The 57671-nt window shown below is 60.5% G+C and carries 46 protein-coding genes (2 of these 46 running past the window's edge); 20 read left to right on the top strand and 26 right to left on the bottom strand.

Annotation, left to right across the window (positions count from 1 at the left end):
- A protein-coding gene (locus tag AC06G5_RS21930; protein WP_480458302.1) for an MOSC domain-containing protein crosses the window boundary here: on the top strand, positions 1-313 show its 3' portion. Its footprint begins 494 nt before the window's first position; the window shows 313 of its 807 coding nt (coding positions 495-807); its start codon lies off the left edge, out of view; the stop codon is at positions 311-313.
- 70 nt (positions 314-383) lie between these two features.
- Here AC06G5_RS21930 and ppnP read toward each other — a convergent pair whose 3' ends face one another.
- From ppnP to AC06G5_RS21890, 8 genes are all read right to left on the bottom strand, one after another.
- Entirely contained in the window at positions 384-668 is a 285-nt protein-coding gene (gene ppnP / locus AC06G5_RS21925) for a pyrimidine/purine nucleoside phosphorylase (protein WP_007940055.1), read from the bottom strand.
- Between the two features lie 61 nt (positions 669-729).
- Positions 730-1278: a 3'-5' exonuclease gene (locus AC06G5_RS21920; RefSeq protein WP_413423729.1), complete on the bottom strand. Its 549-nt coding sequence runs from the start codon at positions 1276-1278 to the stop codon at positions 730-732.
- Positions 1279-1348: 70 nt separating this feature from the next.
- Positions 1349-3310 carry an acetyl/propionyl/methylcrotonyl-CoA carboxylase subunit alpha gene (locus tag AC06G5_RS21915; protein ID WP_413423731.1) on the bottom strand — a complete coding sequence of 654 codons (1962 nt, stop codon included), beginning with the start codon at positions 3308-3310 and terminating at the stop codon, positions 1349-1351.
- 109 nt (positions 3311-3419) lie between these two features.
- Positions 3420-4217: an enoyl-CoA hydratase/isomerase family protein gene (locus AC06G5_RS21910; RefSeq protein ID WP_480458301.1), complete on the bottom strand. Its 798-nt coding sequence runs from the start codon at positions 4215-4217 to the stop codon at positions 3420-3422.
- The gene (atuD, locus tag AC06G5_RS21905) at positions 4214-5371 is read right to left on the bottom strand and encodes a citronellyl-CoA dehydrogenase (protein WP_413423735.1); all 1158 of its coding nucleotides are present in this window, start codon (positions 5369-5371) and stop codon (positions 4214-4216) included. Before atuD ends, AC06G5_RS21910 begins: the two co-directional genes overlap by 4 nt.
- Positions 5372-5396: 25 nt before the next feature.
- Complete coding sequence (atuC, locus tag AC06G5_RS21900) at positions 5397-7013, bottom strand: geranyl-CoA carboxylase subunit beta (RefSeq protein WP_480458300.1); 1617 nt, start codon at positions 7011-7013, stop codon at positions 5397-5399.
- A 3-nt stretch (positions 7014-7016) separates the two neighbouring features.
- On the bottom strand, positions 7017-7886 hold the full coding sequence (locus AC06G5_RS21895) for an SDR family oxidoreductase (protein ID WP_008020381.1): 870 nt from the start codon (positions 7884-7886) through the stop codon (positions 7017-7019).
- A 12-nt stretch (positions 7887-7898) separates the two neighbouring features.
- Positions 7899-9701: an acyclic terpene utilization AtuA family protein gene (locus AC06G5_RS21890; protein WP_413704290.1), complete on the bottom strand. Its 1803-nt coding sequence runs from the start codon at positions 9699-9701 to the stop codon at positions 7899-7901.
- A gap of 177 nt (positions 9702-9878) precedes the next feature.
- Between AC06G5_RS21890 and AC06G5_RS21885 the strand changes: the two genes are divergently transcribed.
- The 3 genes from AC06G5_RS21885 to AC06G5_RS21875 all read left to right on the top strand — a co-directional run bounded on the left by AC06G5_RS21885 (position 9879) and on the right by AC06G5_RS21875 (position 12506).
- Positions 9879-10505 (top strand): TetR/AcrR family transcriptional regulator, encoded by a 627-nt coding sequence (locus AC06G5_RS21885; RefSeq protein ID WP_413704291.1) that lies wholly within the window; start codon positions 9879-9881, stop codon positions 10503-10505.
- 93 nt (positions 10506-10598) lie between these two features.
- Positions 10599-11417, top strand: coding sequence for a substrate-binding periplasmic protein (locus AC06G5_RS21880; protein WP_413423743.1), 819 nt, complete (start codon positions 10599-10601; stop codon positions 11415-11417).
- 75 nt (positions 11418-11492) lie between these two features.
- Entirely contained in the window at positions 11493-12506 is a 1014-nt protein-coding gene (locus tag AC06G5_RS21875) for a GNAT family N-acetyltransferase (protein WP_480458299.1), read from the top strand.
- Positions 12507-12629: 123 nt separating this feature from the next.
- On the opposite strand, the gene AC06G5_RS21870 is transcribed toward AC06G5_RS21875, so the two are convergent.
- A complete protein-coding gene (locus tag AC06G5_RS21870; RefSeq protein ID WP_116264816.1) occupies positions 12630-13178 on the bottom strand; it encodes an RNA polymerase factor sigma-70 in 549 nt (182 codons plus the stop codon).
- 379 nt (positions 13179-13557) lie between these two features.
- Between AC06G5_RS21870 and AC06G5_RS21865 the strand changes: the two genes are divergently transcribed.
- On the top strand, positions 13558-26556 hold the full coding sequence (locus AC06G5_RS21865) for a non-ribosomal peptide synthetase (RefSeq protein WP_480458298.1): 12999 nt from the start codon (positions 13558-13560) through the stop codon (positions 26554-26556).
- 187 nt (positions 26557-26743) lie between these two features.
- On the opposite strand, the gene AC06G5_RS21860 is transcribed toward AC06G5_RS21865, so the two are convergent.
- Positions 26744-27070, bottom strand: coding sequence for a helix-turn-helix transcriptional regulator (locus tag AC06G5_RS21860; RefSeq protein ID WP_413423749.1), 327 nt, complete (start codon positions 27068-27070; stop codon positions 26744-26746).
- Between the two features lie 452 nt (positions 27071-27522).
- Here AC06G5_RS21860 and AC06G5_RS21855 point away from each other — a divergent pair, with 452 nt between their 5' ends.
- The 5 genes from AC06G5_RS21855 to AC06G5_RS21835 all read left to right on the top strand — a co-directional run bounded on the left by AC06G5_RS21855 (position 27523) and on the right by AC06G5_RS21835 (position 34133).
- Positions 27523-28377: a fibronectin type III domain-containing protein gene (locus AC06G5_RS21855; protein WP_480458297.1), complete on the top strand. Its 855-nt coding sequence runs from the start codon at positions 27523-27525 to the stop codon at positions 28375-28377.
- A gap of 557 nt (positions 28378-28934) precedes the next feature.
- On the top strand, positions 28935-29432 hold the full coding sequence (locus tag AC06G5_RS21850) for a CS1 type fimbrial major subunit (protein WP_480458296.1): 498 nt from the start codon (positions 28935-28937) through the stop codon (positions 29430-29432).
- A 108-nt stretch (positions 29433-29540) separates the two neighbouring features.
- The gene (locus AC06G5_RS21845; RefSeq protein WP_480458295.1) at positions 29541-32063 is read left to right on the top strand and encodes a TcfC E-set like domain-containing protein; all 2523 of its coding nucleotides are present in this window, start codon (positions 29541-29543) and stop codon (positions 32061-32063) included.
- Positions 32064-32113: 50 nt separating this feature from the next.
- Entirely contained in the window at positions 32114-33337 is a 1224-nt protein-coding gene (locus AC06G5_RS21840; protein WP_480458294.1) for a hypothetical protein, read from the top strand.
- A 58-nt stretch (positions 33338-33395) separates the two neighbouring features.
- On the top strand, positions 33396-34133 hold the full coding sequence (locus AC06G5_RS21835) for a molecular chaperone (protein WP_480458293.1): 738 nt from the start codon (positions 33396-33398) through the stop codon (positions 34131-34133).
- A 173-nt stretch (positions 34134-34306) separates the two neighbouring features.
- Here AC06G5_RS21835 and dsbG read toward each other — a convergent pair whose 3' ends face one another.
- Genes dsbG through dsbD form a run of 3 tightly spaced genes read right to left on the bottom strand, consistent with a single transcriptional unit; the run spans position 34307 to position 37640 of the window.
- Entirely contained in the window at positions 34307-35074 is a 768-nt protein-coding gene (dsbG, locus tag AC06G5_RS21830) for a thiol:disulfide interchange protein DsbG (RefSeq protein WP_480458292.1), read from the bottom strand.
- Positions 35050-35904: a prolipoprotein diacylglyceryl transferase family protein gene (locus tag AC06G5_RS21825; protein ID WP_413423762.1), complete on the bottom strand. Its 855-nt coding sequence runs from the start codon at positions 35902-35904 to the stop codon at positions 35050-35052. Before AC06G5_RS21825 ends, dsbG begins: the two co-directional genes overlap by 25 nt.
- Entirely contained in the window at positions 35904-37640 is a 1737-nt protein-coding gene (gene dsbD, locus AC06G5_RS21820; RefSeq protein WP_413423764.1) for a protein-disulfide reductase DsbD, read from the bottom strand. The genes AC06G5_RS21825 and dsbD overlap by 1 nt, the downstream gene beginning before the upstream one ends.
- Before the next feature lie 154 nt (positions 37641-37794).
- Here dsbD and AC06G5_RS21815 point away from each other — a divergent pair, with 154 nt between their 5' ends.
- The 4 genes from AC06G5_RS21815 to AC06G5_RS21800 all read left to right on the top strand — a co-directional run bounded on the left by AC06G5_RS21815 (position 37795) and on the right by AC06G5_RS21800 (position 41699).
- Complete coding sequence (locus AC06G5_RS21815; RefSeq protein ID WP_413423766.1) at positions 37795-38475, top strand: response regulator; 681 nt, start codon at positions 37795-37797, stop codon at positions 38473-38475.
- Entirely contained in the window at positions 38472-39797 is a 1326-nt protein-coding gene (locus tag AC06G5_RS21810; RefSeq protein WP_480458291.1) for an ATP-binding protein, read from the top strand. Before AC06G5_RS21815 ends, AC06G5_RS21810 begins: the two co-directional genes overlap by 4 nt.
- A gap of 198 nt (positions 39798-39995) precedes the next feature.
- A complete protein-coding gene (locus AC06G5_RS21805; protein ID WP_413423770.1) occupies positions 39996-41390 on the top strand; it encodes an aspartate aminotransferase family protein in 1395 nt (464 codons plus the stop codon).
- 81 nt (positions 41391-41471) lie between these two features.
- Positions 41472-41699 (top strand): MbtH family protein, encoded by a 228-nt coding sequence (locus tag AC06G5_RS21800; protein WP_413423772.1) that lies wholly within the window; start codon positions 41472-41474, stop codon positions 41697-41699.
- 201 nt (positions 41700-41900) lie between these two features.
- Here AC06G5_RS21800 and AC06G5_RS21795 read toward each other — a convergent pair whose 3' ends face one another.
- From AC06G5_RS21795 to AC06G5_RS21755, 9 genes are all read right to left on the bottom strand, one after another.
- Entirely contained in the window at positions 41901-42803 is a 903-nt protein-coding gene (locus tag AC06G5_RS21795) for a metal ABC transporter substrate-binding protein (protein ID WP_413423774.1), read from the bottom strand.
- Entirely contained in the window at positions 42804-43703 is a 900-nt protein-coding gene (locus tag AC06G5_RS21790; RefSeq protein WP_413704296.1) for a metal ABC transporter permease, read from the bottom strand.
- Positions 43703-44551 carry a metal ABC transporter ATP-binding protein gene (locus tag AC06G5_RS21785; protein WP_413423778.1) on the bottom strand — a complete coding sequence of 283 codons (849 nt, stop codon included), beginning with the start codon at positions 44549-44551 and terminating at the stop codon, positions 43703-43705. The genes AC06G5_RS21790 and AC06G5_RS21785 overlap by 1 nt, the downstream gene beginning before the upstream one ends.
- The gene (locus tag AC06G5_RS21780; protein ID WP_413423780.1) at positions 44548-45474 is read right to left on the bottom strand and encodes a metal ABC transporter substrate-binding protein; all 927 of its coding nucleotides are present in this window, start codon (positions 45472-45474) and stop codon (positions 44548-44550) included. Before AC06G5_RS21780 ends, AC06G5_RS21785 begins: the two co-directional genes overlap by 4 nt.
- Before the next feature lie 35 nt (positions 45475-45509).
- Positions 45510-46082, bottom strand: coding sequence for a DUF6162 family protein (locus AC06G5_RS21775; RefSeq protein ID WP_413704298.1), 573 nt, complete (start codon positions 46080-46082; stop codon positions 45510-45512).
- Complete coding sequence (locus tag AC06G5_RS21770; protein WP_413423784.1) at positions 46079-46408, bottom strand: hypothetical protein; 330 nt, start codon at positions 46406-46408, stop codon at positions 46079-46081. Before AC06G5_RS21770 ends, AC06G5_RS21775 begins: the two co-directional genes overlap by 4 nt.
- On the bottom strand, positions 46405-46947 hold the full coding sequence (locus AC06G5_RS21765) for a thiamine pyrophosphate-binding protein (protein ID WP_413423786.1): 543 nt from the start codon (positions 46945-46947) through the stop codon (positions 46405-46407). Before AC06G5_RS21765 ends, AC06G5_RS21770 begins: the two co-directional genes overlap by 4 nt.
- Complete coding sequence (locus AC06G5_RS21760) at positions 46944-48146, bottom strand: PepSY-associated TM helix domain-containing protein (RefSeq protein WP_413704299.1); 1203 nt, start codon at positions 48144-48146, stop codon at positions 46944-46946. Before AC06G5_RS21760 ends, AC06G5_RS21765 begins: the two co-directional genes overlap by 4 nt.
- A 391-nt stretch (positions 48147-48537) precedes the next feature.
- Positions 48538-48996: a VOC family protein gene (locus AC06G5_RS21755; protein WP_413423790.1), complete on the bottom strand. Its 459-nt coding sequence runs from the start codon at positions 48994-48996 to the stop codon at positions 48538-48540.
- A gap of 325 nt (positions 48997-49321) precedes the next feature.
- Here AC06G5_RS21755 and AC06G5_RS21750 point away from each other — a divergent pair, with 325 nt between their 5' ends.
- The 4 genes from AC06G5_RS21750 (at position 49322) to AC06G5_RS21735 (ending at position 53545) form a co-directional block, all read left to right on the top strand.
- Positions 49322-49591, top strand: coding sequence for a hypothetical protein (locus tag AC06G5_RS21750; RefSeq protein WP_085715261.1), 270 nt, complete (start codon positions 49322-49324; stop codon positions 49589-49591).
- Positions 49592-49692: 101 nt separating this feature from the next.
- Entirely contained in the window at positions 49693-50307 is a 615-nt protein-coding gene (locus AC06G5_RS21745; RefSeq protein ID WP_413423792.1) for a LysE family translocator, read from the top strand.
- 206 nt (positions 50308-50513) lie between these two features.
- Positions 50514-51671 (top strand): cysteine desulfurase family protein, encoded by a 1158-nt coding sequence (locus tag AC06G5_RS21740; protein WP_413423794.1) that lies wholly within the window; start codon positions 50514-50516, stop codon positions 51669-51671.
- Between the two features lie 65 nt (positions 51672-51736).
- Positions 51737-53545 carry an aminopeptidase P family protein gene (locus AC06G5_RS21735; protein WP_480458290.1) on the top strand — a complete coding sequence of 603 codons (1809 nt, stop codon included), beginning with the start codon at positions 51737-51739 and terminating at the stop codon, positions 53543-53545.
- Here AC06G5_RS21735 and AC06G5_RS21730 read toward each other — a convergent pair.
- On the bottom strand, positions 53538-54455 hold the full coding sequence (locus AC06G5_RS21730) for a LysR family transcriptional regulator (protein ID WP_480458289.1): 918 nt from the start codon (positions 54453-54455) through the stop codon (positions 53538-53540). The two genes, AC06G5_RS21735 and AC06G5_RS21730, sit on opposite strands and share 8 nt — an antisense overlap.
- A gap of 104 nt (positions 54456-54559) precedes the next feature.
- On the opposite strand from AC06G5_RS21730, the gene AC06G5_RS21725 reads away from it, so the two are divergent.
- Positions 54560-55558, top strand: a complete 999-nt coding sequence (locus AC06G5_RS21725) for a zinc-dependent alcohol dehydrogenase family protein (RefSeq protein ID WP_413423800.1) — start codon at positions 54560-54562, stop codon at positions 55556-55558.
- On the opposite strand, the gene AC06G5_RS21720 is transcribed toward AC06G5_RS21725, so the two are convergent.
- On the bottom strand, positions 55555-56145 hold the full coding sequence (locus AC06G5_RS21720; RefSeq protein WP_413423802.1) for a 2-hydroxychromene-2-carboxylate isomerase: 591 nt from the start codon (positions 56143-56145) through the stop codon (positions 55555-55557). The genes AC06G5_RS21725 and AC06G5_RS21720 overlap by 4 nt on opposite strands.
- Positions 56146-56181: 36 nt before the next feature.
- Positions 56182-56910, bottom strand: a complete 729-nt coding sequence (locus AC06G5_RS21715) for an SDR family oxidoreductase (protein WP_413423804.1) — start codon at positions 56908-56910, stop codon at positions 56182-56184.
- A 94-nt stretch (positions 56911-57004) separates the two neighbouring features.
- Here AC06G5_RS21715 and AC06G5_RS21710 point away from each other — a divergent pair, with 94 nt between their 5' ends.
- A complete protein-coding gene (locus tag AC06G5_RS21710; protein ID WP_413423806.1) occupies positions 57005-57565 on the top strand; it encodes a TetR/AcrR family transcriptional regulator in 561 nt (186 codons plus the stop codon).
- 14 nt (positions 57566-57579) lie between these two features.
- On the opposite strand, the gene AC06G5_RS21705 is transcribed toward AC06G5_RS21710, so the two are convergent.
- Positions 57580-57671: the end of a hypothetical protein gene (locus tag AC06G5_RS21705; protein ID WP_007990112.1), read on the bottom strand. The gene runs 190 nt beyond the window's last position; the window shows 92 of its 282 coding nt (coding positions 191-282); its start codon lies beyond the right edge, outside the window; the stop codon is at positions 57580-57582.

The following is a 57671-nucleotide window of genomic DNA, read 5'->3' as shown; positions in this document are numbered from 1 at the left end:
GCGAGTCGGTCGCCCGCTGGAGATGCTGCGCTTCCGGCCAAACCTGGTGATCGAAGGCAGTGAAGCGTTCGCCGAGGACGGCTGGAAGCGTATCCGTATCGGCGAGGTCGAGTTCCGCGTGGTCAAGTCGTGCTCGCGCTGCATCCTCACGACCATCGACCCGCAAACCGGCGAACGTAGCGAAGATCGCGAACCGTTGGCGACCTTGCAGAAGTACCGTGTCGAGGCTGATGGTGCGATGTTCGGGCAGAATCTGGTCAATGACGGCAATGGACGGCTGGAAGTCGGTATGCCGGTGACCGTTCTCGAGTAAAAACCCGTGAATGAAAAATGCCCGTGTCCAGGAACACGGGCATTTTTTTTCGCTGTAAAAACGCGGGATTTTAGCCGCGGTATTCGCACAGGTAAGCGGTGTCGACGGCCACTTTCAGCTGGAACTTGCTGTTGGCCGGCACGTTGAACTGGCTGCCGGCGGCGAAGGTTTCCCAGTCGCTGCTGTCTGGCAGTTTGACGGTCAATGCGCCGCTGACCACGTGCATGATTTCACGCTGGCTGGTGCCGAATTCGTACTCGCCCGGAGCCATGACGCCGATGGTTGCCGGACCTTCTGCGGTGCCAAAGGCGATCGACTTGACGGTGCCGTCGAAGTACTCGTTGACTTTAAACATTGGCGATTCCTCGAAAAGGGCTAAAAAGGGCCGGCCAGTATGCACAAGGGGGCCGATGCCGTCACCTCTCCAGAGGGGGGAGAATCTGCGGTAACAGGCGCGCCGTATTACGCGCATCTTCCAGGGCCCGGTGTTGCTGCCCGGTAAATTGCAGGCCTGCAAGTTGCAGCGCGCCGTTGAGCCCCAGCGGGCGCTCCAGGCGGCGGGCTTTGGCAAAGCGCTGTTTGAGGTTGATATGCGGTGTACGGCTCAGGACGCTGTCGAGTTGCAGGCGCTGCCATTCCTGAAGGAACTGCTGGCGATCGTAATCACCCCAGCTGACCCAGCTTTCCAGGGATGAATATTGTCCCAGCCATTGTTCGAATGAGGGCCAGATCTCGCTCAGTGTCTGGGCCGAATCGACATCGGCCTGGGTGATGTGCGTCAGCTCCCGACAAAACGGTGTAAGCAGCGGCCGTCGCAGTGGCCGCACAAAGCACTGGAAGTGATCCACTTCGCGCCCTTTGCGGTCCACCAGGGTGGCGCCGATTTCAATGATTTCCATATCTGTTACGGGCCAACCACCCTCATCGGTGGTGGCCTCCAGATCAATGACCAGCCAGTGAGGCATTGCAGGGTTCCTGGTATCCGCGTCCTGTAGGGTTTGAGCGTAGCCAAACCCGACGGTTCCGCCTAGCGGCTTATTCGACCTCCAACAGAATCTGCCGGTTTTTCACCTGATCCCCGACTTTGACTTGCAGGCGTTTGAGCACACCGTCGATGCCCGATTTCAACGGGTGCTCCATTTTCATCGCCTCCAGTACCACCAGCAACTGGCCCTGGGTGACCGGGCTGCCTTCGTTGACCAGCACGTCGACAATCGCCCCGTCCATCGGTGCCTTGAGGGTGCCGGAGCTTACATTGGTCACGCTGCAGACCGGCGCCTGGGTGCGATCCACGAACTGCAGGCTGCCGGGCCGGGTAAACAGCCAGAGACGCCCGGTCTCCAGGCGGTAAGCGTGGCGCTGGCGGATGCCTTCGATTTCGAGGGTGGCCCAGCGTCCGTCGCAGTGGATGATCTTCAGTTCGAGGTTGTGCCCGGCGACCTGAATGCGCAACGGCTCGCCCGGGATGGCCTGCAACCCGACCGGCCAATCCTGGTCCTCAAGGCCGATGCGATAGTGCAGTGGAACACTGGCGTTGTTGCGCCAACCGCAAAGCGGGGCCGGATGAGCCTGCGCTTGAGCCTGATAGAAGAGGGCGGTCGCGATGGCCAGGTGTTGTGCGCCTGGGGCATGGGACCGCAGGCAGGCATGCTCGGAAAAGTGCTGCGCGATGAACCCGGTGCTGAAATCCGCGCAGGCGAACTGTGGGTGATCCAGCAAACTGGCGAGCAAGCGCTGATTGCTTTGCACGCCCAGCAGCACACTGTCTTGCACCGCCCGCAGCAATTTGCGCCGGGCTTCTTCGCGGGTGGCGCCGTGGGCAATGAGCTTGCCGAGCATCGGGTCGTAGAACGGGCTAATGACCTGGCCTTCGATCAGGCCGTGGTCGATCCGCACGCCGTCCTGCAATCCCGGTTCCCAGGCCACGACGTGCCCGGTTTGCGGCAGGAAACCCTGAGCCGGATCTTCGGCATACAGGCGCACTTCCATGGCGTGCCCATGGAGCTGCACCTGCTCCTGACGCAATGGCAGCGGTTGCCCCTCGGCGATGTGCAGCTGCCAGGCCACCAGGTCCAGCCCGGTGATCAGTTCGGTAACCGGGTGTTCCACTTGCAACCGGGTGTTCATTTCCAGGAAGTAAAACTGCCCGCGCGCATCCAGCAAAAACTCCACGGTGCCCGCGCCGACGTATTGCACTGCCCGCCCGGCCTTGAGCGCCGCTTCGCCCATGGCCTGGCGCAGTTCAGGCGTCATCACCGGGCAGGGTGCTTCTTCGATGACTTTCTGATGCCGGCGCTGTACCGAACAATCGCGCTCGCCGAGGTAAATCAGGTTGCCGTGGCGGTCGCCGAACAGTTGAACCTCGACATGACGTGGTTCGACCAGTGCCTGTTCGAGAATCAGTTCGCTGCTGCCAAAACCGTTCAGGGCTTCGGAGCGCGCGGTACGGATCTGCTCCAGCAAATGGCCGGCGTCGTGCACCAGGCGCATACCGCGTCCACCGCCGCCAGCGCTGGCTTTGATCATCAACGGATAGCCGATGCGCCCGGCTTCGCGGCTCAGGGTCGCGTCGTCCTGCCCGTCGCCTTGATAACCATCGATGCAGGGCACGCCGGCTTCGATCATGGCGATCTTCGAAAGGCGCTTGCTGCCCATCAATTCGATTGCCTCGGGGCTGGGGCCGATGAAGGTGATGCCGGCGTCCTGGCAAGCGCGGGCAAACCCGGCGTTTTCCGAGAGGAAGCCGTAGCCCGGATGGATCGCATCCGCGCCCGTACGCCGGGCTGCGTCGAGGATGGCCGGGATATTCAAATAAGACTGTTGCACCGCGGCCGGCCCGATGTTGACTGCCTCGTCGGCCATCTGCACGTGCAATGCGTCGGCGTCGGCGTCGCTGAATACGGCGACCGTGCGATAGCCCAGCGCCTGGGCCGTGCGCTGGATGCGACAGGCAATTTCACCGCGGTTGGCGATGAGGATTTTTTTGAGTCCGGGCATGGGTTGGCTCTCTGTATTTTGCTGTGTCTGGTCGGGCCTCATCGCGAGCAAGCCCGCTCCCACATTTGAAATGCGTTCCAATGTGGGAGCGGGCTTGCTCGCGAAGCTTTTAAGAGGCCCACCCCGGTTTGCGTTTCTGCACGAAAGCCATCGTTCCCTCGACGCCTTCGGCCCCGGTCACCGCTTCGCCGAACCATTCGGCTGCCTGATCCAGCAGGGCATCCGACGGTTGTCCGGCACTCGCCAGCAGGAGTTTCTTGGTCATCGCATTCGCTTCGGGCGCACAACACAACACATGCGCCAACACCTCATCGAGACGTTCAGCCAGGGCCTGCGGATCATGCTCGACAAAATGCACCAGCCCCATGCGCCGTGCCTGGTGGCCATCAAAACGCGCCGCGGTCAGGGCCAGGCGCCGGGCTTCGGTCAGGCCGATGCGCTGGACCACGAATGGCGCGATTTGCGCCGGCAGCAGGCCGAGGCTGGTTTCCGGCAGGCCGAACTGCGCCTGATGATCGGCCAAAGCGATATCGCTGACACAGGCCAGGCCGAAACCACCGCCGAGCACCGCGCCTTGCAGCACCGTGATCACCACTTGCGGAGCCTGTTGCACCTCTTGCAGCAGTGCACCGAATACCCGATTCAAGTCGCGGTGCGCGCTCGAACCCTGGGTACGGGCACTGGCCATGTCCTTGAGATCGCCGCCGGCGCAGAAGTGGCCGCCGGCACCGCCGATCACCAGCGCCCGAACGCCTCGGTCATCGCGCACGGCTGCCAGTACCGAGCGCAACTCGCTGACCATCTGCAAGCTCATCGCGTTGCGGCTGTCCGGGCGATTGAGGGTGATGTGCAACACGCCGCTGTGCAGTTCCAGCAGCAAGGTCTGGCATGCCGGCAGGCTGCTCATTTGTTTTTCCCCGGCAGAATGCCCATCAGTTTGCAGATGATCCCCAGCATGATTTCGTCGGCACCGCCGCCAATCGATACCAGCCGGACATCGCGGTAGGCCCGGGCCACCGGGTTGTCCCACATGAAGCCCATGCCGCCCCAATATTGCAGGCAACTGTCGCTGACTTCGCGCCCCAGCCGCCCGGCCTTGAGCTTGGCCATGGACGCCAGGCGCGTCACGTCCTGGCCTTTGACGTATTGCTCGGTGGCCTGATAGACCAGCGCCCGCAGGCATTCGATCTCGGTTTGCAGTTCAGCCAGGCGGAAGTGGATCACCTGATTGTCGATCAGCGCATTGCCGAAGGTTTTGCGCTCCTTGCAGTATTCGATGGTGCTGTCGACACAGTACTCCAGGCCCTTGATCATGTTGGCCGCACCGAACAGGCGCTCCTCCTGGAACTGCAGCATCTGCATCATGAACCCCGCGCCTTCATGACCGATGCGGTTGCGCTGCGGTACACGCACATTGTCGAAAAACACCTGGGCGGTTTCCGAGCTGCGCATGCCGAGCTTGTCCAGGTGCGAACTCAAGCTGATGCCCGGAGTGTTCATCGGCACCATGATCAGCGATTTGTTGATGTGCGGTTTGTCGTCCGAGGTGTTGGCCAGCAGGCAGATGAAGTCGGCGCTCGGCGAGTTGGTGATCCACATCTTGCTGCCGTTGATCACGTAGTCGTCGCCGTCCTTGCGCGCCGTGGTTTTCAGCCCGGCGACGTCGGAGCCGGCGCCGACTTCGGAGACGCCGATGCAGCCGACCTGCTCACCGCTGATGGCCGGGCGCAGGAATTCCTCGCGCAGTTCATCGGAACCGAAACGTGCCAACGCAGGCGTGCACATGTCAGTCTGCACGCCGATGGACATCGGTATGCCGCCGCAATGGATGGTGCCGAACTCTTCGGCCGCGACGATCGAATAGCTGTAGTCGAGCCCCATGCCGCCGAATTTCTCCGGTTTCGAAATGCCCAGCAAGCCGAGGTCGCCGGCCTTGCGGAAGATTTCGTGGATGGGGAAACGCCCGGCCTTTTCCCATTCCTCGACGTGCGGGTTGATTTCGTGCTCGACGAATTGGCGCACGGTGCGGCGCAGTGCTTCGTGTTCCTGGGTGAAGATCATTTTTATTGTTCTCCTGATAGTCGGCTTAGAACCGCGCCACACCGAAACTGTTGGCCTGCAATGGCCGCACCTCGGCCTCGTGACAGATATCCAGCAAGTAACCCAGCAACGTCCGGGTATCGCGCGGGTCGATCAAACCATCGTCCCAGAGGTTGGCGCTGCCATAGAGCGCCGTGGACTGGCTGTCGAGTTTCTGCGCGGTGACCTGTTCCAGCATGTCGAGCATTTTCGGATCGGGCACCAGGCCGTCCTTGGCCTGTTTGGCCTCGGTGACGATGCGCAGCACCTTGCCCGCTTGCGCGCCGCCCATCACTGCCGTGCGGCTGTTGGGCCAGGCGAAGATGAATCGCGGGTCGAGGCCGCGGCCGCACATTGCATAGTTGCCGGCGCCATAGGAGCCACCGACGACGATGGTCAGTTTCGGCACGCGGGCGTTGGCCACCGCTTGAATCATCTTCGCGCCGTGCTTGATCACGCCTTGTTGTTCCGACTCGGTGCCGACCATGAACCCGGTGGTGTTGTGGAAAAACAGCAACGGCGTCTGGCTCTGATCGCACAGCTGGATGAACTGAGCGGCCTTGCTCGCGCCTTTTGGCGTGATGGGGCCGTTGTTGCCGATGAAGCCGCAGGAGCGCCCCTGAATTTTCAGGTGACCGCAGACGGTCTGCTGATCGAACTCGCCCTTGAATTCAAGAAAGCTCGAAGCGTCGGCGAGACGGGCGATGATTTCCCGTACGTCGTAGGGTTTTTTCGGGTCATCCGGGATCAGGCCCAGCAGTTCGTCGATGGGGTAGAGCGGCTCCTCCCAGCGACGTTCGGGGAGTCGGGGCAACTGCTCGTTCCACGGCAGCAGGCTGACAATCTCGCGTACCTGACGCACACCGTCGGCGTCGTTTTCAGCCAGGTATTCGGCGGTGCCGGCGGTTTGTGCGTGCATCTCGGCGCCGCCCAGCTCTTCATCGGTGGCGACTTCGCCGGTGGCGGCCTTGAGCAGTGGCGGGCCGGCGAGAAACAGCTTGGCCTTGCCGCGCACCACCACTACGTAATCCGACAAGCCCGGCTGATAGGCACCGCCCGCCGTGGCTGAACCGTGGACCACGGTGACCTGCGGCAAGCCCATGGCCGACATCCGCGCCTGATTGGCAAAGCTGCGCGCGCCTTCGACGAAAATTTCCGCCGCGTAATTGAGGTTGGCGCCGCCACTTTCGGCGAGGGTGATCACCGGCAGTTTGTTTTCCATGGCGATCTGTTGCAGGCGCAGGGATTTTTTCAAACCGCTGGGGGAAATGGTCCCGCCCTTGATTGCGCTGTTGTTCGCCACCACCAGCACGCGCACGCCGCAGACATAGCCGATGCCGGCGATCAAGCCGCCACCGGCGGAGCTGCCGTCCTTATCGTCGTGCAGCTTGTAGCCGGCCAGGCTCGCCAGTTCGAGAAACGGCGCACCGGGGTCCAGCAGCAGGTTGAGGCGCTCGCGGGGTAACAACTGACCGCGTTTTTCGAACCTGGGTTTGGCTTCGGCAGCCTTGTTCAGCAAGTTCTGTTCGAGCGCGCGCACTTGTTCGATGGCACCCAGCATCGCCGCACGGTTGCGGGCGAACTGCTCGCTGTGGGGATCGAGTTGCGACTGAATCACCGGCATGGGTTATTCCTTGTCCTTCAACACGTCTGGTATGTAGGCGCGGTGGAAGCCGTTGTACGACTCGCTGTTGGTAGCCTTGTGGATAGGCCAGGCGCGCCCGCCGAGACTGGCGGCACCGTCGATGCGCAAGGTGCTGCCGCTGACGAACGCCGCTGCCGGGCTGAGCAGGAAAACAATCGCCGCGCTGACCTCCGATTCGGTGCCGATGCGCTTGAGTGGCACGTGTTCGCGCAAGGTCGGAATCACCGCCTTGAAGGCGCCTTCGTAGGTGTCCATGCCGCTGGAGGCAATCCAGCCCGGCGCCACGGCGTTGACCCGCACTCCGGCATGGCCCCATTCGTACGCGGCGGTCTTGGTCAGGTTGTCCATGCCCGAACGCGCCGCGCCGGAGTGACCCATGCCGGGCATGCCCCCCCACATGTCGGCGAGCATGTTGACGATGGCGCCGCCGTGCTTGCTCATGGACTGGTTGAACACTTCCCGGGCCATCAGGAAACCGCCCACCAGATTGGTGCGCATCACGGTTTCGAAACCCTTCTGATTGATCGAGGCCAAGGGTGACGGATACTGCCCGCCCGCATTGTTGACCAGGCCATGAATGGGGCCATGCTTGCGGATCAATTCGCTGACCAGGTGCTGCACCGGTTCTTCCTCGCGGATGTCGCACACCGCCCAATCGGCCGTGCCGCCGTCTTCGGCAATCTCTGCGGCAACGGTTTTGAGCTTGTCGGCCTTGCGCCCGACCAGCAGCACATGGGCGCCGAGGGCTGCCAGTTCATGGGCGGTGCAGCGGCCAATGCCACTGCCACCACCGGTGACGATGATGTTTTGGCCGGCAAACAGATCGGCTCTGAAAATCGAATCGTAGGTCATGGCGGCGATCCTCTAGTTGAACTGGTCGGCGATGCGTTGCGGCACCGGGATCTGGATTTCCAGCAGTTGCTGGGCGAAGGCTTTGCCTTGCGGATCGATCCGCAGGCTGGCGACACCGCCGCCGCCGAGGGCGTTTTCCAGCAGGAAATTCAGGCTGTGGCTGGCGGGCAAGTACCAGCGTTCAACCCGTCCGTGGATTGGATCGAGGACGTGGCCCATCCAGTCGACGATCACTTCAGGGGTCAACGCTTCGGCGATCCATGGCAGGAATTCGGGCTCGCGGGCCATGACGCCGATGTTGCTGTGGTTGCCCTTGTCGCCAGAGCGGGCAACCGCCAGTTTGACCAGGGCCACGCTGGCGTCGGCCAGGCCATTCGGTTTCGGTGGCGCGAGCAGGGCTGGCAGGTCCAGCGGGTCGAGCACATCGAGCGCGGGCAGGGCACACGGGTGGCGCTGACCCATGAAATCAATGTCCAGCGTGCAGGCGGTTTTGTCGATCAGGAATGAGAACAGCCGGATCAGCGGATACACCGTCGGCCGGCCACCGACAATGCCGGTCAGCCCTGGCGCCATGCCGGTGGCGGCCTGGGCGATCTCCCGGGAGAACACGACCAATGCCTCCTTGTCCGGATGGCGCACCGCGAGTTTGATCACCACTTCGCGGCTGTCCTGACGCTGGCCATGGGGGCCATAGGTGGCCTCGCTGCCCAGCAACTCGATATTCACCTCGCTGTACGGTGCCCAGCCGCGTTGGCGGAACATTTCCGAGGTCTTGTTGATGATCGCCGCGCTGACTCGTCGCGCCTTGTCGACGGCATCGATGCCGGCAATCAGGCAACTGGCGGTGCAGCGAAAACCATCGGGGTACGTGGCGCTGACCTTGTATTGAGCCGTCGGCGGCAGGCCTTTGGCGCCGTGCACCTGTACCGCGTTCCGGCCTTGTTGCAGCAGTTTGACCTGAGTGAAATCGCACACCACGTCGGGCAACAGATAGGCGCGCGGGTCACCGATTTCGTACAGCATCTGTTCGCCCACCGTCAGCGGCGTGACCAGCCCGCCGGTGCCTTCGGGTTTGCTGACGATGAACTGGCTGTCGGCGCTGACTTCGACGATGGGAAAACCAATGTGTTCGTAGTCGGGCACGTCGCGCCAATCGGTGAAGTTGCCGCCCGTGCACTGCGCGCCGCATTCGATGATGTGCCCGGCCAGCGCCGCCTGGGCGAGCTTGTCGTAGTCGTGCCACGACCAGCCGAACTCATGCACCAGCGCTGCGCTGACCACCGCACTGTCGACCACGCGCCCGGTGATCACGATGTCCGCGCCCAGACGCAGGGCTTCGACGATGCCGGGTGCGCCGAGGTAGGCATTGGTCGAGACGCACATCGGTGGCAGTGGCGCGCCGCTGAACATTTCATGAATGCCCAGGCTGCCCAGTTGTTTGAATTGCGGTTGCAGGTCATCACCCAGCAGCACGGCGATCTTCAAGGCCACCCCGGCCTTGTCGCAGGCCGCTTGCAGGGCGGCGGCGCAGGCCTGGGGATTAACGCCCCCGGCATTACTGACGACCCGGATGTTGCGCTGCGCGAGCTGCGGCAGCAAGGGGGCGAGCACTTCGATGAAGTCGCCCGCATAGCCGGCCTGGGGATCTTTCATCCGCGCGCCGGCCATGATCGACAGGGTGATTTCGGCCAGGTAATCGAAGACCAGATAGTCCAGATGCCCGTGTTCCACGAGTTGCGCGGCAGCGGTCGAGGTATCGCCCCAGAAGGCGCTGGCGCAACCGATGCGAATTGTTTTGGGCGCAGTCCATTCCATAGCCACCTCCAGCCGAAGTGCGTTGACATTACCAAGCAAGCGCTTGGTTTGTAAATGACTTGATTTTCTTCTGCCCAAGCGCTTGCTTGGTGCCATCCGTCAGCTTAAATTGCCGGCGCAACTCCGGTGTTTTCGGGGGATCGGCGTTATTGATAGATCGACTGTAGGAGAGAACGGGTGGACGAGCAAAAAGCCCTGAGGGTCATGCGCGAATTGGTCAACGACGGCCAATTGACCGACCCGGACAGCGCCCGTGGCAAGCTGCTGCAAGTGGCGGCCCACCTGTTCCGCAATAAAGGCTATGAACGCACGACCGTGCGCGATCTGGCCGGCGCCGTGGGCATTCAGTCCGGGAGCATTTTCCACCACTTCAAAAGCAAGGACGAAATCCTGCGCGCCGTGATGGAAGAAACCATTCGCTACAACACCGCGCTGATGCGTGCGGCCATCGCCGACGCCGGCAATGTTCGCGAGCGGGTGCTGGCGCTGATCCGCTGTGAATTGCAGTCGATCATGGGTGGCAGCGGCGAGGCCATGGCGGTGCTGGTCTACGAATGGCGCTCGCTGTCCGAAGAGGGCCAGGCCAGGGTCCTGGCGCTGCGCGATATCTATGAAGACATCTGGCTGCAAGTACTGGGCGAAGCCAAGGCCGCCGGGTTTATCCGCGGCGATGTGTTCATCACGCGGCGGTTCCTGACCGGCGCATTGTCATGGACCACCACCTGGTTTCGCGCCGGGGGCAGCATGACCCTCGATCAGTTGGCCGATGAGGCGTTGATTCTGGTGCTGGAAGACCGGCAATAAAGTGGTGTTGGCCAACTTTAAACTGGCTAACTGGACGAAACCGCCTAGCTTGATAGCATTGATGCCGTTTTATTGGGGAGTGGGGTTATTTTGATGGGTTCGCCAATTCGAAAAGCCTCGCGGCTTTTGCTGGCAATGCTTGCAGCGTCAGCGATGGTGCCGTCCCAGGCTGCACAACTGGTGCGCATTGGTGCCGCGCACTTTCCTCCCTACACCGTGCGCCCGGAATCCGGGATCGATACCGGGTTGCTGCCGCAACTGGTCGAGGCGATGAACGCATCGCAAAGCGACTACCAGTTTGTCCTGGTGCCCACTTCCATTCCCCGGCGCTTCGGTGACTTCAAGCAGGGCCGGGTCGACATGGCCATCTTCGAAAACCCGGCCTGGGGTTGGAAAGACATTCCCCATACCGCCGTCGACATGGGGCTGGAGGACGCCGAGATTTTTGTCGCGCAACGCCTGCCCGATCGGCAGCAGAGCTATTTCGCCGACCTGGGCGGCAAGCGTCTGGCACTGTTCAGCGGCTATCACTACGAGTTCGCCAACTTCAATGCCGATCCCAAGTACCTGGAGAAAAACTACAACGCCACGCTGACCTATTCCCATGACAGCAATCTGCTGATGGTGTTGCGCGGCCGGGCCGACATTGCCCTGGTCACGCGTTCGTACCTGAGCGACTACTTCCTGCGCAATGAAAAAGTTGCCAGCGAGTTGCTGGCGTCCCAACGCATCGATCAGGTCTATCACCATTACGCCATCCTGCGCCCGACGGCTCCCATCAGCGGCGAGGCATTCGCCAGGGTGCTGCAAGGCTTGCGGGACAACGGCCAGATGCTGAAGATTTTCGATCCGTACAAGATTGCGCTTGTGCCGGTCCCACACAACGAACCGGCACCACAAGTCGCCAATTGATGGTCTTTTCCTAAATTTCCCGCTGTGGCTGACGTCACCTCGTTGAACTGTCGACGATTATCGTGAGCCCGACCCATGTCCAATCTGAATGACCTGACTGCCCTGTGTCTGCCGACAGGCAGTCGTCTTGCCGCTGATGAAACGCAAAGCCACCTGAGCCTCAGCCTGGAAGGGCAACCATTGCTCACCCTGCGGTTGATTCGTGGCCCCGAGTTGCACGTGCAATTGCCAGAGCGTTCAAGTTGCCCTGAAGGGCAAGCGTTGTGGGCGGCCTGTTACTGGCTGTTCGCTCGCAACCCCGACTGTCAGCGCCTGATCTGGCAACTGCAGGAAGTGCCGAACGAAGTCGTGTCCAGCGGCTTGCTGATTGCGACCCCCATCAGCGGCCAGTATCACTGCGAGCGCACCTTGTTCTGGCAGTTGCCGCAGCCGTGGCTGAGGCATTCCCTGACCGGCAGCTACCCACAGCAAATGGTCATCACCGACGGCAAACGTCATCCTCGACGACCGGTGAAACCCCGGGGTGAAGTGTATCGACGCTTCGATGCGCGGCTGGGGGCCTGGGTTTCCCTGCGCACTCTGGACATCGAGCAGGACCTGGCACGCTTCAACCGATGGCAGAACAGCCCGCGCGTCGCGAGTTTCTGGCAGGAGGAGGGCAGCCTCGAACAGCATCGCCAATATCTGAGCAAACTTGAGGCTGACCCGCACGCCCTGACCTTGATCGGGTGTTTCGACGATCGGCCGTTCGCTTACTTCGAAGCCTACTGGGTCAAGGAAGATCGCATCGCACCGTTCTATGAGGCCAACGATTACGACCGTGGCATTCACATGCTGGTGGGCGAAGAAAATCATCGCGGTCCGCACAAGGTGGCGAGCTGGTTATCGGCGCTGGTGCATTACCTGTTTCTCGATGATCCGCGCACGCAACGCGTGGTTGCCGAGCCGCGTGCCGATAACGCGAAGATGATCGGGTATATGCAGGACCAATGCTTTCACTGCGAGAAAGAGTTCGACTTCCCGCACAAACGCGCGGCCTTGATGGTGTTGGGGCGGGAGCGGTTTTTTGATCGGTGCCGGTTGGCCTGATGTTCAAGGCTCAAGTGCTTCTTTTATCTTGAGTCCGCTTTCGCGAGCAAGCCCGCTCCCACAGGTTCCTGCGAACACAGGTCAAATGTGGGAGCGCGAAGGGCGCGACACGGATTTCAGCTCTTAATGCCGAGCAGCCGCATCCCCACGCTTGCCCGACACCTTGCGGCAGTGCACCAGCGCATCACGGATCATGAAGTTCACCAGGGTCGGCGAGACGCCGAGTTCCCTGGCGATGTCTTTTTGCGGTACGCCGTGCAGGCGATACATCTCGAAGGCGTAGCGGGTGCGGCTCGGCAACTCGGTCAACGCATCGGCGATGTGCTCCAGCGTCGAGAAATTGATGTGCGACGTTTCCGGTGACGCTCCCTGGATCACCACATTCAGTCCTTCCTCTTCAGGACCGGAATATTTCTGCTCCAGCGCCTGCTTGCGGTAATGGTCGATCGCCAGGTTGCGCACGATCTGGAACAGATAGCTGAGCTGAGCCTTGATCGAACTGGTGATGGGTGGGGCCGATTGCAGCCGGAAGAATGCGTCCTGCACAACATCTTCGGCACGCGAGCGGCAACCGGTAATTCTGGCGGCGATCTTCACCAGAATCAGTCGATTGTCGACGAATGCCTGAAGTAGAGGTGTATCGCACCTGCTTGTGGATACTGGTTCCATCATGGAAATCACCCTGCTGCCAAAAGGTTAGTGGGGCGGCGAATGAATCGGGGGGGCCGTCCTACACATCGAGCGACAAACTAGGCTTAATGATAATGATTGTCAAATGAGAAAAATAATTAATGCTTTAAAAAATGCAGAGTGAGCACTGCGACAAGCTGACCTGCTTCAGTGCGCTTGGTGGTCCAGCCGGCACCTAATTATTTCAAGACGTCATCCGTTCTCCTTGGTGAATGACACAGCGCAATCCTCATAACCCTGTAGGAGCGAGCTCGCTCGCGATGGTCGTCAACGATCACGCGTAAAACCAGATGCCCAGCGGCGTCCTTGGGTTTTTCGCGAGCAAGCTCGCTCCTACAGCCGAAATCAGGCAGGAAACCTCATGACCGACGCGTTCGAACTCCCCAGCACAATGGTCCAAGCCCTTCAGCGCCGCGCGGCTCTGACGCCGGATCGGGTGGCCTTGCGCTTTCTCGCCGAGACCCCGGATCAGGCTGTGGTGCTCAGTTATCGCGAGCTGGATCAGCGGGCGCGGACGATTGCCGGCGCGTTGCAGGCTCAGGCGGATTTCGGTGACCGCGCCGTGCTGCTGTTTCCCAGTGGCCCTGATTACGTCGCGGCGTTCTTCGGTTGCCTGTACGCGGGCGTGATCGCGGTGCCGGCCTACCCGCCGGAATCGACACGGCGTCATCATCAGGAACGCCTGTTGTCGATCATCAGCGATGCCCAGCCGCGCTTGCTGCTGACCAGCGCCGGGTTGCGCGATGCGTTACAGCAAATCGACGGGGCGCCGCCGATGCTGTGTGTCGATTCCCTCGACGCTGCGCTGGCCGAGCGCTGGGTCGCGGCGGACTTGCAGGACGATCACATCGCCTTCCTGCAATACACCTCCGGCTCTACCGCGCTGCCCAAAGGCGTGCAAGTCAGCCACGGCAATCTGGTGGCCAACGAATTGCTGATTCGCCACGGTTTCGGCATTGATCTGAACCCCGACGACGTGATCGTCAGCTGGCTGCCGCTGTACCACGACATGGGCCTGATCGGTGGCCTGCTGCAGCCGATTTTCAGTGGCGTGCCTTGCGTGTTGATGTCGCCGGCGTACTTCCTCGGCCGGCCGTTGCGCTGGTTGGAGGCGATCAGCGAATACGGCGGCACCATCAGCGGCGGGCCGGATTTTGCCTATCGCTTGTGCAGCGAGCGGGTCAGTGAGTCAGCCCTGGAACGGCTCGACCTGAGTGGTTGGCGCGTGGCGTACTCCGGTTCCGAACCGATTCGCCTCGACACGCTGGAACGCTTCGCCGGGAAGTTCGCGACCTGCGGCTTCACCGCAGACAGTTTCATGGCTTCCTACGGTCTGGCCGAAGCCACATTGTTCGTAGCCGGCACACCGCGCGGCCAAGGCATCGGCAACCTGCGGGTAGACGATCAGGCTCTGGCACAAAACCGTGTCGAAGCGGGCGAGGGCAGCCCGATCATGAGTTGTGGTGTCAGCCAACCGGGTCACGCCGTGCTGATCATCGAGCCTGTCTCGCTCAACGAACAGGCCGACAACGCCGTCGGTGAAATCTGGGCCAGCGGGCCGAGCATCGCCCTCGGTTACTGGCGCAATCCCGAGGCATCCGCCAGGACCTTCGTCCGGCACGCCGGCCAGACTTGGCTGCGAACCGGTGACCTGGGTTTCATGCGCAACGGTGAACTGTTCATCACCGGCCGCCTGAAGGACATGCTGATCGTGCGTGGGCACAACCTGTACCCGCAGGACATCGAGCAGGCTGTCGAACGCGAAGTGGAAGTGGTGCGCAAAGGCCGGGTTGCCGCCTTCGCCGTCACGGTTGATGGTCAGGAAGGCATCGGCATCGCCGCCGAAATCAGCCGCAGCGTGCAGAAAATCCTGCCGCCCGAATCCTTGATCAAAGCCATTCGCCAGGCCGTCGCCGAGGCGTATCAGGAAGCACCGAGCGTGGTGGTGCTGCTCAATCCGGGCGCGCTGCCCAAGACATCCAGCGGCAAATTGCAACGCTCGGCGTGCCGCAGTCGCCTGGCGGACAGCAGCCTCGACAGCTACGCGGTGTTCCCGTCGGCCACCACCGAAAGTGCAGGCCCGATCGAGTCGGGCTCCGGGCTGCAAAGCCTGATCGGTCGCCTCTGGTGCGAGCAGTTGCAGGTCGGGCAGGTGGGCGCCGACGATCATTTCTTCCTGCTTGGCGGCAACTCCATTGCCGCGACGCAAGTCGTGGCGCGTCTGCGTGAAGAGCTGGGGCTGGAGTTGAGCCTGCGCCTGCTGTTCGAAGCGCCGACGCTCGGTGCATTCGCCGAAGCGGTGGCCCGCCAGCAACAGGACGGAGGCCTGGCCCAGGGCGCGATCACTGCGCTGTCGCGCCAGCAACCGATGCCGCAATCCCTGGCACAAAACCGCCTGTGGATCACCTGGCAACTGGAACCCCACAGCAGCGCCTACAACATTCCCGGTGCCTTGCGCCTGCGCGGTGAACTGGATGAGGACGCCTTGCGCACCAGTTTCCAGCAGTTGATCGAGCGCCACGAATCCCTGCGCACGCGATTCTTCGAGCGTGATGGCGTGGCGTTGCAACAGGTCGACCCGGCCGCCGGGTTCAATCTGCAAATGATCGACATCAGCGACCTGCCGGCTGCCGAGCGTGAAGCCCGGGCGCTGCAAATCCGTGAGGACCAGGCGCGTACCCGGTTCGATCTGGAAAAAGGTCCGCTGCTGTGGGTGACACTCGTACGCCTCGACGACGAAGATCACCAATTGCTGGTGACCCTGCACCACATCATTGCGGACGGCTGGTCGCTGAATGTACTGATCGACGAGTTCTCGCGCCTGTATGCGGCGGCCTCCCAGGGGCAGCACACGCAGTTGGCGCCATTGCCGACGCAGTACGCCGATTACGGCAGCTGGCAGCGTCAATGGCTGGCGCAAGGGGAGGGCGAGCGGCAACTGGCTTACTGGAAAACGCAGTTGGGCGACGAACACCCGACCTTGTCCCTGGCCACCGACCATCCCCGTTCGGCACAACAACTGCGCAGTGCTGCGCGCCACACGGTGCGCCTGGAGGCGCCCCTCAGCGAAGCCATCCGCCAGACCGCCCAAGCCCATGAGTCCACGTCGTTCATGCTGCTGCTCGCAGCATTTCAGGGCCTGTTGCACCGCTACAGCGGCCAGCGTGAAATCCGTATCGGCGTACCCAATGCCAACCGCCCGCGCCTGGAAACCCAAGGGCTGATGGGATTCTTCATCAATACCCAAGTGCTGCGTGCCGAGGTGGACTCACGCCAGCCATTCGCTGAGTTGCTGGCGCAAACCCGGCGCGCCGCATTGGGCGCCCAGGCCCATCAGGACCTGCCATTCGAGCAACTGCTGGAGGCTTTCCCGCAGGCCCGCGAGCAGGGCCTGTTCCAGGTCATGTTCAATCATCAGCAACGGGACCTGAGTGCCTTGCGCCGCCTGCCGGGGCTGTTGGCCGAAGAGCTGCCGTGGCATAGCCCAGAAGCCAAGTTCGATTTGCAGTTGCACAGCGAAGAAGACCGCAACGGTCGCCTGACCTTGTCGTTCGACTACGCCAGCGAGTTGTTCGACGCCGCGACCATCGAGTGCCTGGCCGAGCATTTCAGCAATCTGTTGCGGGCTGTCTGCGAGCAACCGGACATCGCCATCGGCGACCTGCCACTGTTGACGGCTGCCGAGCACCGTCAGCAATCGGGCTGGGCCACCGCAGTGTGCGCACCCGCCAGCCAATGGCTGCCTGAATGGCTCAACGAGCAGGCGCACCGAGCGCCGCAACGCACCGCGCTGGTGTGGGACGGCGGTAGCCTGGACTTCGCCGAACTGCACACCCGGGCCAACCGTTTGGCTCATTACCTGCGCGACAAAGGCGTTGGTCCGGACGTCTGTGTGGCCATCGCCTGCGAGCGTTCGCCACAAATGCTGATCGGCCTGCTGGCGATCATCAAGGCGGGTGGTGCCTATGTGCCGCTGGATGCGGATTACCCGGCCGAACGCCTGGCCTACATGCTCAACGACAGCGGCGTCGAGTTGCTGCTGACCCAGACCCAATTGCTTGATCGTCTGCCAGCCACCGAGGGTGTCAGCGTAATAGCCATGGACGCGCTCCATCTGGAGAACTGGCCTAGCCGTGCGCCGGACCTGCATCTGCATGGCGACAACCTCGCCTATGTGATTTACACCTCCGGTTCCACCGGCCAGCCCAAAGGCGTCGGCAACACCCACGCGGCACTGGCCGAGCGCTTGCAATGGATGCAGCAAACCTATCGCCTGAACGAAACCGATGTGCTGATGCAAAAGGCACCGATCAGTTTTGACGTGTCGGTGTGGGAATGCTTCTGGCCACTGATTACCGGTGCGCGCTTGTTGATCGCTGGCCCCGGTGAACACCGAGATCCGCATCGCATCGCGCAGCTTGTTAAAGAGCATGGCGTGACCACGCTGCACTTCGTGCCGCCGTTGCTTTCGCTGTTCATCGAGGAACCGTTGAGCGCTGAATGCACCAGCCTGCGCCGCGTGTTCTCCGGGGGCGAAGCGTTGCCCGCTGAACTGCGCAATCGCGTGCTGGAACAGTTGCCGGCAGTGCAACTGCACAACCGCTACGGCCCCACCGAAACCGCAATCAACGTGACCCATTGGCACTGCTCCCGCGCTGATGGCGAGCGTTCGCCGATTGGCCGTCCGCTGGGTAACGTCGTCTGCCGTGTACTCGACAACGATCTCAATCCGGTTCCGGCTGGCGTGCCGGGTGAGCTGTGCATCAGCGGCGTGGGTTTGGCCCGTGGTTATCTCGGTCGTCCGGCGTTGACCGCTGAACGCTTCGTGGTCGATCCCTTGGGCGAGCCGGGCGCGCGCCTGTACCGCACCGGCGACCGTGCACGCTGGACGGCCGATGGCGTGATTGAATACCTCGGCCGTCTCGATCAGCAGGTCAAACTGCGCGGGTTCCGGGTCGAGCCACAGGAAATCGAAGCACGGCTGCTGGCCCAGGTCGGCGTTGCGCAAGCCGTGGTGCTGGTGCGCGAAACCGTGGCCGGTGCACAGCTGATCGGTTACTACACCGCTGCGGACAGTGCCGGGGACGAAGCCGATCAAACCGCGTACCTGAAAAGCGCTTTGGCCGCCGAGCTGCCGGAGTACATGGTCCCGGCGCAACTGATGCGCCTGCGGGAAATGCCCCTCGGCCCGAGCGGCAAACTCGACCGTCGCGCCTTGCCGGAACCACAGTGGCAGGTGCGCGAGCACGTTGAACCAGTGACTGAACTGGAACGACAAATCGCCGGTATCTGGCGCGAGGTGCTGGGCTTGGCACAGGTCGGCCTGCACGATGATTTCTTTGCCTTGGGCGGTCACTCGCTGCTGGCCACGCAAATCATCTCCCGTACCCGTCAGGCCTGCGACGTCGAGTTGCCGCTGCGGGTGCTGTTCGAACACAGTGAACTGGGTGCATTTGCCGAACAGGTTCGCTTGATCCAGGCCAGCGGCAGCACCAACGAACAGCCACCCATCGAGAAAGTCGACCGCCGCCAGGCGGTACCGCTGTCCTATTCCCAGCAGCGCATGTGGTTCCTCTGGCAGATGGAGCCGGACAGCCCGGCCTACAACGTCGGTGGCATGGCACGACTGCGCGGTGTGCTCGATGTCGCGCGTTTCGAAGCCGCATTGCAAGCCCTGATCCTGCGTCACGAAACCCTGCGCACCACGTTCCCGAGCATCGACGGTGTCGCCCGTCAACTCGTGCACACGGAAGCCGGCGTGCGCATGGCGTGGAAGGATTTCACCGCGCTGGATGCCGACGGTCGCGAGTGGCAGGTCCAGCAACTGGCCGACGATGAAGCGCACCAGCCGTTCGATCTGGAAACCGGACCGCTGTTGCGCGCCTGTCTGGTCAAGACCGCCGAACAAGAACACTACTTCGTACTGACCTTGCACCACATCGTCACCGAAGGCTGGGCGATGGACATCTTTGCCCGGGAACTCAGCGCACTCTACGAAGCCTTTGTCGACGACCGCGAGTCGCCGCTCGCGCCGTTGCCGGTGCAGTACCTGGACTACAGCGTGTGGCAGCGTCAGTGGCTGGAGTCCGGCGAGCGCCAGCGCCAGCTCGATTACTGGACCACACAACTGGGCCGCGAACATCCGCTGCTGGAGTTGCCGGCCGACCGCCCGCGTCCGCCGGTGCAAAGCCATCAGGGTGAGTTGTACCGTTTCGATTTGAGCGACGACCTCGCGGCACGGGTCCGTGCCTTCAATGCACAACATGGCCTGACGTTGTTCATGACCATGACTGCCACCCTGGCTACGCTGCTGTACCGCTACAGCGGTCAGACCGATCTGCGCATCGGCGCGCCAGTCGCCAACCGCATTCGTCCGGAAAGCGAAGGGCTGATCGGCGCATTCCTCAACACCCAGGTGCTGCGTTGCCAGCTCGACGGGCAGATGTCTGTCGGCGAACTGTTCGAGCAGGTGCGCCATACGTTGATCGAGGGCCAGTCCCATCAGGACTTGCCTTTCGATCATCTGGTGGAAGCCTTGCAACCGCCACGTAGCGCGGCCTACAACCCGTTGTTCCAGGTGATGTGCAACGTGCAGCGCTGGGAGTTCCAGCAAAGCCGCACCCTGGCCGGCATGACGGTCGAGTACCTGGCCAACGATGCCCGCGCGACCAAGTTCGACCTCAACCTGGAAGTCACCGACCTCGACCATCGCCTCGGTTGCTGCCTGACCTACAGCACCGATCTGTTCGACGAACCGCGCATCGCCCGCATGGCCGGGCATTGGCGCAATCTGCTGGAGGCGCTGATTGCCGATCCGCAACAACGCTTGAGCGAGCTGCCGCTGCTGGCGGGCGATGAACAACAACGTCTGCTCGACAGCCTCGGTGTCGAGGCGGGCGAACATCGGCTGGATCAGTGCATCCATCACCTGTTCGCCGAGCAAGCCTCGATGCGCCAGGACGCTCCGGCCCTGACTTTCGCCGGGCAGACCCTGAGCTACGCCGAGCTCGACAGCCGCTCCAATCGCCTGGCCTGGATGCTGCTCGAGCGTGGCGTCGGACCGCAGGTGCGTGTGGGGCTGGCACTGGAGCGCTCGCTGGAGATGGTTGTCGGCTTGCTGGCGATCCTCAAGGCCGGCGGCGCCTATGTGCCGCTGGACCCGGAATACCCGCTGGACCGCTTGCATTACATGATCGAAGACAGCGGCCTCGGTTTGCTGCTCAGCGATGCGGCGATGTTCAAGGCCCTGGGCGAGCTGCCAGCGACCGTTGGCCGCTGGTGTCTTGAAGAGGACGCCGTGGCACTGTCCAACTACCCGGCCACCGGGCTGCCGCTGATCAGCCTGCCGCAGCATCAGGCCTACCTGATCTACACCTCGGGCTCGACCGGTAAACCGAAAGGCGTGGTGGTGTCCCACGGCGAAATCGCCATGCACTGTCGCGCCGTGATCGAGCATTTCGGCATGCGCCCCGATGACTGCGAACTGCACTTTTATTCGATCAACTTCGACGCCGCGACCGAGCGATTGCTGGTGCCGCTGCTCAGTGGCGCGCAAGTCGTGTTGCGCGCTCAAGGGCAGTGGGACGCGGAAGAAATCTGTGGCCTGATCCGTCGTCATCACATCAACGTCCTCGGTTTCACGCCGAGCTACGGCAGTCAGTTGGCGCAATGGCTGGCGACCCAGGACCAGACTTTGCCGGTGCGCATGATCATCACTGGAGGCGAAGCGCTGACCGGTGAGCACCTGGCGCGCATTCGCGCAGCGTTCAAGCCGAGTCTGTTCTTCAACGCCTACGGTCCGACCGAAACCGTGGTCATGCCGCTGGCCAGCCTGGCGCCTGAAGTGTTGGAAGAGGGCGTCGGCAGCGTGCCGATCGGCAGTGTGATCGGCGACCGCGTGGCCTACATTCTCGACGCCGATCTGGCGTTGGTGCCGCAAGGCGCGACCGGCGAGTTGTACGTTGGTGGCGCTGGCCTGGCCCAGGGTTATCACCAGCGTCCGGGCATGACCGCGGAGCGCTTCGTGGCTGATCCGTTTGTCGCCGGCGGCGGGCGCATCTACCGCACCGGCGATCTGGTGCGTCAGCGCGCTGATGGCCTGGTGGAATACCTTGGCCGGATCGACCATCAGGTGAAGATTCGCGGATTCCGCATAGAATTGGGTGAAATCGAAACCCGTTTGCTGGAGCACGAGTCGATTCGTGAAGCGGTGGTGCTGGCCCTGGATGCACCGAGCGGCAAGCAACTGGTGGGTTACCTCGCCACTGACGTCGCCGAACAGAGCGAAGCGCAACACGCCGCATTGCGCGAAGCGCTCAAGGCACACTTGAAGTCGCACCTGCCGGATTACATGGTGCCCACGCACCTGATCCTGCTGGCGAGCATGCCGTTGAACGCCAACGGCAAACTCGACCGCCGTGCGCTCCCGGCGCCGGACCCGGAGTCGGGTCGCCAACATTACGTGGCGCCCGTCAACGAGCTTGAAGTCACGCTGGCGCAGATCTGGTGCGAAGTGCTGAACGTCGCTCAGGTTGGCCTCAACGACAACTTCTTCGAGTTGGGCGGTGACTCGATTCTGTCGATCCAGGTGGTCAGCCGGGCGCGCCAGCAGGGCATCCACTTCAGCCCTCGCGACCTGTTCCAGCATCAGACCGTGCAGACTCTCGCCGCCGTGGCCACCTGCAGCGAGCAGGTCAGCGCCGAGCAGGGCTTGATCATGGGCGAGTCGCGACTGACGCCGATCCAGCACTGGTTCTTCGACACCGACATCCCGCAGCGCCAGCACTGGAACCAGGCGTTGTTGCTGCAGCCGACTGTCGCCCTGGAACCTCATCGTCTTGAGCAAGCACTGCTGGCGGTGATCGAACAGCACGACGCCCTGCGCCTGCGTTTCAGCAAGGTTACCGGCCAATGGCAGGCCACACACCAGCCGATTTCCGATGCGCCGGTGCTGTGGCAGGTGCGCGTTGCGTCCATGGACAAATGCGCCGCCTTGTTCGCCGATGCCCAGCGCAGCCTCGACCTTGAAGAGGGGCCGTTGCTGCGCGTGTTGCTGGTCGATGGCCCTGAAGGCCAGCAACGCTTGTTTATCGCCATTCACCACTTGGTGGTGGACGGTGTGTCGTGGCGGGTGCTGCTGGATGACTTGCAGACCGTGTATCGCCAACTGGACGCCCGGCAGTCGGTGAAACTGCCAGCGAAAACCAGCGCCTTCAAGGACTGGGCCGCACGCTTGCAGGCCTACGCGGGTAGCGAATCCCTACGCGAAGAACTGGCTTGGTGGCAGGCGCATCTGGCCGGGCCAGGTGCAGATCTGCCCTGCGATCACCCCAATGGCGGACGGCAGAACCGTCATGCGCAAACCGTCAGCGTGCGCCTCGACAGCGAGCACACGCGGCAGTTGCTGCAACAGGCGCCGAGCGCCTATCGCACCCAGGTCAACGACTTGCTGTTGACCGCTTTGGCTCGCGTGCTGTGCCGCTGGAGCGGTCAGTCATCGGCGCTGATTCAACTGGAAGGCCACGGCCGCGAAGCGCTGTTCGACGAGATCGACCTGACCCGTACCGTAGGCTGGTTCACCAGCGCCTATCCGCTGCGCCTTACGCCGTCGAACATCGAAGAAGCCGCCGGTCAGGGCGCGTCGATCAAGGCGATCAAGGAGCAATTGCGCGCCGTGCCGCACAAGGGCCTGGGTTATGGCGTGCTGCGTTACCTCGCCGATGAGCAGAGCCGCCACCGCATGACGGCGTTGCCGCAGGCGCCGATCACCTTCAACTACCTCGGCCAATTCGACCAGAGTTTCGGTGCCGATGCGCTGTTCCGTCCACTGGATGAAGCCATCGGTGCGGCCCACGATGCCAATGCCCCGCTGCCCAACGAGCTGAGCGTCGACGGTCAGGTGTATGGCGGTGAGTTGGTACTGCGCTGGACCTTCAGCGCCGAACGATTCGATCCGTCAACCATCGGCGAGCTGGCCGATGCCTATCTTGGTGAGTTGAGCAGCCTGATCGAGCATTGCCTGCGCGACGACGCGGGTGGCCTGACGCCGTCGGACTTCCCGCTGGCGCAGCTCAATCAGACGCAACTGGATGCGCTGCCGGTCCCGGCCGCCGAAATTGAAGACGTCTACCCGTTGACCCCCATGCAGGAAGGCATGCTCTTGCACACCTTGCTGGAGCCGGGCACCGGCCTGTACTACATGCAGGACCGCTACCGCATCAACAGCGAACTCGATCCGCAGCGTTTTGCCCAGGCCTGGCAAGCGGTGATCGCCCGCCACGAAGCGTTGCGTGCCTCATTCTGTTGGAACGTCGGCAAAAATATGCTGCAAGTGATTCACAAACCGGGCAGCACGCCGATCGAATACCTCGACTGGAGTGACATCGCGCAAGCGGAGCAAGAGCCGAAGCTGCAAACCTTGCTCAAGACCGAACGCGAGGCCGGGTTCGACCTGCTCAACCAGGCACCGTTCCACTTGCGCCTGATCCGGGTCGGCGCGGCGCGCTACTGGTTCATGATGAGCAACCACCACATCCTCATCGATGCCTGGTGCCGTTCGCTGCTGATGAATGACTTCTTCGAGATCTACAGCGCCCTCGGCGAAGACCGGGAAGCGCAGCTTGGGCTTGTGTCGCGTTATCGCGACTACATCGGCTGGCTGCAGCATCAGAACCTCGCCGAAGCGCGGCAGTGGTGGAAAACCAGCCTGCAGGGTTTCGAACGCACCACACCGATCCCGAGCGACCGGCCGTTCCTGCGCGAACATGCCGGCGACAGCGGCGGCATGATCGTCGGCGACCGCTACACAAGGCTCGATGCCCGTGACGGCGTGCAATTGCGTGAACTGGCCCAGGCCCATCAGTTGACCATCAACACCTTCGCCCAGGCGGCGTGGGCGCTGGTGCTGCGGCGCTTGAGCGGTGATCGCGACGTGCTGTTCGGTGTCACTGTGGCCGGGCGTCCGGTGGACATGCCGCAGATGCAGCGCACCGTCGGCCTGTTCATCAACAGCATCGCGCTGCGGGTAAAAATGCCCGAGGACGGCCAGCGTTGCAGCGTGCGCCAGTGGCTTAGCGGTCTGCTCGACAACAACATGCAACTGCGTGAATACGAATACCTGCCGCTGGTGAACATCCAGGAACAGAGCGAACTGCCCAAAGGCCAGCCTCTGTTCGACAGCCTGTTCGTGTTCGAAAACGCCCCGGTGGAAGTCTCGGTGCTGGACCGCGCGCAGAGCCTCAACGCGACCTCGGATTCGGGTCGCACGCACACCAACTTCCCGCTGACGGCGGTGTGCTATCCGGGTGATGACCTGGGCTTGCATCTGTCCTACGACCAGCGCTATTTCGATGAGACCACGGTCGAACGCATGCTCGGTGAGTTCAAGCGTTTGCTGCTGGCATTGATGGACGGGTTCCATGGCGACATGGCCGACTTGCCGTTGCTGGGGGCCGAGGAGCAGGACTTCCTCATCCATGGCTGCAACCAGAGCGAACACGAGTACCCGCTGGAGCAGAGCTACGTTTCATTGTTCGAAAGCCAGGTCGCCCGGCACCCGCAGCGCATTGCCGCCAGCTGTATTGACCGGCAGTACAGCTACCTCGAACTGAACCAGCGCAGTAACCGTCTGGGTCATGCGTTGATCGCCGCAGGTGTCGGGTGCGATCAACCGGTGGCGTTGCTGGCCGAACGCAACCTCGATTTGCTGGGCATGATCATCGGCAGCTTCAAGGCCGGTGCGGGTTACTTGCCGCTGGACCCGGGGCTGCCGAGCCAGCGTCTGAGCCGGATCATCGAATTGAGTCGCACGCCTTTGCTGGTGTGCACGCAAGCGTGCCGTGAACAGGCGCAGACCCTGCTCGACGAGTTCGCCTGCGCCAATCGGCCACGGCTGCTGGTCTGGGAGGAAGTTCAGGCCCTTGCGCTGTCGGCGGATAACCCTGGCCTGTACAGCGCCCCGGACAATCTGGCCTATGTGATCTATACCTCTGGCTCCACCGGTTTGCCGAAGGGCGTGATGGTCGAACAGCGCGGCATGCTCAACAATCAGTTGAGCAAGGTGCCGTACCTGAACCTGAGCGACGCCGATGTGATCGCCCAGACGGCGTCGCAAAGCTTCGACATTTCCGTGTGGCAGTTCCTCGCCGCGCCGTTGTTCGGCGCACGGGTGGACATTGTGCCGAACGCCATTGCCCACGATCCGCAAGGCTTGTTGGCCCATGTGCAGAGCCAGGGCATTACTGTGCTGGAGAGCGTGCCGTCGCTGATCCATGGCATGCTCGCCCAGGAGCGCATGAGCCTCGACGGCTTGCGCTGGATGCTGCCAACCGGTGAGGCGATGCCACCGGAACTGGCGCATCAATGGCTGTTGCGCTATCCGCAGATCGGTCTGGTGAATGCCTACGGTCCGGCTGAGTGCTCGGACGACGTGGCGTTCTTCCGCGTTGACATGGCTTCGACTCGCGGCAGCTACCTGCCGATCGGCACGCCGACCGACAACAACCGTCTGTACCTGCTCGATGGAGCGCTGGAACTGGTGCCGCTGGGCGCGGTGGGTGAATTGTGCGTGGCGGGCACCGGGGTCGGCCGCGGTTATGTCAGCGATCCGCTGCGCACCGCACCGGTGTTTGTGCCGAACCCGTTCGGTGCCCCTGGCGAGCGTTTGTATCGAACTGGCGACCTGGCACGCCGTCGCAGCGACGGTGTTCTGGAATACGTCGGTCGCATCGACCATCAGGTGAAGATTCGCGGTTACCGCATCGAGTTGGGTGAAATCGAGGCTCGCCTGCATGAGCAACCGGAAGTCCGCGATGCGGCGGTGGGTGTGCAGGAAGGGGCGAACGGCAAGCATCTGGTGGGCTACCTGGTGGCTGTCGATTCAGCGCTCGATCCTGCCAAATGCCTGGAGCACATCAAGCAACGCCTGCGTGCCGAGCTACCGGAATACATGGTGCCGCTGCATTGGTTGTGGCTGGACAAACTGCCGCTCAACGCCAACGGCAAACTGGATCGCAAGGCGTTGCCGGCGCTGGAAATCGGCCAGATGCAAAGCCAGGCCTATCAGGCGCCGCGCAATGAACTTGAGCAGACCCTGGCGGATATTTGGGCAGAGGTGTTGAAGGTCGAGCGAGTGGGTATTCACGACAACTTCTTCGAGCTCGGCGGACACTCATTGCTGGCCACGCAAATCGCTTCGCGGGTGCAGAAAACCCTGCAACGGGACGTGCCGCTGCGGGCGATGTTCGAGTGCAGCACGGTGGAGGAACTGGCCGGGCATATAGCCGGGCTGGCGGCGAGTGAGATCACCGAGGAGAAAGTGGATCGCTTGAATGACTTGATGGCCGAGTTGGAGGGGCTTTGATTCTCTAGCGTCTATAGAGGCCTTCTCGCGGGCAGGCCAGCTCCCACAAGGATTTGCAGTGGCTACAGATTTTGTGAGCGACAAAAATCCGATGTGGGAGATTCTATGGTTGAGGGGAAACCCTCAACTGACTTTTGGCTGGTATTCGCTTTGCCCCTTCAGCAGGGCGCTACAACCTTTTCGACGCTCATCGAGTTATCTGTGCAACCGCTGGATGAAGTTCGGCCTCTCCCTCCAAATGGATCATTCCCATTTCCAGCGCTTTGATCAGTGCCAGCCAGCGCGAGCTGACGCCGAATTTTCGGCGGATATTGCAAAAGTGATAGTTCACTCCTGCCTCAGAGCAATTGAGGATCCGCCCGATCTCCCAGGACGATTTGCCAATGGCACACCACTTCAGGATTTCCTGCTCTTTGGCAGAGAGGTTCGGCGGGATTTGAGCTGTATCCGCATAGCTGTGGGGCTTGGCAGGTAGCGTCCCGGGTTGGAATTGGGTTGGGCTCGCAGTGTACATGGCTGGTCTCCCGGGGTAGGGGCGCCCCGGAGGGCAGTGAGTAACTCCAGGAGTCTTTTATAGCGCGATTCAGCGTCGTTGGAACCTGTAAGAAATAACAGGTCGGTGCGCTTTTTTCGTAGGCTGGTTGCGGGTGTAAGTGGAGGGGAGTGTGTGCTGACTGAGTGGATAGTGTTTTGTCTTGTTTTTAGTTGAGAATTAAAATTTTTTATTGTGTTGGGTGCGAATTGAAAAAAGTTGCGATGAAACTGTTGTCAGTAAGTTGATGCTGATGGAGGGATAAGTGTTAAGTTGGTGAAAAGTAAAGGATTTACGCGAGCTGGAAGTGATTTGTATGGTGTCCTAGCAGTTCTGTTAGTGTGCTGGCAGATTTTTTTATGGATTAATACAGGTGCGGAGTGTTTTTATGGAAAACACTGTGATTGTAAAATTACTTCTGGTGGAGATGGTAAATGAATAAGCCATGTTTCGATGAGTCAGCTCTTTCCTTGAGTTTCGATGAGTCAGCTCTTTCCTGGAAAGTTGAACATGTGACAAGAAACACTGTAGCGTTGTCGTGGGAACGTCGCGCAGGTGTAGTGGAGTATTTTCTTACTTCTGCAGGCGAGAACTCAGGTCAGGTGATTTATCAAGGGCCCAATACAGCATTTACTCACGGCTCGCTTAAGTCAAATACCGAATATACTTATTTTATTAGTGGGAGAAGTGCTGATGGCAAGAGGACTAAGCCGACCTTGATCAATGCACGTACGGCAGTTAGAGGCGTTCCGGTTGCACCAACATTTTTTGAAGCATTTGGTCAAACACCCACAGAAGTATCTTTTTATTGGGATGCAGGGGTAGTAGATGGTGGCCAGCCTGGTTATGAAATACGACGAGACGAGGTTTTGCTCGATACGCCTTCACGCCCCCCCTATACAGATAAAAATCCTCAGCAGGGAAAGGACCATGTTTACTGCATACGTACCTTTGATGATGAGTTTTATTTTTCTGAGCCTCATTGTATAACCGTCCCCATCAAGGACGAAACCGCACCCACAGCCCCTACGAATTTGCGTACCAGCAATCTAGGCCTGATATTGAGTTGGGAGGAGTCGTACGACAGTTCCGGTGATATTACTTATACAATTGATCAGGGCCAGGGTACTCAATTGGGGACGACAAAGGAAACGGAGTTTGCCATTACCGGATTGCAACCGGGGCAGCGATATGAATTTGGAGTGACGGCCTCCGATAAAACCGGTCATAAGTCGGAGAGGGTGACCATTCAATATCCGGCACTGGGTGTTTCCCTTCAAAGGAAATAGTCGTTTCCCTGTGTCGCTGACCATGTGTGCATAAAAAAGTCCCGATGCCTTGCATCGGGACTTTTTTATGTGCGTAGCACAGGCTTCATCACGAGAGGATTTTCCGGGTGGCACTCACCCATGTGATCTGTCCATTTCAGCCTGACTTCCGTAAACGGCCGACTGACTGTTTCGTCAACACAGGCTGCCAACACCCTATCCCTTATCCGTTGCCACCGGCCATGCGCACGCTTGCGGTTCCGTTTTCCATATCCTGATGACTCCCTACGTCCTGAAAATACGGTTTTAGACAGCTGGGTCTGGCCAGTCATTTCAAAAAAATGATTCCTGCAAACGATAGGAAATGACTGCATTTCTGTTTCAGGGGTGCGGGATAAATCCTACAGATACTGCAGATTGTTCTTGCATACCGGTCCTACAGAAAGCGCGAAGATGTGCGCCGTTCAAACGCAACGACTCATTTCGTCATTGCTTGATCAACAACCCAGTGCCGGACTTTCGTCAGCTTGGCTGAAGCTTGCACTATTACTTAGATGTTCTAAAAGATGGTGAATTTAATGTTCAAGAAAATTGCGATGTCTTCTTCTGTGCTTGCCCTGGCTTTTGCTTCTTCCGCTGCACTGGCTGTTCCTCAGACTCACGATATCCAGGTGATTGCTGACGTGCCGAGCACCGATTTTTATGTGCAGCCAGTAGATCACGGCACTGTTACTCAGCCGCAGCGCCTGGTATGGAATGACACTACTTCTGAACTGGAAGGCATCAGCCGTGATTTCAAGGCAAAAAGTGCTGCTGTCGGTGGGACTGGTAACCCGGCCATCAAGGCAACGTTGCTGGATCCGGTTGGCATGACCTCCGGTGGAGAGACTATCGATTTGCAGGTTCGTTTTAATAATATTGCATTGGTAAAAGATACTGCCGTAGATGTTGTTAATGCTGATGCTGCAGTGACTGAAATCATTGCGCCTATGCAAATTACCCCGGTCAAACCAGGCGCTGGCTATAAAGCAGGTAACTACGCCGGTATCGTTCGTGTGATGTTCGACGCGCCATAACGTTTGCTGGTTAAGTTCCAGCTATCACTGTGTTGTCTGTGTGGCCGACGAGTAAAGTTGGCCACACTCTTTCTTGCACTCGCAAGCGCTAACTTGAGATACGTTTCCATGTTTTCGAAGACTCCTATCGCGGGAGCGCTTGCGCTTATTGTTTGCGCAGGCGCGCTCGCCAATGAAACCAGACCAGCGGATAAGTCTGTTAGTTTGCTTCAGCAGGCTGAAGGCTTGCCTGCGGATTTTCATGAATTCTTTTTTGATGTCCCAGTCGCGGTTCGAATCGAAGTCGACCAACAGTTTCTGGGCGAAGCCATGATCCTGTTAAGTCGTGATGAGCGCGTGACATTGATCAACTTCACCGATACTCGGAACAGTGACCTGACCTCCAGTGAGCGTGACGAGTGGTCCGCTTTCCTGACTCCGGGTGTTGCGCTGGGCGCATGTAAAAGCGGATGCCCCCGGCAGTTGCTGTCGGTTCACTACAGCCTTGAAGATTCCATGGTGTCGCTGGTGACGGCTAACGCCGAGCGCGACCCGCAAACCCGATTGTTTCACGATCAACCCGAGGGCGGCAGCCTTGGTCTGATTGTGCGCAATCAGCTGAATGTCAGCGGCGGTCAGCAGCAGAACATGGCCGGTCGATATGGCCTGGAGGCAAGTGCGAGCCTGGGCAACTGGACTAACACGTTCAATGCTCAACTTTCGCGCATGTCCGGGGTAGATACCGGCATCAAGCATGCTGTTTATGAGTTGCATATGCAGCGCGAACTGGAGGGTACTTTCATCCGTGCCGGGTACTTTACGCCCAGTGCCCAAGGTCTGACGCGACCAGCACGCACAATGGGGCTTGGTCCCGATACGGTAATGGGAATGATGTACGGCAGTTCGGATAGCCTGGCGGTCGACAACGTCAAACCCAGTCTCTATCCCATAACGGTGACCGCCAATCGACAAGCGATGGTGGAAATCTATCGCAACGGCGTGTTGATCAACAGTCAGCAGGTAGCGAGCGGCCTTCAGACCCTCGACACGCGACCGTTGCCGGGCGGAATTTACGAAGTGGAAGTACGCCTGGTCGAGGACGGTCAAGTGATTACTACCACTCCGGAGCTTGTTTATAAGCCCACCAATTGGCGCAACCCGGAAAATCGCTGGCGCTACAACCTGTTTGCCGGTCGCGAATCCAAATTACTGAGTAATTGGCAGGAGCGCGATGACGGCGACATGACGGCGGGGGCTGCCTTTAATTTCCTTCTGCATCCGCGAATTGTCCTGGGGCTTTCCGCTCGTCAGGTCAAGGAGCAGATGCAGTTGGGCACCTCCGCCGAATGGACGGTGGGCGAGAAAACGTCCCTTTACAGCAGCCTCTCCCAGACCAAGGGCGAAGGCACGGGGGTCGAGGTGCAAGGTGTGCATCACTACGACGGCGGCAGTGTGGTGTTGCGTCACCAGCGTAGCTGGCTGGATACCCGCAACAGTTACGAAGTGCTGCCAGACGGGACACACATCCGTCAACGCAACACGTACAACGGTCAAACCAGCAATACGTCGCTGTCTTTGAATCAGCGCTTGAACAGCAAGAACTCGGTCAGCGCGCAAGTCTCTCAAAGCCAGGGTTATTCCGAAGGCTTGGGCCTCGACCTGAGTTGGAGCCGCAACGCCCAGTTGTTCGGCAATAACGCTGACTGGCGCGTGTCGTTGTTTGATCGACCAGGCACGGTTGGCACTGCTGACCAGCGCAATCGCGGGATCGATATCAGCCTGCGCCTGGCGCTGGGGGCGGACGGTCATCAAGTGTCCGGAAGCGTCGGTTCGCGCACATCGCGTGATGGTGGGCGGGATGCCAATGCGTCCGTGACCTATCGCCGCGACCTCAAGGATCACGTTCTGCAAAGTGTTTCTGCAACCGTCAGCAAGGATGTGTACGGGACAGGTCAGGCGGGCACGGCGGATTTCAAGACTGACCAGGTCAACGGCTCGATGCATGCGCAACGTTCTTCCTTCAACGGTCAGATCAGTGGAGGCCTGAATCTGGACAGCACCCTGGCCGTCAGTGGCAAAAACGTGGTCTTGAGCAGCCAGGCGACTAACGGGGAGGCGGGAATGATCATTGATGTCGAGAGCGACGTGGATGATATCCAGCTGCGGGCCGACGATTTTTCCGGCACCCATGCCTCGTTGCGGCCAGGACGAAACTTCATTCCTGTTTCAGCGTACAAGAACGGCACGGTCAATTTTGATTTCAACGGGACTGATGTCCCTGCGGCGGCAATCCAGCCTGCGCGTACGACCTATCACTTGAACAAGGGTGGGGTGGATTATCGCCAGGTGCGTATCCTGAAGACCGTGACGGTGATGGGGCGCCTGCTGGATGCGGGTGGAAAGCCTTTGAAAGGCCATCACGTTATCAACCACGCCAGTCGTGGCGTCAGCGAAGTCGATGGGTTCTTCTCCATGGAACTTAGCGAGAATTCTCCTACACTCGAAGTGCGGCACGACAGTCAGTTGTTATGCCAGTTCAGGCTCGATCCGGCCTCCCAGCGTCGAGAGAATGATGTGCTGATGGTAGGGGATCTGCGGTGTCATCCCGACACCTTGGCCGAAGCTGCTTATAAGTCTGAGAAAGCCAGTTGACAGGCACTTATCGAACAGCAGTCAGAACATGGCGTACACAGGACAGTCAAATGAACAAGTTAATGAGCCGCCTGGTGTTGGTATCGGCACTCGGCGGGTTTTATGCAGGTTTATCCAATGCCGCTGTATTGGAGGTCCAGGCCGAAATAAGGCCGGATCCGAGTAATCCGGGAAGCGCGCAGATTATCAATAACACTCCAGTTACCGGATACTGTACGGAGTTTCCTGCTGAATGTAACAACAGAAAGATTCGAAGCGACAGCTTTAACATCAGTTTCCAGTCGTCAGGGAGCATTCCCGTTGATCAAGCGATCCCGTTTGGTTTTCCGGCGAGATGGCGCACATTTACTGTTTCTCATTCGAGTATTCCTGGCGAAACGGCAGAGATTCAAATTCGCATTGCCGGAGTGGGAACCCGTTATCGCTTGAGTAAAAAAGCGCAAGAAATAACGGGCATGCCGATAGGTTTGCCGGTGTTTGATTATCATGCTTTTCTCTGGTCTCCCTCATGGGCTGAAGCAATTGCTCCTTGCCTGGGAGTGAACGGTACCTCCCAAGGTGCGGATGCCAATGGAACGGATTTTACCGCCTTCTGGTTGACACCTGAGCACGTTACCTCCTGCCCAAGGAGGCCAAAATTTGAAGTCCCAGGCATTTCCTTGCAAAGACTTGACGTGCACTACGAGTTGCGGGCTGTTCGACCGGAAAAATTAATGACTGGTAACTATCAGGGGTCGTATACCTATTCCATGGGTAGCGACTTCGATATGGGCAATCTGAATGCCAATGACCCTTCAATGACATTCAATTTGAACCTGGCGGTAAAACAAGACGTGAAAGTCGAAATGTCCGCCGACCGGGTCTACCTGACACCCAAGGGCGGCTGGATGGAGTGGATCACCCACGGGCGAAAACCCGAGAAGTTATTGGGAGACCTGCGGTTTTTCATTCTGAGTTCCGCGCCGTTCAAAATGGATCTCAGTTGCGAGCGTCTGGGAATTGATACTTGTTTGATCTCTAACGGTTCACATCAAGTACCGGTCGACATCAGTGTCAGCCTGCCAAGTCCCTGGGTGGATGATACGGGCCGGCCAATAGAGCGGCGTCCGCTGATATTGGGTGGCGAGGGCTTGAAAAATATAAAGGCTACAGGCTCGCCCAATCAATCGCCCAGCCTATTGCACTTTGAAGTGCCGCAAGATTCAGTGAAGGATATGCAATCCGGCAGCCGTTATCGTGGAACCGTCTATGTGACTTTCGATTCGGATATCTAATAGCAGTAGCAAAGCCTGAGGCTTACTCAGGCTGTTTTTACAGCGAGAGGCTTTACTCATGAAATATATTTATATGTCGCTGTGCACACTTTTATTCAGTATGTGCGCTCAAGCCGGACCCAGTCTGCAAATTGGTACGTTCTATGATTTTATGGGCGCTAATCAGAGTAGCTTTTTAAAGCGAATTCATAATGGCGGAACGTCGACGGCATTTGTCAAAATCGAGATCAAGGAGATTTTTTACGAAAAAAATGCCGACTCCCGTGAAGAGCCCTTGAAGATTGTCGAAGGCAGTACCCGTGATGGTCTGGTTGCCAGCCCGGCCCGACTAATCGTGCCAGCCAAGGGTACCCAGGGAACACGTCTGCTCTATACCGGTGATCGTAGTAAAGAGCGGTATTTTCGGGTTCGATTTTTACCCGTCGTCCCCGAAAAAGAAGACAAGTTTGCCGTCTCGGACACTGAGCGTGAAACTTATGAAAAAGACATGTCTGCCGGTTTCAACGTAATGGCCGGTTATGGCATGGTGTTTTTCGTTCGTCCGGCCAATACCCGTTTTGATACCAAAATAGACAACACTGCTGATCGCTACCAGTTGAAAAACTATGGCAATAGCGTCGTCGTAATCGACTCCTTCAAGGACTGTGCGGCCAAGAATGAAGATGATTGCAAGCCGACCAAAAAAGTACACTTGATTCCAGGTAATGATTTCGCGTTCGAAAAACAAGCGGGTCGAGTCTATCGCTACAACCTGATCGAAGACGAAAAGAAAACACCTGTGGTAGTGAGGAGGTAGTTAGCGCTCATGAGTCATGTTTCCCAAACCAGACGTGCAGGCAAGTGGGACATGGATTAGCGGTGGGATAGTTCGTTTTGCGTGGCCACTGTCATTTTGACTGTGGCCACGCTTGCTTTCGGGGTCTGATTACCAGTTCATGTGGCCGCTCAACCTGTGCGGATCAAGCAGCGTCATTTCGGTCCGAGAATCTTCACCAGTTTGTCCGGCGAAGGTGCGCCTTGCTGCTGTTGCAGATTACCCTTGTCGTCCATGTAGAAAATCGCCGGGGTGGCTTGCAACTCCAGCTCTTCCATCAACTGCATGTTGGCCGCGAATTTTGCCTGAATCGCTGGCGGCACTTCCTTCAGGGCCTTGAGCGAGCTGCCCTTGCCAGCGGCTTCGTGGTCCTGCAGGGCTTTTTCCGGGTCTTTGGCCGCGAGCAGTGCGGCGGATTTCCCCGGGCTGTCTTCGCGGATGATGCCCACCATGATGTGGCGCAACTGCACCTTGCCGGCCTTGACCCACGGCCGCGCCTGTTCCCAGAACATGTTGCAGTACGGGCAGTTCGGGTCACTGAACAGGTACACCACGCGCGGCGCATCCTTCTTGCCGTCACCGATCCAGTTGCTTGTTTCGAACTTGGCCCAGACTTCCTTGGCCATCGGTGCGTACACCAGTTTCTGCAATGGCGCGCTGCTCAGGTCATTGCCCTCGGCGTCATACAAATTGCCCAGCAACACGTGTTTGCCATCCGGGGTCAGGTACAGCGCCATGCCGCGGCTCTGGTATTGCGCGGCATAACCGCGCAAGCCGTCGGGGGCGTCGAACTGACCGACGATTTTCGCGCCCTTGGCCTCGATTTTCTTGATCGCATCGGGCAACTCTTCAGCCTGCACCGATGGCAGGTGCAGCAGGGCGGCGCCGAGGCTCAGGGTCAGCAGGTGGCGGAGGCGGGGCATGGCAATTTCCTTGAAGAGGTGGCGGGTACAGTGTCGAAGTTTTCCAGTGCGCGGGCCAGGCTGGCGTCCGACAACTCGCCCAGATGGCTGCCCAGCAGGCGACCTTCGGGGCTGTAGAACAGCGTAGTCGGCAATGCCATGGAACCGACGGCCTGGCTCAGACGTCCACCGCCGTCGAACAGCACGTTGGACAGGCTCAGGCCCTGGGTTTCGAGGAAGGTCGCGACGCTTTGCATGCTTTCCGCCTGATTGACGAACAGGAACGTCAGGTCCGGCCGGTGTTGCTGGGCGTTTTCCAGCACCGGCATTTCCCGGCGGCACGGCGGGCACCAGGTGGCCCAGAGGTTGATCACCAACGGGCCGCCCTTGTAGTCGGTCAATTGCACGGTTTCGCCGGCGGCATTGCGCAGGGCGATTTCCGGCAGGCGTGTGCCTTGTTCATAAATCGACAGGGAGAACGTCGCCAACAACCAGAACGCCAGGCCACTGGCCACGCCAAAGCCCAATGGTCGGCGCAAACCCGGGCGACGCCAGCCGCGATAAAGTGTGGCGAGCAAAACGACAATCACCCCCGGCCAGGCGAGGAAACCGCCATCGCGCAGGTCGATGATCTGCCACGGATCGTTGTGATAGTGCGCCCAATAGGCCGCCACGAAACCGATTCGCGCCGCCAGCATGCCCATTAGAAACAGGCTGAATAGCACCGACTCGGGGTTGTCGCCGCCACGCTTGGCCACCCGCCAGCCGACAAACGTGGCCAGCGCCAGCGCACTGATCAGTAGCAGATGATTAAGCGCGATGGCAAAGGTGCCGAGGGTGAAGGTCAGCATTAATGGGCGTCTCGGGTGTTGGTCCAGCGTTGCAGGAAGGTATCGGCATCGACCTCGCCGGTGATGCGCTGGCTGCGCCGCTCTTCACCGTCAGCGCCAATCCACAGCAGGCTCGGTGGCCCTGGCACTTTGTAACGGCCGAGCAGTTCGCGGCTGGCGGCATTGTCGGCGGTCACATCCAGTCGGAGCAAGCGCACGTCGTTCAGGGCTTGCAGGACATTGGCTTTGCCGAACACCTGCTTTTCCATGACCTTGCACGACACGCACCAGTCGGCGTAGTAGTCCAGCAGCACCCACTGGCCTTGAGCCTGTGCGGCGTCGAGTTCCCGTTGCAGTGCCTGTGGATCCTTGATGGTGGTGAAGGCATCGTGGCCAACAGACACGGCAGCCACCGCCTGGTTCGAGGCACGGAAGACCTGCAACGGCTTGAACGGATCGTCACTGCCACCGGCCGCCCCGATCACCAGCAGGCTGCCCCACAATCCGAGCAGCAACGAACTGGCGCCAAACAGGTGCGCGATACGGCCGAAACCTTCCGACTGTTTCCAGGCGCTGTAGGCCGCTATCAACAGCAGCGCACCGCACAAGCCAACCCACAGCGATTCGTCCAGCACCGGGCGCAGCATCAGCAACGCGGTGGCGAGGAACAGGAAGCCGAAGATGCCTTTGACCAGGTTCATCCAGGCACCGGGTTTGGGCATGAAGCGATTGCCGACGGTCACCAGCAACAGCAGCGGCACGCCGATACCGATGCCCATGGCGAACAGAATCAATCCGCCATGCAGCGCGTTACCGCTTTGCGCGATGTAGAGCAGGGCGCCGGCCAGCGGTGCGGTCATGCACGGGCCGACCAGCAGGCCGGACAGGGCGCCCAGCACTCCGGCGCCGATCAGACTGCCGCCGCGTTGATTGCGCGAGACGTTTTCCAGGCGATCGCGCACGGCCACCGGCAGTTGCAGTTCGAAGTAGCCGAACATCGGCAGCGCCAGCAGCACGAAAATCGCCGCGAAACTGCCCAGCAGCCAGGGGTTCTGCAACCAGGCTTGCAGGTTCGCCCCGAGGGAGGCAGCCAGGACACCCATCGCCGCATACACCAGCGCCATGCTGACCACGTAGCTGCTGGCCAGGGCGAATCCGCGTTTGGGCGTGGCGCCGCTGCCGACGATCAACCCGGCCAGAATCGGCAACATCGGTAACGAACATGGCGTGAAGGCCAGCAACAGGCCAAGGCCGAAGAACACCAGAAGGCTCCAGCCCAGCGCCCGTTGTTGCAGGTCGCTGGCCAATGCCTGGTCCGGTGCTTCGTTTGCCGCAACGGTGACCGCTTTGCCACCCAGATCGACGACCTGCGTCTGCGGCGGATAACACAATCCGGCATCGGCACAACCCTGGTAACTGACCTTGACCGTACCGCTGGCACCGGCCGGGATCTTCAGTTCAAGACCCTGGCGATAGATCTGCTGTTCACCGAAAAACTCGTCGCTGTGGGCTTCACCTTCCGGTAGCGCGGGATGCTGCGCGACAGGCAAACCGTCGAATTTCAAACGTTTCTGGTACAGGTAATAGCCGTCGGTGATCTGCCAAAAGAGCTGGGTTTCACCGGACTCCAGGCGTTCAGAGGTAAACGCGAACGCTTTATCGACCGGGAGAAACTCGGGTTTGCTATCGAATGGATTGGTTCCCGCCTGGGCCAGGCCAGCGATCATGAGGGTAAAAAGTAAAAACAGACGATGCATGGATAAGCCTTTGCCCTGTGCTATTGAGGTGCACAGTGGCGGGTGGCGATTAACCGATGATTAACCGTCCCGGCCTTGTAGCGGTGGCGCCTGCGGCATAATGTCGGCTTAATCGGTCAACGGCTTAATCAGCTTTATTTCTACGAGGCTCCCCATGCACGTACTGGTTTGCGAAGACGATGAGCTGATTGCCAGCGGCATTGTCGCCGGCCTGACCGCCCAGGGCCTGACCGTGGAACACGTCGCCACGGCGTCCGCCGCCCGGGCGATGCTCAAGGTCGCGGAGTTCGACGTCATGGTGCTCGACCTTGGCCTGCCGGACGAAGATGGCCTCAAGCTGCTGCAACAGTTGCGTCATCAAGGCCTGGAGTTGCCGGTGTTGATCCTCACCGCGCGTGATTCGGTCACCGACCGCGTCGATGGCCTGCAAGCCGGTGCCGATGATTACCTGCTCAAACCGTTCGACCTGCGTGAACTGGCGGCACGCTTGCACACGCTGTTGCGGCGGGTGGCAGGCCGCAGCGTCAACCTGATCGAGCATGGTGCCCTGACCTACGACCCGAGCAGCCGCGAAACCACGCTCGCGGGGCGGCCGGTGGACTTGTCACGCCGCGAGCAGTCGCTGCTGCAAGCCTTGTTGCACAACCGTGGCCGCGTGCTGTCCACCGAGCAACTCAAGGACAGCGTCTACGGTTTCAACGACGAGCTGGAAAGCAACGCCCTCAACGTCCATATCCATCACCTGCGGCGTAAACTCGGCAACGGCATTGTCGAGACCGTGCGCGGCCTGGGTTATCGCCTGGGGCCGGCTGATGGCGGAGAAGAATCGAAGTGATGAGTCTGCGTTTGCGCCTGAGCCTGACGCTCGGCGCCGCATTTGCGTTGATCTGGGCCCTGGCCGCGGCCTGGATGCTCAGCGATTTGCGCAATCAGATGATGTTTTCCCTCGACCAGCGCCTGGTGGCGTCGGCACGCATGGTCGCCGGCCTGATGGAGCAACTGCCGCCCGTGCCGAGCAAGGGCGAGGGCACCCACTTCAGCGCCGAACAACTGAACATTCCGGGTGGCATGGCGTGCCAGGTCAGCTCGCTGCGCGGTGAAATCCTGGCCCGCAGTCACACCGATCCGCAGCAGGCCCTGGAGGCCGAAAAACTCGGTTTTCACGATCAGATGATCGACGGTGCGCCGTGGCGCAGTTTCACGTTGGCCCGGGGCGATCTGCGCATCACCACCGCCGACCGGCAGATCGAGCGTGAAGCCTTGAACATGTCGATCCTGCTGGCCGCTTCGGTACCGGTCGGCGTGGCTTTGCTCGGGTGCCTGTGCCTGCTGTGGCTGGGCATCGGCCAGGGGTTGGCGCCGCTCAACCGCATGCGCGATGCCTTGATGCGCCGCAGCACCGACTCCCTCGAGCCCTTGCAGATCCAGCCATTGCCCAGTGAGCTGCAACCCTTGCTGGAAACCCAGAACCAGTTGCTCCAGCGCATCGGCAAGACCATCGAGCGCGAACGTCGCCTGACCGGGGACGCGGCCCACGAACTGCGCAGCCCGCTGACGGCGATCAAGACCCACCTGCAAGTGGCGCGGATGACCGACGGCAACGCTCGGGATCAGTCCCTGGCCCGGGCCGAAGAGGGCGCAGACCGCATGCACCGGACCCTCGAACAATTGCTGTTGCTGGCGCGAGTCGAGGGCAGCCTGTCGTTCGATGACGGTGTGCAATGCAATGCCGAACAAGTGGCGAAACTGGCGATCCAGGACGCGGCGAGCGGCGATCGTCAACGCATCAGGTTTCAGCTGCCGAGCAAAGTCTCCGCTGCACCTGTGCAGATGCCAGCGGTGCTGTCGATTGCCGCACTGCGCAACTTGCTCGACAACGCGCTGCGTCATACCCCGGCCGACAAAGCGGTGGAATTAAGCCTGGAAACCACCGGCAATCGTGTGCAGTTCGTGGTGCGCGACCATGGGCCGGGGATTGCCGAAGAGGATTTGCAACACCTGACCCAGCGCTTCTGGCGCAACGGCCAGAGCACAGGCTGTGGTCTGGGCCTGGCGATTGTCCAGGCCATCGTTCAGCGTTGCGGCTGCACGTTGCATTTCGATAGCCGGCCGGACGGCTTGCGGGTTGAGCTGACAATGCCGCTGCAACCGGTCTGAAAAACACCACATACCACTGTAGGAGCGAGCTCGCTCGCGATGGTCGATAACGATAACGCGTGCTTTCTGAATGCACGCGGTGTTCTTGAGTCCATCGCGAGCAGAGCTCGCTCCTACAGAGGTTTGCGTGTTACCGCCTAAATCCCTCAAGCGCTGATGCGTTTCCAGAACAGGAAAACCTTATTGAGGGGTCGAGAGATGTCAGTCGCTACCAGCCTTATCGAAGATCAGCCGGCGACGTCCGCCGAGACGCTTTATCAATTCAACGAATCACCGCTGCTGGCTCGTCAGAGCCGGCAGGAATCCAATGCCCGCAGCTATCCGCGACGCATTCCCCTGGCGCTCAAGCGCGCCAAGGGCATATATGTCGAAGACGTCGAAGGCCGCACGTTCATCGACTGCCTGGCCGGTGCCGGGACCCTGGCCCTGGGGCACAACCACCCGGTGGTGATCGAAGCCATTCAACAAGTGCTGGCCGATGAACTGCCGTTGCACACACTGGACTTGACCACACCGGTCAAGGACCGGTTCGTCCAGGATCTGTTCAGCCTGCTGCCGCCAGCCCTGGCCGCTGAAGCGAAGATCCAGTTCTGTGGCCCCACGGGCACCGACGCCGTGGAAGCCGCACTGAAATTGGTGCGTACCGCCACCGGTCGTAGCACCGTGATCTCGTTCCAGGGTGGTTATCACGGCATGAGTCAGGGCGCGTTGAGCCTGATGGGCAGCCTGGGGCCGAAAAAGCCCCTGGGCGCCTTGCTCGGCAGCGGCGTGCAGTTCATGCCGTACCCTTACGATTACCGCTGCCCGTTCGGGCTCGGCGGTGCGGCAGGGGTCAAAGCCAACCTGAGTTACCTGGAAAACCTGCTCAACGATCCCGAGGCCGGCGTGCAATTGCCGGCGGCGGTGATCGTGGAGGTGGTGCAGGGCGAGGGCGGGGTGATCCCGGCGGATCTGGACTGGTTGCGTGGCGTGCGGCGGATCACCGAGCAGGCGGGTGTCGCGCTGATCGTCGATGAAATCCAGAGTGGATTCGCCCGCACCGGCAAGATGTTCGCCTTCGAGCATGCCGGGATCATTCCCGATGTCGTGGTGATGTCCAAGGCTATCGGCGGCAGCCTGCCGCTGGCGGTGGTGGTCTACCGCGACTGGCTCGACACCTGGCTGCCGGGTGCCCATGCGGGCACGTTCCGTGGCAACCAGATGGCCATGGCTGCCGGTTGCGCGGTGATGCGTTATCTGGTCGAAAACAAAGTCTGCGAGCATGCCGCCGCGATGGGCGAGCGCCTGGCCGAGCATCTGCGCATCCTGCAACAGGACTTCCCACAACTGGGTGATATTCGTGGGCGTGGCTTGATGCTCGGCGTCGAACTGGTCGACCCGACGGGAGCGCTGGATGCCCAGGGTCATCCGCCGGCCTTCGCCCGCCTGGCACCGCTGGTGCAACGCGAATGCCTCAAGCGTGGCTTGATCCTGGAACTCGGTGGCCGCCATGGTGCAGTGGTGCGCTTCCTGCCGCCACTGGTGATCAGCGCTGCGCAAATCGATCGCGTGGCCGAGATTTTCGGCAGGGCTCTGGCCGCCGCCAGTCTTTAAATTTTCCGCCCTGCGGAACGTTCCTTCTACATGACGGCTGTGCACACAGCGCAGCCCGCCCGAAAACGATGGAGAGACACCATGACGTCAGTATTCGACCGCGAGGACATCCTCTTTCAGGTCGTGGTCAACCACGAAGAGCAATACTCGATCTGGCCCGACTACAAAGCCGTGCCACCAGGCTGGCGCACCGTGGGTAAAAGCGGGCCGAAAAAGGAGTGCCTGGCCTACATCGAAGAAACCTGGACCGACATGCGCCCATTGAGCCTGCGGCAGAAGATGGACGAGCAGGCGGCTGTGGCGCACTGAGCCGTGACGTAAAAACAAGCCCGCTGGACTGGTGACAGTCAGCGGGCTTTTTCATGCCTGGAGTTTGTGCACAGGAAATGTGTGTGCGACGCAGAACCTGTAGGAGCTGGCTTGCCAGCGATGGACGTTAACGATGACGAGTACTTGATGGATGAACGCGGTGCCTATGAGCCCATCGCTGGCAAGCCAGCTCCTACAGGATTACGCGCCGTTCAACCCCCTGATGACCAGATCCACATTCCCCTCCAGCTCCGCCACCGGATCCTCGGCATCGGTACTCAACACCACCAATCGGCTACCCGACCCGGCAATCACCGCTTTCAGCGCATCCGACGGCTGCCGGTGATGCAGCACCACGGCCACGTCATTGTCCTTGAGCGTTGTGTCCAATTGCTTGAGCGCCTCAGGTGTCCACTCGGCATCGGGGCGTGCGTCCTGGCCGATCAATTCCAGGTTGAGACTGCCGGTCAGGTAGCCGAAGTGATCGCTGAGGCTCATCACACTGAGGTTGTCTGCATTGGCCAGGCGCGCTTCGCTGTCGGCGCTGAGCTTGAGCAAACGCTGCTTGAGGGCTGCCAGGTTGGCGTCGATTTTCGGCTTGGCCTCGGGGGCCAGGCGCACCAGGTCCGCGGCCATCACATCGGCCATGCGCCCCATGTTATTGCTGGAGAACCACGGCTGACTGTTCAGCCCGTCGACCTTGTTGCCAGGCTGCAAGGCAATGCCGGGCAGGGCGCCATCCACCGGGCGGGCGGCATCGACCTCTACGATACGGATATTGCTGCGCCGGGAGATCGGGTACAGCGGGTCATCCGGCCACAGCGAGCGCAGGCCGATCACCGCGTCGGCATCGTTCGCCAGTTTGGCCAGCGCCGGGGCGCCACGCCCGGTGAAGTAGGCGGTCTGGCGACTGCCGGGCAGGTTGGCCGGCGCGGCGCGTTCGAGGCTGACGTCGGTGCCTTTGAGCAGTACTTCACCGAGACCATAAGTAATCGGCAAGGCGGCCAGCACACGCAGCGGTTTACCGCTGTCGGCGGCGAAGGTCGTGGCGGCCAACCCGCACAGGGCAACGGCGAGGGTCAGTTGGCGCAGTGAAAAAATCATTTATCCAAGGTTCCCTTTCAGGCTGGGGACGACGCCGCGCGCAAGGGCGGCCAGAGCGAAGGCAATACCGGCCACGAGGATGATCGCGGCGCCGGACGGGATTGGCAGGTCGAAGACTATCGGCGCGAGAATCCCGCACAGCGTGCTGACGGTGGCGATCAGCACCGAACACCAGAAAAAACCCTTCAGCGATTGGCTAAGCAAGCGTGCCGCTGCCGCCGGAATCACCAGCAGGGCACCGACCAGAATCGCACCGATGACCTTCACGGCGGCGACGGTGATCAACGTCACCAGAATCACGAACAGATAATCCAGGACCTTCACCGCCACCCCGCGCACCGCTGCCAGTTGCGGATTGAAGCTGGCGAGCATGATGCGGTTGTACAAAGGCAACGCCAGGGCCATTACCAGCGAACCCACGATGGCCAGTACCAGCAGGTCGTTGCCGTTGACCGTCAGCACCGAGCCGAACAGCACGTTTTCCAGAATGTGTACGTTGATCTTGCCCGCCAGAATCAACAGCAGGCTCGCACCCAGGGCCAGCGACACCGAGAGAAACACGCCGATCAAGGTGTCCGGCGCCAGGCCGGTGCGGTTGCGCAGGTAGTTGAGCAGGATGCCGAACAGCAGGCAGTAGCCGAACAGGCTGCCGTAAGGCCCGGTGTAGGGTTCGCCAAGCAGGATGCCGATGGCCACGCCGGTCAACGCGGCATGGCCGACGGCTTCGGAGAAAAACGCGAAGCGCTTGACCACCACCAGTGTGCCCAGACCTCCCAGCACCGGGCCGATCAGCAGTCCGGCGAGCAATGCGTTGACCACGAACCCATAGGCCAACGCCTCGGGCAGATAACCCGACGACGCCCAGCCCTGGACCATCAGGCGAAAAGCTTCGTAACTCATCAGGCAAGGCTCCGGGGATGGGTCGAGAACAGCGTCAACAAACGCTCCGGTGTCAGCGCCTGTTGCGGCGTGGCGTCGAACAGCACCCGGCGATTGAGCCCGGTGACGTGATCGGCCAGGCGTCCGACCGCTTCCAGATCGTGCTCGATCCACAGCACGGTGATACCCGCCGCACGCCAGTCACCGAGCAATCGTTCGAACACCTGAATGCCGGCCTCATCGAGGGCGGACATCGGTTCGTCGAGCACTAGCAATTGCGGAGGCGGGATAAGACCCTGGGCTAGCAACACCCGTTGCCGTTCGCCCCCGGACAGCGCGCCCATGCGGCGCTTGCGCTTGTCCTGCATGCCGACCCGTTCAAGAGCCTCGCCAATCGCCGCCGCGTAGTGTTTGCTCAAACCGAGAAACGCCGGACGGCGCTGGCACATGGCGGCCATGAAGTCGTCGACGGTCATCGGCAAACCCCGGTCGAACTCCAGCGCCTGCGGCACGTAGCCGATGGTGCCGGGTTCGCCCGGCCACTGCAGGCTCAAGCGGCCCTGGTGGGGCATTTGCCCGAGCAGGGTCTTGATCAGCGAGCTCTTGCCGCCGCCGTTGGGACCGACCAGTGCGTGCACGCTGCCGGGCCGGACTTGAAATGTCACGTTGTCGAGGATCGTCGTGCGCCCGAGCGTCAGGCTGACTTCGGCAAAATCCAGGGTCGGCCCGGGAACCTGTGGGAGCGGGCTTGCTCGCGAAAGCGGTGCGTCATTTGACGATAATGTTGACTGACTGGACGCCTTCGCGAGCAAGCCCGCTCCCACAGGGTATTCGGCGCTTGCGGTGATGAACGTTTCTTTCGATGTCATGCGCCCGACTCCTGAATCGCCCGCACCACGGTATCGAGGTTGCCGGTCATTTCTTTTTCGTACTTGTCGGCGGCGTATTCGCCGTAGGAAATGTGCGACAGCGGATACAACTTCACGCCGGATTCGCGCTGGATGGTGTCGACGTAAGTGGAGGGAAAGTCCATCTCCGAGAAGATCACCTTCACATCCAGCTCACGCAGTTGATCGATGGTTTTTTTCAACTGGCTCGGGCTCGGTTCGATGCCATGGGCCGGTTCGACCACGGCTGTCACTTCCAGGCCGAATTCACGCAGCAGGTAGTCGTAGGCCGCATGCACCGTGGCCACCCGCAGTTCGGCGTTCGGTGCCTGGGTCAGTTTGGCCAGGGCGTCGGCGCGCATCTTGCGCAGGCGCTTGCCGTAGGCGCGGGCGTTTTCGGTATAGGTCCCGGCATTCGCCGGGTCGAGCTTGCCCAGCTCCCGGGCGATGTTGTTGACCTGGGCAATCGAGGCGCTGATCGACAGGAAGGTGTGCGGGTTCACCACTTTGCCGGCACCGCGTGCGGCAATGCCGGTGGCAGCCAGCAGCGGCACGTTTTCGTTGGCTTCGATCACCGGGACGTTCGGGGTTTCGCTGGCGGCGATCATGCGGTCGGCGAAATCATCATGGCCGACGCCGTTGAGCACGATCACGTCCAGCCCGCTGATGCGCTTGATGTCTTCGGCGCGGGGTTCGTAGGCATGCGGGTTGAAACCGGCCGGAATCAGCGGCACAACGTCAGCCTTGTCGCCGACGATGTTCGCTACATAACTGTAATAAGGGTGCAGGGTGATGCCGATGCGCAGGCGCTTGGCCTCATCGGCGCTGGCCAGTGATGGCAGCAGGCAAGCCAGCAGGCCCGCCAGCAGCAGTCGCAGGAAAGAGCGTTGAGTTGAAATAGGCATGGGAAAGCAGTCTTCTCTCGGGTGAGGGCGAGTGATCAGTGCCGGTGCTGGCGGGTCACACCGGCATCGAATTGCGCGATGACCTGCTGCCAGCCGGCGCTTTCGAGCGCGGCGTCGCTGAGGTCGGCCGGAGCCGTGAGCGTGTCGGCACGGTTGAGCCAGATGTCCGGTGCGGCATCGGTGGCGGTCAAGCGCATCAGGAATGAACCAGCGACCGTCGGCGTCTGGCTCTGGCCGAAGTAGGCCTTGGCGTTGAGCAATTGCCAGGCATGGCCACCACGGCTGATAGAACTGGCATCCTGGGCAAACGGGGCAAAACCTTCCTCGGCGAGAGCCTCCGGAGTCGGCAGCGTTTGCTGCTCCTGGCGCAGCAGATGGATCTCGTCCAGCGTCACCCGCAAATCGGCGTAGATGCCTTGCTCGGAAGCGCTGAGGTCACGGCGCGCATCCAGTTGATGGCTGCTGACGCTGTGCACCTCATGGGATTCACCACGCCAGATCACGACCGAACCGGCCACCGCCAAAATAATCAGGCACAGCAGCATAACGTAGAGGGTTTCGTGACCGGCCCCGGCCGGGCGCACGACTTGGATCGCTGGAGTGCTCATGGCGCCTCGATGTCCGCTTGGTCAATTTCCACGACGTGGCCGGGGCCGGCATCGAACAGCACATAGAACTCGGCGCCAGGCTTCTTGAAGGTCAGGGTCGAGTCGGCACCAAGCTTGCCCGGCACCAGAATGGTTTCGTCGTAGCCGATCACATCGAGGGTCACGCCCGGCGCGCCGCTGCCGTCGGAAAAACCGCCGGTGCACTTGATCTGTTCGGCGTCGATGGCCTTGCATTCGCACATCGGGTTGTGGGCCAGGGCGCTGGCGCTGAAGCCGGCGCAGAGCACCAGCAACATGGCTTTGAGTGGGCGAAGAGGGGGGATCATGGTTTGCCTCCTTGTTTGTTCAGCCAGGCGATGGTGGCGGGGGAGGCCTGGCTCAAAGGAATGGATGCCTGATGCATGGCGCCGTCCCAGCCTTCCATGGTGATCCACAGTTCGGCGTCGGCCGTGGTCTTCTCCGGGACGGGCAATGACGCGCCCATGCGGTACGGCGCGCCGAAGAAAATCACCCCGGCCGCGCGCAGGCTGCGGGGCTTGCCGATGCGCAGGTACGTGGCCTTGACCTGCCCGATACAGGCATCGCACAGCGCTGCGTTGAAGCCCTTCATGTAGCCAGCCGGGCCATCGGGCATGGGCGCGGCGTTGCGCAATTCCGCCAGGCGCAGGCTCCATGGACCGACCTGGACTTCACCGACTTCCCGTTCGCCAAGACCACTGTCGCCACGCATCAGCGCCTCGTCGGCGAAGTACTTGGGCATGAAACCGAGTGGAATCAGCAGCAACAGGACGTTCAGGTGAAAGCGCCATTTGTTCCAGAGCACGCTCAGGCGCGAGGGTTGTGCGATCGCAGTGACTTTGCTCACAGGCTGACCTCCGACGCTTCGTTGCGGGTGGCCGGTTGCGCCGTGGTGCCGCGCTGTTTCTTGTTGCCGCGCTTGAAGGCATTGGCCGTGGCCAGTGCCGTGCGCTTGGTCCAGATCAGCAAACCGCTGAGCACCATCATGCTCAGCAGCAGGCCGAAGAACGCCCAGATCAGCTTGATCCACAGGCCGCCGAAGTCGCCGGTGTGCAGCGGGCGCATGGACTCGGTGACGAACTCCAGGGTCGAACGGTCCGAAATCAGGCGCGAGGCAGCGATTTCGCCGTTGTACGGGTTGAGGGTGGCGGTCTGGAACATCAGCGGATACCAACCGCGTCCGCCGACATCCAGATGGCTGTAGGCATTGCCCGGCAGGCTGACGAAACTGGCCTCCAGCCCGGAGATTTCCTGCGTGGCGATTTCAATCGCGCGATCAAGGTCGATGCGCGGCGCAGGCGAGCCATCGGGCGACAGCGGCACCGCTTCGCGGGACATCGCCGGGATGATCTTTTCGGTGGAAATGGAAATCTGGTTATCGGACAGCAATGCCTGGATCAGGAACCAGGTGCCGGTGATGGAAATCACCGCGATGAACCAGATCGACCAGATGCCGCTCAAGCGGTGAAAGTCGCCCCAGAAAATTCGCGCGCCGTGGCGAATCCGCAGGGTCGGGCGGAAAAAGCCTTTCCAGAAGCGTTTGTAGACCACCAGCCCGGTGATCAGCGACGCCAGCAATGGCAAGCCGAGAAACGATACCAGGTACCAGCCCCAGCTATAGCCATTGGTGAACGGCACCAGCCACCAGGCGTGCAGGGCTCGGGTAAAGGCACGGAAGTTGAATTCCGGCGCGACACCCTGGATCACGCCGCTGTACGGATTGACATAAATCACCACCGAGCGCCCGTCGGGGTAGCTGACTTCGACATCCAGGGCGAAGTGCGACTCGTCAGGGCGGCTGATGCTCTGCACCACGGTCTGCGGTTCAGCCTTGCTGATGGCTTCGATGACCTGCTGATAGCTGAGCAGTGGTGCATCGTCCGAGGGCTGGCTGGCGCGCATTTGCGGGTTGGCCAGCCAGACGATTTCCTGGCTGATCACCGCCAGGGTGCCGGTCACACAGACGATCAGCACGAAAAACCAGATCGGCAGCGCCAGCCAGCTATGGACCAGGAACCAGATTTTTGAACGGGACTTCTTTGACATGTTGGAGGTCTTGCCTGGATGAGAGGCTGCTCGGCTGCGGGCTTCGCAGGGATGAGCGCCCTGAAGGTCCAGTCGTGGCTTTTGCCTACGCGAGAGGACTGCATCTATGTAGGACGGATGAGCAGGGGAAATCCCGAAAGGGGAAATGAAAGAAAATGTTTCGCGAAAGGCCGAGAGGCCGGGCAACCTGCGCAGGATTTACATTCACTGGAGATCAAACGGTGGGAGCGGGCTTGCTCGCGAAGGCGGTGTGTCAGTCAACATATCTATTGGATGTGCCGGCCTCATCGCGGGCAAGCCCGCTCCCACAGGGGCCTTGAGTGGCCACAGATCCAGCGTAGGAGTGGGAGCGAACCTGCTCGCGATGAGGGCCGAGAGGCTAAGGATGGTTTCAACCCTGACTGAACATTTCCTTCGCCCGTTGCTCGATCTGTTGCTGGGTCAAGTCTTCCTTGCGCGTGGCCAGGAACCACAGGTGCCCGTAGGGATCCTTCAACGTGCCGGTGCGGTCGCCGTAGAATTGATCCTTGACCTCCGATACCACGGTTGCGCCGGCATCGATGGCCTGTTTGTAGGACTTGTCGACATCTGTCACGTACAGATGCAGACCCACGGACGGTGATTTGTCCGGATTGCTCAGCGGCCCTTGATCGCACGGTGTGCCCAGCATGATCGGGCAATCGCCGATACGCAGTTCGGCGTGACCGACACCGCCATCGGGCATGTTCAGGCGCATGACTTCAATGGCGCCGAAGGCTTTTTTGTAGAAGGCGATGGCGTCGGCGGCCTTGCTGATGCCCAGATAGGGGGTGATGCTGTGATACCCCTCTGGAATGGGTTTGACGCTCATGATGGATCTCCCTGTTCTTGTAGTGTGAATGGAAAGTGCCTGTGCCGTTGTGCGGCCGAATAAATATAGGCCAGCCTCTTTCCCCTCACCGAGCGCCCGACGAGCAGCAACGCCATATAAGTGCCATCAGGCAGGCTCCGGCCAGTGCGCTCCCGGCCCGCGTTCTCCCGGCACATCGCCTGCGTTGCAGTCCGGTGGACCAGTGCTGATCAGGGCAATGATCGCCATTTCCTGATAGCCACTATTGAAAGCGTTGATTTCTGCTGCCCGGGAGGCGCGGGTAGCCTGTGTTCATTGCCTCGAACCCAGTCGCCAGGACGCCAAAATGAAACCGATGATCGCCACTTTGCTGATGCTCGCCGTCTCCGTACTCGCCGGATGTGCCAGCCATGTTTCCCCGGAGCTTCGCCCTTACACGGCTGAAGAAAGCAGGGAACTGGCGCTGGAAGCGTTGAACCGCCGCGGGTTGTCCTTCGACGAGTACCACGCGAAAAAAGCCGAACTGCTCGGCCAGCCGAAAAAATCGTTCGGCTTCGACAACCAGGGTGAAATGAACGCCGGGCGATCTGTACAGCTTCACGGTCGTCCAAGCTGAGGCGAAACTGTACTGGTCCAAGTTTCGCGTAACTGTCCATGGGTTTCGCCCAAGGTGTGCGATAGGGTCAACACCTGACCGACCCTGACGGACTACCACCCATGACGCTCTCACTCGACCTGCTGCTGGGCTTCGCCCTGTTCGCTCTCGTCACCTCGATCACACCCGGCCCGAACAACACCATGTTGCTGGCATCCGGGGTGAACTTCGGTTTCAACCGCACGATTCCGCACATGCTGGGCATCACTTGTGGCTTCTTTGTACTGGTGGTGGCAGTCGGGTTTGGCCTGGGTGCGGTGTTCCAGACTTACCCTTTGCTCTACACCGTGCTGCGCTATGTGGGGGCGGCATATTTGCTGTACCTGGCGTGGAAAATCGCCCATTCCGGGCCGATCTCGGAGAGTCAGCAGAGCGAGGCGAAACCGATCAGTTATCTGGGCGCCGCCGCGTTCCAGTGGGTCAATCCCAAGGCCTGGATCATGGCCATTGGCGCCATCAGCACCTACACGCCGATGCAGGGTTACTTCACCAATGTGATCGTGATTGCGGCGGTTTTTGCCATCATCAACCTGCCGAGCGTCGGTGTCTGGGCCGCTTGCGGCACGCTGTTGCGCAACGTTCTGAAGGATCGCCGCTGGCTGCGCCTGTTCAATTGGGGCATGGCCGCGCTGCTTGTTGGTTCGCTGTATCCGCTGATGCTCGAAAGCTTTAGCTGACGCATTGCTTCAACCGGTTGCCCGATGCCTGTTAAGCTGACTTTTCAGGAGCGTTCCTACGCACTATTAAATGAAGTAGTCCTTCTTTAACGGCATCCGATCAGGTATTGGTAACGTTCTGAAAACAGCGCGCAGCTCACAAGGCTGCGCTTTGCCGTTTACAGTCACGAGCTTCCTGATCCCGGAACACGCTCTGCGAGTCCTTTATGAATAAACGTCCGTTGTATTTCGATTACGCCGCCACCACGCCGGTGGATGAGCGGGTCATCAAGGTGATGGTCGAGTGTCTGGGCTTTACCGGCAATTTCGGCAACCCGGCCTCAAGTTCCCACGTCTTCGGCCAGCAGGCCCGGCAATCGGTAGAGCAAGCACGACGCCAGGTCGCCGAACTGGTCGGTGCGACGCCTGAGCAGATCGTCTGGACCTCAGGCGCCACCGAATCCAACAACCTCGCGCTCAAGGGCGTGACCCAGGCCCGCGGTACTGGCGGCGGCCATATCATCACCAGCCAGATCGAACACAAGGCCATTCTCGATACCGCCAGGCAACTGCAGGATGCCGGTGTAGCCGTGACCTATCTGGTGCCGGACGCCGAAGGGCTGATCACCGCGCAAGCGGTCAGCGAAGCCATGCGCGAGGACACCTTCCTGGTGTCGCTGATGCTGGTCAACAACGAACTGGGTACGCTCAACGATATTCCCGCCATCGGCCAGGTGGTGCGTGACCGCGGGGCGTTGTTCCATGTCGACGCCGCACAGGGCGCGGGCAAAGTGGCGATCGACCTCGCGCAGTGGCCGGTGGACCTGATGTCGTTTTCTGCGCACAAGCTCTATGGCCCCAAAGGCATCGGTGCGTTGTACGTCGGTCCGCGTGCACAACAACGATTGCAGGCACAGATCCATGGCGGCGGGCATGAGGGCGGTTTGCGTTCCGGTACCCTGGCGACCCACCAGATCGTGGCCATGGGGTCGGCATTCGCGCTGGCGGCAGCGTCCTTCGATGAAGAGAAAGCCGTCATCGAGCGTTTGCGTGAACGTTTGCTCGAGCAATTGCACAGCATTCCCGGCGTGCGTCTCAACGGCAGCCCGACCCGGCGCATTCCCCATACCCTGAGCCTGACCTTCAGTGAAGGCGAGTTCAACCCGGCAGCGTTGCTGGCCTCGATCGCGTTTTCCGCGACCTCGGCCTGCAATTCCGCGAGCAATGCCCCATCCCATGTACTGCTGGCCCTGGGGCATGACGCCCGCTCGGCCAGTCGCACCATCCGCTTGAGCCTCGGGCGTTTCACCACCGAGCAGGATATCGACCAGGCGGTTCAACTGATCAAGGCAGCCTGCGCCAGTGCTCCGGCATTCTGGCAGTAGGGCGACGAAGCGCCGACGTTGATCGGCACTCAACAATAATGATGAAGTGGTTAGCAGGAGACACGATGAATACGCAGCTTTCGACCAATGGATCGGTGCCCCAGCGCCTGGCGCAAACCCGCGAACTGATGAGCCGGGAGGGCATTCACGCCTTGCTGGTGCCGTCGGCCGACCCACACCTGTCCGAATACCTGCCGGGTTACTGGCAGGGGCGCCAGTGGTTGTCGGGTTTCCATGGTTCGGTCGGCACCTTGATCGTGACCCCGGATTTTGCCGGCGTCTGGGCCGACAGCCGTTATTGGGAGCAGGCGACCAAGGAACTCAAGGGCAGCGGTATTGATCTGGTCAAGCTGCAACCGGGTCAACCCGGGCCACTGGAATGGCTGGCCGAGCAAACTCCGGAAGGTGGCGTGGTCGCGGTCGATGGCGCGGTCATGGCCGTGGCTTCGGCACGGACCCTGGGCGGTAAACTTGAAGAGCGTGGTGCCCGTCTGCGCACCGACATCGACCTGTTGAGCGGAGTCTGGAGCGACCGCCCAAGCCTGCCGGACGAGCCGATCTATCAGCACTTGCCACCACAGGCGACCGTTGGCCGTGGCGAAAAACTCGCCAAACTGCGTGAAACCCTCAAGGCGAAGGGGGCCGACTGGCATTTCATCGCCACCCTCGATGACATCGCCTGGCTGTTCAATCTGCGTGGCGGCGACGTGTCGTTCAACCCGGTGTTTGTTTCTTTCGCCCTGATCAATCAGCAACAGGCCACGCTGTTTGTCGCCTTGAGCAAAGTCAGCGCCGAGTTGCGTGCAATCCTCGAACAGGACGGTGTGACCTTGCGCGATTACAGCGAAGTCGCTGCCGCACTGCGCGCCGTGCCGAGCGGCGCGAGCTTGCAAGTCGACCCGGCGCGGGTCACGGCGGGGTTGCTGGACAACCTCGACAGCGGGGTGAAACTGCTCGAAGGCCTGAACCCGACGACCCTGGCCAAATCGCAAAAAAGCCTGGCCGATGCCGAGCACATCCGTCAGGCCATGGAACAGGACGGCGCAGCGCTGTGCGAATTCTTCGCCTGGCTCGACTCGGCGCTGGGCCGCGAGCGCATCACCGAACTGACCATCGACGAAAAACTCACCGCCGCCCGTGAGCGTCGTCCGGATTATGTGTCGCTGAGTTTCAACACCATCGCCGCGTTCAACGCCAATGGCGCGATGCCGCACTACCACGCGACCGAAGAAGAACACGCGGTAATCGAAGGGGACGGTCTGCTGTTGATCGACTCCGGCGGCCAGTACCTGGGCGGCACCACCGACATCACGCGGATGGTTGCGGTGGGCACGCCGACCGACGAGCAAAAACGCGACTGCACTCGCGTGCTCAAGGGCGTGATTGCCTTGTCTCGCGCGCAATTCCCCAAAGGCATTCTGTCGCCGCTGCTCGATGCCATCGCCCGCGCGCCGATCTGGGCGGAAAGTGTCGACTATGGTCACGGCACCGGTCATGGCGTCGGTTACTTCCTGAACGTCCACGAAGGTCCGCAAGTCATCGCCTATCAGGCCGCACCTGCACCGCAAACCGCGATGCAACCCGGCATGATCACGTCCATTGAGCCGGGCACCTATCGTCCGGGTCGTTGGGGGGTGCGCATTGAAAACCTGGCGATGAACCGTGAGGCGGGCAAAAGCGAATTCGGCGAGTTCCTGAAGTTCGAAACGCTGACCCTGTGCCCGATCGACACGCGTTGCCTGGAAACATCGCTGTTGTCCGAGGAGGAGAAGCAGTGGTTCAACGCTTACCACGCCGAAGTGCGCGAACGCTTGAGCCCGCTGGTCGAAGGTGCCGCACTGGAGTGGCTGAACACCCGCACCGCGGCTATCTGATGTGAAGCTCAGGCGCTTTTTCCAGCGCCTGAGCCATATAGTCGACAAAGGCTTTGACCCTGGCGGATTGGCGACGATTCGCCGGGGATACGGCGTGTATCGGCAGCGACAGCGTGCTGTAATCCTGCAAAATCGCGATCACCCGGCCAGCGATCAGGTCTTCGCTGAATAGCCACACCGGTGACAACGCAATTCCCAATCCCCCCAGCACCAGTTCACGGATCGCCTCGGAGTTGTTGCTCTGTGCATTGCCCTTGATCCGCACTTCGTGGCGTTGGGCGTCTTTTGTGTACACCCACAGGTTATGATTGCTCAGCAGGTTGAACATCAGGCAATTGTGCCCGCTCAGTTCCTGTGGTGTTTGCGGTTGGCCGTATTGCCTGAGGTAGTCAGGTGATGCGACGGTCACCCGATGGGTCGTGCCAACAAGGCGAGCGATCAGGCCACTGTCGTTCAGGGCACCGATCCGGAACGTGACATCCAGCCCTTCGCTGACCAGATCCTGGTTTTGATCGCTCAGTTGCAGGTCTATCTGAACCTCAGGGTAGTGTTTGAGAAAGTCCGGCAACCGAGGGGCGATCTGCAAGCGGCCGAAACTCACCGACGAGCCGATTTTCAACGGCCCGGCGACTTTTTCGCGACCGGACTGGAAGCTATGTTCCGCCGCGTCCACGGCGGCGAGGATGATCCGGCATTCGTTGTAATAGCGCTGACCTTCATCCGTCAGGGATAACTTGCGGGTGCTGCGGGCAATCAGCTTTCCCCCCAATCGGGTTTCCAGCGCCTGCAGCACTTTGCTGATGGTCGGCTGGCTGGTCTGCATCTCCCGGGCAACGGCAGAAAAACTGCCCCGTTCGACCACTCGCACGAAAATCGCCATTGCGGTGAGTTTGTCCACGGGATTCCTCATTGATGCTGTATCGGCATGGTCACTATAGCGATATGGCGTCTTATCGGCATGAATTGGGCGAGGCAAGATTGATCCTGTATTCACTTCTGATGGGACATGGCGAAATGACTGACACACTGAATATGCGCGCGATGATGGTCGACTCGGCCAATGCGCCGTTACGTTTGGTTTCCATTGCGCGTCCGGTGCCGCAGGCGGGGCAGGTATTGGTCAAGATCAAGGCCAGCGGTGTGAATCCGCTGGATGGCAAAATCCGCTCGGGGCAAGCAGCCCATGCAGGTCAGCCATTGCCGGCGATAGTGGGGATGGATCTGGCCGGGACCGTAGAGGCGCTGGGAGAGGGCGTCAGTGGCTGGCTTGCGGGAGATGAGGTGTACGCCATGGCCACCGGTATTGGTGGAATTCAAGGCTCATTGGCCGAATACGCGGCGGTCGATGCGCGACTGTTGGCACGTAAGCCGTACAACCTGAGCATGCGTGAGGCTGCCGGTTTGCCGCTGGTGCTGATCACCGCTTGGGAAGGTCTGGTGGACCGGGCTCGCGTGCGACCCGGGCAGAAGGTATTGATTCATGGCGGTGCCGGTGGCGTCGGACATGTCGCTGTGCAAATCGCCCGCGCTTTTGGCGCTGAGGTTTTTGCCACGGGCTCGGCCGGGCAGCAATCGATCATCGAAGGGTTCGGTGCAACATTTATCGATTATCGCAAAGCTTCGGTCGAAGACTATGTGGCGCAACATACGGCCGGTGAGGGTTTCGACATTGTCTATGACACAGTGGGAGGCGAAACCCTGGATGCGTCATTCAAGGCTGCCCGGATGTATCACGGTCATGTGCTCAGTTGCCTGGGCTGGGGGCAGCACAGCCTGGCACCGCTTTCCTTTCGCGGGGCGACTTATTCCGGTGTCTTCACTTTGCTGCCGCTCCTGACGGGGCGGGGGCGTGAACATCACGGCGAGATTCTGCGCGAGGCGGCACGGTTGATAGAGGCGGGTAAGCTCGTACCTTTGCTTGACCCGCACCCGTTCACTTTGCAAACCGCAGAAGCCGCCCATGCACTGCTCTTGTCGGGAGCGGCAAAGGGGCGGTTGGTGGTCGAGATTTAACTCAAGGCTTCAAGCACGAAGTCCAGTCGATCCTGGCCGAAGTACAGCTGGTTGTCGACAAACATGCTTGGGGCTCCGAATACGCCTCGCTCTACGGCTTTTTCGGTGTTGTCCTTGAGCAGGGCTTTGACTTCCTCATCGGCGGTCAGTGCCAGGACCTCTTGTGGATCGAAACCGTTTTCGCTGAGCACTGCCGCGACGGTTGCCGGTTCATCCAGGCTGCGGCCGTCGACCCAAATGGCCTTGAACAGGCAATCGATGAAGGCGGCAAAGCGGTCAGGGTGGCGCAACTGCATGCCTGTTACAGCGCGCATGAGCATCAAGGTGTTGATCGGGAAGTGGGGATTGAATTTCAGAGGCACGCCATAGCGTTTGGCGTAGCGGTCCAGATCCTGAAACATGTAGCGGCCCTTGGCCGGTACCGTCACCGGAGAGGCATTGCCAGTGGCTTTGAACACTCCGCCCAGCAAGAGTGGAATGTAGATCAACCGGGTGTCGGTCTGTGCGCAGATCTTCGGTAGCTGGGTGTAGGCCAGATAGGTGGCGGGACTGCCGAGGTCGAAGTAGAACTCCACGGTTTTGCTCATGTTCAAGGCTCTCCTCTTATTGTTGTGTCGCAGAAGTTACCAGCGTTCGCTCCAGGGGCGAAGGTCCAGCTCGAAGGTCCAGGCATCGCGGGGCTGGCTGTGCAGGTACCAGTAGTTTTCGGCGATATGCTCGGGATTGAGGATGCCATCCTGATCCTTGGTGGCGTATTTCTCGGGGAAACTTTCACGAATGAAGTCGGTATCGATGGCGCCGTCGACGACGATATGGGCAACGTGAATATTCATCGGCCCGAGCTCTCGGGCCATGCTTTGCGCCAGTGCACGAATGCCGTGTTTGGCTCCCGCAAATGCGGCGAACCCGGCAGCGCCGCGCATGCCTGCGGTGGCGCCGGTGAACAGGATAGTGCCCCGCTGGCGCTTGGCCATGCGCTTGGCGACTTCACGCGCGTTGAGAAAACCGGAAAAACAGGCCATTTCCCAGATCTTGAAATACTTGCGGGCGGTTTCTTCGAGAATGCTGCACGGCACGTTGGCGCCGATATTGAAGACGAATGCTTCGATGGGGCCGACCTGGTCTTCGATCTGCTCGACCAGCGCGATCACGTCTTCCTCCTTGCGTGCATCGCAGGCAAAACCGTGGGCCTCGCCACCATCAGCCTTGATGGCATCCACCAGTGGCTGGAGTTTGTCCACACTGCGGCGGGTGACGCAGGCGACAAAACCTTCCTGGGCAAAACGCTTGGCAATGGCGCCGCCCGTGGCATCACCTGCACCGACGACCAGTACGACCTTCTTGTTATTCATGGGTGGATCCCTTATTGGTAAACGATCGTTAACTAAACGAACGTTATGCTACGATTCGACAGACGTCAAGGTGAGCAATTTCAGGAGAAGGGCAATGCGTTATTCGGCCAGTCACAAGCTGGAAACCAGGCAAAAGCTGCTGGAAAGCAGTGCGGTATCGGCCAAGAAGTCCGGATTTTCTACGGTGGGCGTGGACGGCCTGATGAAGGCGATTGGCTTGAGTGGCGGCGCCTTCTACAGCCACTTCTCGTCGAAAGACGAGTTGTTCGCAACCATTGTCGAACGTGAGTTGGGGCAAAGTCTGGCGCGACTGGGGGAAGGGCAGGACCGTGACAAGCTTGAGCGCTGCTTGAAACTGTACCTGAGCATGTCTCACGTCGAGAATCCGGAAACCGGTTGTGCATTACCGGCATTGGGGGCGGAAATTGCCCGTTCCGACGTGACTGTCCGCCAACAGGCAGAGCACTGGATTTGTCGGCTTCAGGAAAGTTGGGCGGGTGTTCTGCAAAGCGACAGCCTGGCGTGGGCGATTCTGTCGCAATGTATTGGCGCGCTGGTCGTAGCGCGCATGCTGGCTAGCCCGGATATCCAACGCACAGTGCTGAAGTCCAGCTACGAGGAAATTGGCCGTCAGATCGCAAGTCCGAGAACCTGACGCGACGGCCCTGCCTATTTGCAGATGACAATCATGCTGCGGCTGGTATATCCCGCAGGATTGAGGCCAAACGGATAATCGCCGGGCTCTTCCACGGCATCTCCCG

The organism is Pseudomonas sp. WT-JTC, assembly GCF_056711565.1.
The sequence above is the reverse complement of the archived record's forward strand: the minus strand, read 5'-3'. Positions and strand labels throughout refer to the sequence as shown.

What these genes read in the sequence shown, in the direction of transcription:
- ppnP (WP_007940055.1), bottom strand. Translation starts at nt 668, where the DNA reads ATGTTTAAAGTCAACGAGTACTTCGACGGCACCGTCAAGTCGATCGCC.
- AC06G5_RS21920 (WP_413423729.1), bottom strand. Translation starts at nt 1,278, where the DNA reads ATGCCTCACTGGCTGGTCATTGATCTGGAGGCCACCACCGATGAGGGT.
- AC06G5_RS21915 (WP_413423731.1), bottom strand. Translation starts at nt 3,310, where the DNA reads ATGCCCGGACTCAAAAAAATCCTCATCGCCAACCGCGGTGAAATTGCC.
- AC06G5_RS21910 (WP_480458301.1), bottom strand. Translation starts at nt 4,217, where the DNA reads ATGAGCAGCCTGCCGGCATGCCAGACCTTGCTGCTGGAACTGCACAGC.
- atuD (WP_413423735.1), bottom strand. Translation starts at nt 5,371, where the DNA reads ATGATCTTCACCCAGGAACACGAAGCACTGCGCCGCACCGTGCGCCAA.
- atuC (WP_480458300.1), bottom strand. Translation starts at nt 7,013, where the DNA reads ATGCCGGTGATTCAGTCGCAACTCGATCCCCACAGCGAGCAGTTCGCC.
- AC06G5_RS21895 (WP_008020381.1), bottom strand. Translation starts at nt 7,886, where the DNA reads ATGACCTACGATTCGATTTTCAGAGCCGATCTGTTTGCCGGCCAAAAC.
- AC06G5_RS21890 (WP_413704290.1), bottom strand. Translation starts at nt 9,701, where the DNA reads ATGGAATGGACTGCGCCCAAAACAATTCGCATCGGTTGCGCCAGCGCC.
- AC06G5_RS21880 (WP_413423743.1), top strand. Translation starts at nt 10,599, where the DNA reads ATGGGTTCGCCAATTCGAAAAGCCTCGCGGCTTTTGCTGGCAATGCTT.
- AC06G5_RS21875 (WP_480458299.1), top strand. Translation starts at nt 11,493, where the DNA reads ATGTCCAATCTGAATGACCTGACTGCCCTGTGTCTGCCGACAGGCAGT.
- AC06G5_RS21870 (WP_116264816.1), bottom strand. Translation starts at nt 13,178, where the DNA reads ATGATGGAACCAGTATCCACAAGCAGGTGCGATACACCTCTACTTCAG.
- AC06G5_RS21865 (WP_480458298.1), top strand. Translation starts at nt 13,558, where the DNA reads ATGACCGACGCGTTCGAACTCCCCAGCACAATGGTCCAAGCCCTTCAG.
- AC06G5_RS21860 (WP_413423749.1), bottom strand. Translation starts at nt 27,070, where the DNA reads ATGTACACTGCGAGCCCAACCCAATTCCAACCCGGGACGCTACCTGCC.
- AC06G5_RS21855 (WP_480458297.1), top strand. Translation starts at nt 27,523, where the DNA reads ATGAATAAGCCATGTTTCGATGAGTCAGCTCTTTCCTTGAGTTTCGAT.
- AC06G5_RS21850 (WP_480458296.1), top strand. Translation starts at nt 28,935, where the DNA reads ATGTTCAAGAAAATTGCGATGTCTTCTTCTGTGCTTGCCCTGGCTTTT.
- AC06G5_RS21845 (WP_480458295.1), top strand. Translation starts at nt 29,541, where the DNA reads ATGTTTTCGAAGACTCCTATCGCGGGAGCGCTTGCGCTTATTGTTTGC.
- AC06G5_RS21840 (WP_480458294.1), top strand. Translation starts at nt 32,114, where the DNA reads ATGAACAAGTTAATGAGCCGCCTGGTGTTGGTATCGGCACTCGGCGGG.
- AC06G5_RS21835 (WP_480458293.1), top strand. Translation starts at nt 33,396, where the DNA reads ATGAAATATATTTATATGTCGCTGTGCACACTTTTATTCAGTATGTGC.
- dsbG (WP_480458292.1), bottom strand. Translation starts at nt 35,074, where the DNA reads ATGCCCCGCCTCCGCCACCTGCTGACCCTGAGCCTCGGCGCCGCCCTG.
- AC06G5_RS21825 (WP_413423762.1), bottom strand. Translation starts at nt 35,904, where the DNA reads ATGCTGACCTTCACCCTCGGCACCTTTGCCATCGCGCTTAATCATCTG.
- dsbD (WP_413423764.1), bottom strand. Translation starts at nt 37,640, where the DNA reads ATGCATCGTCTGTTTTTACTTTTTACCCTCATGATCGCTGGCCTGGCC.
- AC06G5_RS21815 (WP_413423766.1), top strand. Translation starts at nt 37,795, where the DNA reads ATGCACGTACTGGTTTGCGAAGACGATGAGCTGATTGCCAGCGGCATT.
- AC06G5_RS21805 (WP_413423770.1), top strand. Translation starts at nt 39,996, where the DNA reads ATGTCAGTCGCTACCAGCCTTATCGAAGATCAGCCGGCGACGTCCGCC.
- AC06G5_RS21800 (WP_413423772.1), top strand. Translation starts at nt 41,472, where the DNA reads ATGACGTCAGTATTCGACCGCGAGGACATCCTCTTTCAGGTCGTGGTC.
- AC06G5_RS21795 (WP_413423774.1), bottom strand. Translation starts at nt 42,803, where the DNA reads ATGATTTTTTCACTGCGCCAACTGACCCTCGCCGTTGCCCTGTGCGGG.
- AC06G5_RS21790 (WP_413704296.1), bottom strand. Translation starts at nt 43,703, where the DNA reads ATGAGTTACGAAGCTTTTCGCCTGATGGTCCAGGGCTGGGCGTCGTCG.
- AC06G5_RS21785 (WP_413423778.1), bottom strand. Translation starts at nt 44,551, where the DNA reads ATGACATCGAAAGAAACGTTCATCACCGCAAGCGCCGAATACCCTGTG.
- AC06G5_RS21780 (WP_413423780.1), bottom strand. Translation starts at nt 45,474, where the DNA reads ATGCCTATTTCAACTCAACGCTCTTTCCTGCGACTGCTGCTGGCGGGC.
- AC06G5_RS21775 (WP_413704298.1), bottom strand. Translation starts at nt 46,082, where the DNA reads ATGAGCACTCCAGCGATCCAAGTCGTGCGCCCGGCCGGGGCCGGTCAC.
- AC06G5_RS21770 (WP_413423784.1), bottom strand. Translation starts at nt 46,408, where the DNA reads ATGATCCCCCCTCTTCGCCCACTCAAAGCCATGTTGCTGGTGCTCTGC.
- AC06G5_RS21760 (WP_413704299.1), bottom strand. Translation starts at nt 48,146, where the DNA reads ATGTCAAAGAAGTCCCGTTCAAAAATCTGGTTCCTGGTCCATAGCTGG.
- AC06G5_RS21755 (WP_413423790.1), bottom strand. Translation starts at nt 48,996, where the DNA reads ATGAGCGTCAAACCCATTCCAGAGGGGTATCACAGCATCACCCCCTAT.
- AC06G5_RS21750 (WP_085715261.1), top strand. Translation starts at nt 49,322, where the DNA reads ATGAAACCGATGATCGCCACTTTGCTGATGCTCGCCGTCTCCGTACTC.
- AC06G5_RS21745 (WP_413423792.1), top strand. Translation starts at nt 49,693, where the DNA reads ATGACGCTCTCACTCGACCTGCTGCTGGGCTTCGCCCTGTTCGCTCTC.
- AC06G5_RS21740 (WP_413423794.1), top strand. Translation starts at nt 50,514, where the DNA reads ATGAATAAACGTCCGTTGTATTTCGATTACGCCGCCACCACGCCGGTG.
- AC06G5_RS21735 (WP_480458290.1), top strand. Translation starts at nt 51,737, where the DNA reads ATGAATACGCAGCTTTCGACCAATGGATCGGTGCCCCAGCGCCTGGCG.
- AC06G5_RS21730 (WP_480458289.1), bottom strand. Translation starts at nt 54,455, where the DNA reads ATGAGGAATCCCGTGGACAAACTCACCGCAATGGCGATTTTCGTGCGA.
- AC06G5_RS21725 (WP_413423800.1), top strand. Translation starts at nt 54,560, where the DNA reads ATGACTGACACACTGAATATGCGCGCGATGATGGTCGACTCGGCCAAT.
- AC06G5_RS21720 (WP_413423802.1), bottom strand. Translation starts at nt 56,145, where the DNA reads ATGAGCAAAACCGTGGAGTTCTACTTCGACCTCGGCAGTCCCGCCACC.
- AC06G5_RS21715 (WP_413423804.1), bottom strand. Translation starts at nt 56,910, where the DNA reads ATGAATAACAAGAAGGTCGTACTGGTCGTCGGTGCAGGTGATGCCACG.
- AC06G5_RS21710 (WP_413423806.1), top strand. Translation starts at nt 57,005, where the DNA reads ATGCGTTATTCGGCCAGTCACAAGCTGGAAACCAGGCAAAAGCTGCTG.